The organism is Filobacillus milosensis, assembly GCF_004402015.1.
GTDB lineage: Bacteria > Bacillota > Bacilli > Bacillales > Alkalibacillaceae > Filobacillus > Filobacillus milosensis.
Window position 1 is genome coordinate 57672 of record NZ_SOPW01000004.1, and the last position, 57671, is coordinate 115342.

Below are 57671 nucleotides of genomic sequence, written 5' to 3' on the forward strand. Positions count from 1 at the left end.
CAAACTCTTTTTCATCTATCGGTTCATTCTTGATGGAAAGTAACATCTCTTTAACGGTTTCCCCGAATTGTTCAGGTTTTGTTGTACTTCCTCCAATAGCAGTAAACCCAAATGACTCTTCTAAGTACAACTCTAAGCGTAATTTATCAATTACTAAACCATTTTGATAAAGCTCTTCATAATACGAGCCACTCTTTGAAAAGTAAAGGTCCAAAATCATATCTCTTACCAAATCATTCTTAAGTAGTTTATCCTTATTTAATTGATCTGCTTTCTCTTTTACAGCCACCATGCATTTTGGTGTTGTAACTGGCATATAAATTTTTTCAAGTGATTTATACACTTCGTCTTTTTCGTCTCCATAAAATCGATCGATACCATTCGGCTTGTCGAATGATTTATTGTTTTGATTCTGACGAATTAGTTCAGACATACTCTCCACTTCAAAGTTACCAATAACGAATAAAGACATATTTGATGGGTGGTAGAATGTCTCATAACATGTATAGAGGTCTTCATGTGTAATATCATATATTGAGTCTACTGTCCCTGCGATATCTATACGAACTGGATGTTTTTCATATAATGATCCAATTGTACCAAAGAATAATCTCCAATCTGCTTGATCATCATACATCTTAATTTCTTGTTCAATAATTCCTTTTTCTTTCTCCACGGTCTGTTCAGTAAAGTATGGATCTTGAACAAAATCTAATAAAGTTTCGACGTTTTTTTCTTCATCAGTTGTACTTGAAAACAAATAAGCCGTTTGTGTGAAAGAAGTAAATGCATTTGCTGAAGCTCCTCTTTCTGAGAATTGCTGAAACACATCTCCATCTTCTTTTTCAAACATCTTATGCTCTAAAAAATGAGCAATTCCATCTGGAACAGTTACTTTATCATTTTCTCCAATTGGCGTAAATGTTTGGTCGATTGATCCATACTTCGTAGAAAAAATTGCAAATGTTTTCTCAACTTCAGGCTTTGGATATAAAAACACATCCAGACCATTATCTAACTTTTCGTGATACATCGTTTCATTTATACGAGGAATATTTAATTTATTCATTCGTGTCACCTCCATCTTCCGCTGTAAGGAAATAGACCGTATCTAATTCAATTTGATTGGCCACTCGAACTACATCATCTTTAGTTGCTTCGTCAATTTGCTTAAAAGTTTCTTCTATGTCTGTGAATTGTCCAGCAATGACTTGTTGATAAAAGAATTCGACCATACCGCCTGCTCGATCAATTGTTTCTTTTAATTGGTGAGTAACAGCTTTTTTCGTTTGATCCAATTCTTCTTCACTAACATTGCCCTTTTTTATATCTTCATGTTGTTCAATGATAATATCTCTTGCCTGATCATATTTATCGGGAGCAATGCCACTAAAGACTAGCATTAATCCTTTATTACTTTCAATTCGAGAAGCGGCATAATAAGCTAATGAATGTTTTTCACGTACATTCAAAAATAATTTTGAATGCGGAAATCCACCAAAAATCCCGTTAAACAGTTGCAAGTTTCTGTAATCTGGGTCTCTAAAAGTAATTCCTGTACGATAACCTAAATGTAGTTTAGCTTGTTGAATTTTCTGCTTTTCAGTAATATTTTTAACCTCATTCGGTTTCTTTGGTTCAGATTGCACGACTTTCGTTGTTGACTGTCTATCAAATTTTAATACATCTTCAATAACTGGTTTCACTTCGTTCGGATTAATATCACCTACAAAAAAGATATCTAATGCGTCTTCTTCAATCATGTCTTTATAGGTTTTATAAAGTGTTTCAGCACTGATTTGATCCATATCTTCTAAGTATCCATGAGCATGAATGCTATATTTCTCATCCTTACACATTTCATCAATCAGACGCATGTTAGCAAATTGCATTTTCTCATCAACAATTGATTTAATTTTATTAGACAACGTTTCTTTCTCTTTATTAACAATATTTGAATCAAATGCATTATTTTCTACTTTAGGGTTTACAGCAACTTCATATAAAAATTCTAATGCTTGTTTCATTAATTGATTGGCATCGGGTATAAAGTTTTCATTTGGAAAATCAAGCACAATTGTAATGACATGATTTTCCCCTTTTTTACCTGAATTAATTGAAAACTTAGCCCCATAAAGATCATCCAGCTTTAACCTTAATTCTTTTTCAGAAGGATAATTATGGGTACCCTTTTGTAAGACGAAAGGTAAAAGAGCACGTGATGTGATGTTCTCTCGTTCTAAAGGGCGTGCGAATTTCAAAGCGACCGTATTTGTTTTGAACTTTTTAGTTTCAATTAAATGAAGATTATATCCGTTTTGTTCATGTTGGGTATGTTTTAATTTTGGCATATTATACCTCCCTAATAAATTCTAATATATATTCTACCCTAAATAGCGATTCAATACGAAAAATCCCCTTTAAGTGTCTTCAAAACCTAAAGGGGATTAACTAAAATTATCTTGAGCCTTTTACAAATGGTGTACCTAACGATTTTGGAGCTTCAGCTCGACCAACTAATCCAACCAAGGCAAAAATCGTTAATACATATGGTGCAATTTGTAAATAAACAGATGGTATATCTTCTAAGAGCGGTATACCTCCACCAATAACACTTAAACTTTGGGCTAACCCAAAGAATAAGGCAGCACCAAGCGCACCAATTGGATGCCATTTCCCAAATACAACTGCTGCTAACGCAATAAACCCTTGCCCGCTAATTGTACCTTGAGAGAAGTTACCAGCGAATGTTAAAGCGAAAATTGCACCGCCGGCTCCACCGAAGAAACCTGAAAGCATAACAGCAATATATCTCATACGATTAACATTAATCCCAACTGAATCCGCAGCAAATGGGTGTTCACCCACTGAACGTAAACGTAATCCAAATGGTGTTTTAAAAATAACATACCACACAACAAATGCTAGAATTACAGCTAACCAATTGGTATAATAAGTACCTTCAAAGAAGATAGGACCAATGACCGGAATGTGTTCAAGTATTGGAATATCGGTTGATCTCAAACCGCCATCAATCATATCTGTTTGACCTTTACCATAAATTTGTTTAATTAAGAATAGGCCAATACCTAAAGCAAGGAAGTTTATGGCGACACCACTCACTACTTGGTCAGCCCTAAATGTAACTGTAGCTACTGCATGCAAACTGGCAAATAAACCACCAATCACTGCGGCAACTAATATAGAAACCCAAGGTGTTAAAGTTGAACCTAAAATTGGGTATAATTCCAGGTTAATTACGACAGCTACAAACGCCCCCATAATCATTAAACCTTCTAATCCAATATTAATGATTCCTGAGCGTTCACTAAAGACTCCACCTAAAGCTGTAAAAATTAGAGGGGTAGCTAACATTAATGCAGATGGTATGATGGAGTTTAAAATGTCTACGAATCCACTCATTTATTTGCCCCTCCTTTTTTAGACTTATTTTTAAAGTCCGTATAAAGTTTAATCAGTTTATGTCTTAATAAAATAATCATGTAACTTGCTGCAACAAAGAAAATAATTAATGCAGTAATAATATCCACTAACTCATGTGGAACACCTGCACTTAATGGCATATTTAAGGCACCATTCTTCAGTACCCCAAAGAGTCCAGCTGCTAACACAACACCAACCGCGGTATTACCACCAAGTAGTGCTATTGCGATTCCGTCAAACCCAATGTTAGTAAATCCATTGTTAAGTGTCATATAACCAAAGTTACCAATACCTTCCATGGCACCTGCTAATCCAGCAAAACCACCTGAAATTGCCATAGATAACATGATATTTCTTTTTACGCTCATACCCGCATATTGTGAAGCATGCGGATTATAACCCACTGCTTTTAGCTCAAAACCATATTTGGTTTTCTCTATGAAATACCAATAGAATAATGCTGCTACTAGTGCAAGTATAATACCAGCGTGTACATTTGAATTAGGCATTAAATCACTTAACCAGCTCACTTTTAATGAAGCTGTCTCAGCGACATTCTCTGTACGATCATCACGATCAGTTAATACATTTCGAATGATTGCGTTAACAGAATATAATGCAATATAATTCATCATAATTGTAATGATAACTTCGTGAACTTGATATTTTGCTTTTAAATATCCTGGAATGAATCCCCAAATACCACCTGCTAGTATTGCTACTATAACGGCTAATGGTAAATGGATCGCCATAGGTAAGCTAAACTCTGTGCCGACCCATACAGATGCTAGCCAGCCAACTAATACTTGTCCTTCAACACCAATGTTAAGTAATCCAGTACGGAAAGCAAAAGCTACCGCTAGACCAGATAATATATACGGTGTAATCAAGCGAATCGTTTCACCAGTAAAATATGGTGTTTCAAAAGCTCCATTCCATAAAGCAATATACCCTGCTAGAGGGTTATAGCCAAATAGAAGCATAATGATTGCACCAGCTAATAAACCGAAGATAATTGAAACAACAGGGATCCATGCTCCGGTTAACTTTTGTAATTTCATTTATGCTTCACCTTCTTTCTTATTGCTTCCTGCCATCAATAAACCTAATTCATCATTATTTGTTTCATGAGGTTTAACATCAGCAACAATTTCACCTTCATATATAACTGCAATACGGTCACTCAAGTTCATAATTTCATCTAATTCAAAAGAAACTAATAAGACTGCACGACCTTTATCTCTTTCCTCTATTAATTTTTTATGAATAAATTCAATAGCCCCAACATCTAACCCACGTGTTGGCTGAACAGCAATTAATAAATCTGGTGAGCGATCTACTTCTCTACCTATAATTGCTTTTTGTTGGTTACCACCTGATAGTGATCGCGCTAATGTCGATTCACTAGGCGTTCTCACATCGTATTCTTGAATTAATCGTTTCGCATGGTTATATATTTCTTTAAAGTTTAATGACCATTTTGAAGAAAATGGTTTTTGATAATAAGTTTGTAACACCATATTTTCTGCAACCGGATAATCCAAAACTAAGCCGTACTTATGACGGTCTTGTGGAATATGAGACAAACCATGGTTATAAATCTCACGTGGCTTCAAATTCATAATAGATTGATTGTTTAATAGAATTTTTCCACTTTCAGCTTTTCTAAGGCCAGTGATAGCTTCAATTAATTCAGATTGACCATTTCCATCAACACCAGCAATACCGACTATTTCACCTTTTCTAACTTGTAGATTCAAGCCACGGACCATGTCCACATTTCGAATATCTTTAACCACCAAATCATTTACTTCTAAGACAGGCTCTTTAGGAGTGGCTTCAGTTTTCTCGGTTTTGAAGCTAACATCTCTTCCAACCATCATTGAGGCTAATTCACTTGTTGATGATTGACTTACATCAACCGTTTCAATACCTTCACCTCGTCGAATAACTGTACAGCGATCTGCAACTGACATAATTTCGTTTAATTTGTGGGTAATCAATATAATCGATTTACCTTCTTTAACTAACGATTTCATGATTTGAATCAATTCATCAATTTCTTGAGGTGTTAATACTGCAGTAGGTTCATCAAGAATTAGTATATCAGCTTTACGATATAACATCTTTAATATTTCAACACGCTGCTGCATCCCTACTGAGATGTCTCTTACTAATGCTTTAGGGTCCACTTTTAATCCATATTGGTCTGAAATTCGTTTTACTTCTTTCTCAGCGTCTTCAATATTTACTTTTAAACCTTTTTTCGGTTCTGAACCTAAAACAATATTTTCTGTTACTGTAAACGTATCTACAAGCATAAAGTGTTGGTGAACCATTCCAATCCCTAAATCATTAGCAATGTTAGGGCTCGTAATATTAACATCTTTACCTTGCACACGAATTTGTCCTTTTTCGGGCTGATAGATCCCAAATAACACATTCATTAAAGTGGATTTACCTGCACCATTCTCGCCTAGTAAAGCGTGAATTTCACCCTTCTTTACTTGTAAATTAATATTGTTATTTGCCACAACACCCGGAAATTCTTTTCTAATATCAAGCATTTCTATAACATAGTCCATCTTCTCACCCCTCGATCATATATGTATAACTAAAAGGCTCAGGTTAAAAGCTAAATTAAAAAAAGCCCTTCTCAAAAAAATAAAATGAAACGAGTTATTAGCTCATCATTTCATTTGAGAGTTAAAAGTTATGTAATTATTAGGAAAGGCTAGATCTAGCCTTTCCTACATGTTTAAGTAATTACTCTAGGTTACTAACAAAACCTTCTAATTCTTCACGAGTTTGAGGTACTTCTACATCACCGTTTTGAATTTTTTCTTTCCATTCTTTAACTTTTGACGCAATTTCATCAGTGTAAGCTTCTTCATTCGTGTCAGCTACTGAAATACCACCATCAGCTAAACCATATTCTAAAACTTCACCGCCAGGGAAGTTACCTTCAATTGTACGTTTAATAACGTCTTGAACGGCAACATCTACACGTTTAACCATTGAAGTTAAAGTAACGTTTGAATCATCAACACTACCTTCTTCATATTGGTCACGGTCAACACCGATTACCCATACGTTAGCTTCAGAGTCACCAGCTTTGATATCTTTTGCTTCAGTGAATACACCGTTACCAGCACCACCAGCAGCGTGATAAATAACATCTACATTACTATCATACATACTTTTCGCAATCTGACGACCTTTACCTGCATCAGAGAAACTTTCAGCATAACGTACATCTACTTCAATACTTGGATCTACTGATTTAACACCTGCTACATAACCAGCTTCGAATTTGTTGATTAACGGGCTATCGATACCACCAACGAATCCTACTTTACCAGTTTCAGACTTAAGTGCAGCTGCTACACCTACTAAGAAAGAACCTTGATGTTCTTTAAAAGTAACACTTGCAACGTTGTCGCCTTCAGCAACATCATCCACTAATGCGTACTTAGTATCAGGGTTTTGACTAGCTACAGTTTGAACTGCATCTTTAAGTTTGAAACCGATACCAAAAATAAGTTCATAATCTTGTTGAGTTAAACGTGTTAAGTTAGATTCATATTCAGAATCTTGATTAGATTGTGCATAGCCATACATCTCATCTTTATCTAAGCAATACTCTTCACCGTATGCTTTAAGGCCTTCCCATGCAGATTGGTTGAATGACTTATCGTCAACTCCACCTTCATCAGTTACAATACCAGCTTTGATTGCACTGCTATCTGGTTCACAATCTTTTTGACCTTCACTGCTGTCTCCATTTGTTCCACAAGCAGATAGGATCACTGTAAGCGTTAACAACATAGTTAATAGTAAGTTAAGCTTTTTCATTAATATTTCCCCCTTAAACATAAAAAAGTTGAGAGAGTAATAGAATTGCAAAAAAACACAAAATTCTATCACCTTCTCAACTACTATACCACGATAGTCCTACAAAATAAAAGATTAAATTAATTTAAAAAATTAAGAATTGGAAGTCTGTTCCTCTTGCTGGTAATTGCTTACAAGAACCTTCCTTGGTTTACTTCCTTCATATGGTCCAACGATACCTCTTTCCTCCATCGCATCAATTAATCTAGCTGCTCTAGTGTAACCTACTCTAAATTTTCTTTGAAGCATGGAAACACTAGCACTTTGCATTTCAATCACTAATTTAACAGCATCTTCATAATGTTCATCATCAACATCATTAACAACTTCACTTGGTTCTTCAGGAATCATTTCTTCTTGATACTGAGCTTTCTGTTGTTCTATACAGAAGTCAACTATTCTTTCAACTTCTTCATCAGATAAGAAAGCACCTTGTATACGTGTTGGTTTAGAAGCACCAACTGGAATAAATAACATATCCCCCTTACCTAAAAGCTTTTCAGCTCCACCTCCGTCAAGAATTGTTCTTGAATCTGTTTGAGACGATACACTGAATGCAATTCTAGAAGGGATATTAGCTTTAATGACACCGGTAATGACGTCGACTGAAGGGCGTTGAGTAGCAATGATTAAATGTATGCCGGCTGCACGAGCCATTTGAGCTAATCGTGTAATGGAATCTTCAACCTCGTTCGAGGCTACCATCATAAGGTCAGCTAACTCATCAATTAATACTACAACATACGGTAAATGAGGGTGGTTCTCTCCTTCTTGCTCATTTACTTTATTAACGTATTCGTTATACCCTTCAATATTTCTGGTACCCGTATCGGAAAATAGATCATATCTACGTTCCATTTCAGAAACTATTTTTTTCAATGCTTGTGAGGCTTTTTTTGGATCTGTTACAACTGGTGCTAATAGGTGAGGAATGCCATTGTAAACATTCAACTCAACCTTCTTAGGATCAATCATCATCATTTTAACTTCATGGGGCTTTGCTCTTAATAAAATACTCGTAATAATACCATTTACACACACACTTTTACCACTACCTGTAGCACCGGCAATAAGTAAGTGTGGCATTTTATTAAGTTCTGCAGTAACCGCTTCACCAGCAATATCTCGTCCTAAACCAAATAATAGCTTGGAAGGGTTATTTTGAACATTTTGAACAACTTCTCTTAACGAAACTTGCGCAACTTCACCATTTGGTACCTCGATTCCAATAGCAGATTTACCTGGTATTGGAGCTTCAATTCGTATATCTTTAGCTGCCAAAGCTAATGCAAGGTCATCGTGTAAATTAACAATTTTACTTACTTTAACTCCTACATCTGGGTAGACTTCGTATTTAGTAACTGCTGGTCCGACATGAACTTTTGTTACCTTAGCTTTAACTCCAAAACTATGAAATGTTCTTTCTAGCTTTTGAACAGTTGATTGAATTTGAGATTTTTCATGTTGTTGTGAATGAGCTACAGGATTACTAAGTAACTGTAGAGATGGTAGTTTATAAGATTCATTTTCTACTTCAGTTAGCGGTAAATCACCCAAGTCTTCACTGTTTGAATCATTATTCGTATCATCTTCTTGTTTTAAAGTGTCTGTCCACTCTTTAGTTTCTAATTCAGGTTCAGACGGTTGAGGTTCAACATACTGATGAAAATCCTGAATCACTGGTTCTGATTCAGTTTGCTTAACGTCACCACCATCAATGTTATAAGTTGTTTCTGCTTGCTCATCTTCTTTCTCTTTTGCTTCCTGTCGCGCATGTTTTCTCTCTTTTTGCTTACTTATAATTTTTTGTAAAACGTTATTAATCCGGGAATATACGTTTTTAAGGAAATCTGAAATTGATCTCTCAGTTAATAACATACCTCCAATTAATACACCAAACACAGCAAGCACCTTGGCACCAGCAGCAGATAATAAATAATAACTGGCTGCAAATAAAGTGGCTCCAATCATACCAGCACCAATGTACTCATAGGTTAGTATTCCATCTTGATATGCTTCGTAATTATCCCACGTTACACCAAATATATTTTGATTAATAGTTTGATTCATTATAGAATCAAATGTTTGCACATGGGTAAATAACAGGACGGAACCAAATAAGATGTAAAAACCTACTAACTTAGATGCTTTAAAGTTAGGCCATTGACGCTTAATCATTAAATAGATTCCTAGAATAAATAAAAATATGCTAACAACTATGTACCAAAAACCAAATAACCACTGAAAAAGGGTTACAAATACATGTGGAATAAACCCTTCTCCAATCGTGCTTATACCACTCGAAAAAATTGCACTAAGAATAAGGAGTAATCCAATTAATTCAAACTGCAAAACATGGCGCTTTTTTCTTCTTGATTGTTTTTTCTTTTTTCGTTTTGCCATACAATCACCTCTATAAAATAAGGAAGCAGCCGTAGGTTGGCTGCTTTGATGTGAGTTTTATTATACCATAGTTATCCAATAATTTGGATAAGTCTTTATAAGTAATATGTGACTCCTGGTTGTAATTCTTGATTTAAATAATCATTTGGATCAGTCGAGAACATATGAACAATTTGATATCCATTTTGTTCAGGGTCTCTTTTCAACTTTAAAGTTGCATGGTTATGAGTGACGAATTGGTATTCATTTGTATCTTCATCTTCAAAAATTTCTTGTTCATTTAAAGGCGTGTATAATATCATTGTACAACCTGCTCCCCTTGATTCGAATCAATCAATTCGTTTAATTTTACAATTGCCTCTTTAACCCCACCAACATCATCAATAAGACCACAATCAACTGCATCTTTTCCAACTACGTTTGTTCCAATATCACGCGTTAAATTCCCTTTCGCGAACATTAATTCTTTAAAATCATCTTCCGTGATATTAGAGTTTTTAGTTACAAAATTAATCACTCGATCTTGCATTTTATCTAAGTATTCAAAAGTTTGAGGAACACCTATAACTAACCCAGTTAACCTTATTGGATGAATAGTCATAGTGGCTGTTTCAGTTATAAACGAATAATTAGCTGACACGGCAATAGGGACCCCAATCGAATGCCCACCACCCAAAACAATGGAAACAGTTGGCTTAGAAATAGTAGAAATCATTTCAGAAATAGCAAGGCCCGCTTCTACATCGCCACCTACAGTATTTAAAAGTAAAATTACACCCTCAATTTTTGGGTTTTGTTCAATTGCCACAATCTGTGGAATAAGATGTTCATATTTGGTGGTTTTATTTTTTTGTGGTAGTTGCAAGTGACCCTCAATTTGTCCAATAATAGGTAAGACATGAATATTGGATTCTGGAGCTTGAGGTACATTCGTTTGTCCGAGTTGTTTTATTTTGTCCATTAATGATCCAGAAGCATCTTCTTTGTTTTGATCATTCTGCTGATCGTTTTGTTGGTCATTTTGTTTATCGTTTGACATTTATAAACACCTACCTTTGCATATAGTGTTTACAAATGATGTTTCTTCATACAAAAAGCGCCCTATTCTTTTAAGAATAGAACGCTTTTTCCTTTATAATTTAATATCCTTAAACAACTGTATTTCTTCTTCAGGTGTTAAGGGCACTAATGGTAAACGTACAGAACCTACGGAAATGCCCATTTTATTAAGAGCTGTTTTAATTGGAACAGGTGATGGAGATTTAAAGAAGCCTTTCATTTTAGGTAATAATTGTTGGTGAGCTTTGGCTGCTTTCTTCACGTCACCATCCAGGTAAGAGTGAACCATTTCCTGCATTTCATTACCAAAAATATGTGAAGATACAGATACAATTCCATTACCGCCAACAGCTAACGCTGGCAACGTAAAACCATCATCACCGCTATATAACATAAAGTCATCATCTGTTTGTTCAACAATCTCCGTCATCATAAATACATCTTGACTGGATTCCTTTACAGCAACGATATTGGGTATTTTTGATAAAGCTACTGTTGTTTCAACATCCATATTTATAGACGTTCGACCTGGTATATTATAAACCATTATTGGCAACTCAGTGTTGGTTGCTACAGCTTTAAAATGCTGATAGATACCTTCTTGGTTTGGTTTATTGTAATATGGAACAACCAACATTACTCCATCTACACCTAATTCTTCAACTTTTAAAGTGAAGTCGATTGTTTCTTTTGTATTATTACTTCCCGTTCCAGCAATCACTGGAACTCTGCCGTTTACTACTTTTACAACATATTCAAATAGTTGAAGTTTTTCTTCTTTAGTTAATGTGGGAGATTCACCTGTTGTACCACCTACAACCAGGCTTTCAGTACCATTGTTTATTAAATGTTCCACTAATATTCCAGTACGATCAAGGTCTAATTCATTCTTATCATTAAAAGGTGTGACCATTGCCGTTAAAATATTTCCAAAATTCATGATCCTACTCCTTTCTTACTCACAAACGTATCATGAAGAGCATTGACCGCTGCTTCCAAATCTTTCTCTTTGACCAATACCCATATCGTTGTATGGCTATCTGCTGATTGTAATATTTGAATATTCTTCGTTGCTAAAGCTGTTACAATTTTTGAGGCCACACCTGGCACACCTTGTATACCAGCACCTACAGTTGAGACCTTAGCACAATCTTCCTCTATATTATAACTCAGTTTAAGTGTGTTAATTATAGATTGTGTTAATTGCCATTTATTCTTTGGAATTGTAAACGAAATTCCATTTGTAGATATATTAAAAAAGTCGACTGAAATATTAGCGTCAGCTAACTCTCGGAAAACTTGATCATGTAGCTGAATCAGATTTTCCGTTGCGTGTATGTTGACTTGAATTAATCCAGATACTTGAGCAATACCTGTAACTAATCGATCTTTTATAATTTGATCAATTGTATTATTAACTTTAGAAGTAACCAATGTCCCTTCATCATTTGAATAAGTTGACCTTACTCTAATCGGGATTTTTTCCTGCATAGCAATTTCAACTGCACGAGGATGTATAACTTTAGAGCCTTGATACGCTAAGTGTACGATCTCTGTATAAGTCATTGCCTCTAACGTTTGTGCATTCTTTACCAATACAGGATCAGCCGTTTTAATTCCATTGACATCAGTAAAAATATCTACATAGTTAGCTTTAAGAGCAGCTCCTAACGCCACCGCTGAGGTATCAGAACCTCCCCTTCCTAATGTCGTAATATTTCCAAATTTGTCTTGCCCTTGAAAACCAGCCACCACAATGACCTGGTTTGTTTTTAATAATGTCTTAATAAGATCTTTGTTAATTTTATCAATACGTGCATTTGTAAAATCACTTGTCGTTAAAATTCCAGCTTGAGCACCGTTAATTGATGCAGCTGAAATACCTTCTTTTATTAGTTCATTTGTAAAAACAACGGATGAAATAATTTCGCCGCATGACATTAGTAAATCAAGTTCTCGGTCAGTCACTTGATGGTCTGGATACTTCACAAGTCCTAGTAGTGAGTCAGTTGCGTAAGGTTCACCTTTTCTACCCATCGCTGAAACCACAGCAACAACTTGGTGCCCCTCATCAACAGCAGTCTTAATATGCTGAATTGCGTGTTTCCTGACATCTACATCACGGACTGATGTTCCTCCAAATTTTTGAACTAATAATGTCATTTCACACCTCTAAGATGTTATTAGTCTTGTTGAATTAAAGCCTGTGCAATTTGCACTGAATTCCATGCCGCTCCTTTTAATAAATTATCTGAAACCACCCAGAAGTGGAAGCCGTTTGGAACATCTAGATCTTTTCTTACACGACCAACAAATACATCAGTTTTACCTTCAGCTGATAATGGCGTTGGGTAAATTTGATTAGAAATATCATCTTCCAACACTAATCCAGGATGATTTCTTAAGGCATTTTGTAAATCTTCAATTGAAATATCATCACGATCTAACTCGATGTAAACACTCTCAGCATGTGAGTAAAAGAACGGCAATCTTACACACGTTGCTGCAACCTTAATGGTTGAATCGTGCATTATTTTCTTAGTCTCATTAATCATTTTCATTTCTTCAAAAGTGTAGTGATTATCTTCAAACACATCAATTTGCGGTAATGCATTAAATGCAATTGGGTAATGATTTGGCTCTGATTTTACTGGTAAGATATTTGCTTCCGCTTTTTCTCCATCTAACATTGCTCTTGATTGACCCTTAAGTTCTTCCACAGCATCATTACCTGAACCAGAAACTGATTGGTAAGTCGATACAATTACACGATTAAGACCATATTTTTTACGAATTGGGTCTAATGCTACAACCATTTGAATGGTAGAACAGTTTGGATTTGCGATAATACCTTTATGAGTCTTAATATCTTCCTTATTAACCTCAGGTACTACTAAAGGTACTTCTTCATCCATTCTAAACGCACTAGTATTATCTATAACCACCGCACCACGTTTAACTGCTTCAGGTGCTAACTCTTTAGAGATTGAACCGCCTGCTGAGAATAAAGCAATCTCTACCCCTTCAAAAGCATCTGGAGTAGCTTCAATTATTTTAATTTCTTCCCCTTTAAATGTTATTGTTTTGCCTGCAGAACGTTTTGAAGCTAGAGGGTATAGTTTTTCAACTGGAAAATCAATTTCCTCTAGCATTTTTAACATTTTTTGTCCTACAGCCCCTGTAACTCCAACTATTGCTACATGATAATTTTTATTATTTGCCATGATTAATTCCCCTCCTAGAAGACTTTAACGTCATTTTAACACAAATTTTAATTCTTTAAAGTGTTTTACTAGTATTGCTTAAGGACAGGTTGCAGCTGTTTGCCTTCTATTGCATGGTCAATTGTCTCTGCTAATAAATCCATATGAGCAACTAATGAAGTAGGCTTTTGTATCGGATCATCTTGACCGAATGGAACGAAATACACGTTTTTAGCAACAAGTAATTTAGCCAAATTGGCACCATTTAAGGCTAGTGCATCATTTGTTGATATAGCTAATACTACTGGCTTTCTATTTCTCAATGTGGCCTTAGCTGCCATTAAAACTGGTGAATCTGTTAAGGCGTTAGCGAATTTACTTAATGAGTTGCCAGTTAAAGGTGCAATAACCATACAATCAAGTGGTTCTTTAGGACCTAATGGTTCAGCTTCTGGGATTGTAGAAATTAGAGATTTTTGTGTAATCTCACTAATTTTGTTTATATGGTCAGCAGCATCACCAAATTTTGTATCAGTTGTTTGAACAGTATATGATACGATAGGTACCACTTCTGCACCTAAATCCATTAAACGTTGCATTTGAGGAAATGTATCATCATAAGTACAATGAGATCCCGTTAAACCAAACCCTATTCTCTTACCTTTTAAATTCAAATAAATCAAGCTCCTTCCTTACGAGTTTTCCAAAATAATGTTATGAATGACGCGAGCTAAAATCATTCCAGCAGTTTTTGAAGCAACTAACCCTGGTAATCCAGGTGCTAGTATTGCTTTAATCCCTCTTTTTTTTGCAAATCGAAAATCTACACCTCCAGGTTTTGATGCTAAATCAATGATTAAACTATCTCTGGGAAGAGCACTAATTAATGAAGGTGTCACCACTAGCGTTGGTATTGTATTGATTAATATATTGCATGTTTTCATTGACTCTTCTAAGTCTTCAAATGAGATTGGAGTTGCTTGGTATTCAAAAATTCTAGCCAATTCATCATCATTCCTGGAGTAAACAGAAACATTTGCCCCCAGACCCTTAAACGTGTGAATTAAAGTTTTACCAACACGACCTAACCCTAGAATAGTTACATTTGAATTATGAATCGTGAAGTCTGTTTGTTGAATAGCAAACATCACTGTACCTTCTGCAGTAGGGATCGAATTGTATATAGCAACATCATCTCGATTAAATAATTTGATTAATCGATTTTTAAAAGATGTTATTTCGTTTAAATAAGGAGTTGATATTCCAGTAAATAACAAACAGTGCTCAGGAAATTCATTCAACCACTCTTCGCTCAGTTGAGGAGAAGAGTCTGCAAAATGCGATTCAGCATACCCTTCTTGATCTAAACCTGTAACTGGAAGGATTATAGCATCGATTTCTTCTTTTGGGAGATTATCCATTTGAATTAAATACAAACCTTCCAAATTCTCCTCCAGTTCTTCATAACCAATTGCATAAACAGTGGCATCTTTTTCAATTAATTGTTTCATCATCTCTATGTGGCGCGCATCGCCACCAATAACTACAATAGACTTACCCGTTAACATTTACTCACCTCACTAGTGCGTCATTCAGCCCAATATATCTTATGTATCACCGTTAAAAAAGTGAAAAAAAGACTGACTCTCTTTTTATAGAGAATCAGTCTTTTAAATGATCGGGTTTAACTATTATCATGTCTTCACCAATGACTTCGATGTCTTTCCATCTAATTTTTGCGTGAGAATCGGACTTTTTTATGCCCAGCATAGAGAAGTCTTGAATAACAATAGATTCAATCCTTCCGTTTTCAGGATTAATTTCTAAGTCTGTGTGACCCAGTATCCCTAAACGCTCCCCTTTATGCGCATCAATAAGCTCTTTTCCTGTCAATTCTTTATACCGCATTATATCACCTTCAAAACATGACTTTATACATTATACGTCAATAGGAAAAATACATGCCTTAGAAGGTTCATTTTTAAATGAATACCTAGCAATTTCTTGTATATCTTGTTTAGATACACTTTCAAATTTTTCTATCAGATCATCAAGTGACAAATGAGGCTGATTAAGTAATTCATTACGTCCATTACGATGCATTCGACTATTAGGATTTTCCAACCCTAATACCAATTGCCCTTTTAATTGCTGAACAGTATTACTAAATTCCTTATCAGTAATTCCATTTAATTTAATGTCATTAATAGCTTGGTAAACTTCATGTTCCATTTGTTCAAATTGCTCTAATGTGGTTGCACCATATAAAGTTAATAAACCATTATCTCTAAAAGCATTATGATATGAGAAAATAGTATATGTTAGACCTAGTTCTTCTCTGATTTTTTGAAACAACCTTGAACTCATACTACCGCCTAGGACATTATTTAATATAGAGATGCTATAAACTGATTCATCACTTATAGGGACCCCTTGATATCCTAAACAAAGGTGTGCTTGAGTGGTGTCTTTCTCTTTCTTCATTGATTCAACATTATAGGTTGCTTCTAACTGATCATTAAAACTGTTATTAGGATGAAGTTTAGAAAACAGTTCTTCTATGTTTTTGTGAAACCCATCAGGAACATTACCTGCAACGGAAACCACAATACGATCTGCAGAATAAAACTTTTCTTTATATGAAATAATCTCTTCACGTGTAATCTCCTTTAAAGTGTCAGGTTCTCCAAGTATAGGTTGTGATAAAGGATGGCCTTTAAAACTAACATCATGTAAGTAATCGTGAATAATATCATCCGGTGTATCTTCTGTCATAGCAATTTCTTCATATATAACATTCTTTTCTCTTTCCAATTCTTCTACCTCAAAAGTAGAATTAAACAACATATCAAACATTAACTCTAATGTATATGAAGCATGCTGGTCCATAACTTTTGCATATAAGCATGTGTATTCTTTAGATGTAAACGCATTCGCATGACCACCTATTGAATCAAATGACTCTGCTATATCTCTGGCCGTTCGATTTGGTGTACCTTTAAACAACATATGTTCAATTAAATGCGAGATACCATTAAGATTAATTGCTTCATTCCTTGAACCAGATAAAATCCAAATTCCAATTGATAATGAACGTAGAGAAGGCATGTGTTCTTCTACGACTCTAACTCCGTTAGGAAGCTTGTATCTATTAAACATATTTCTTCCCCTCCCCTTTTGTCTGACATCATGAAAAACTCGCCATCAAGGCGAGATTGATTGAGTATTCATTCAATTTTTCATACAGAAAAACTAAATCTAAAGCACTAAGATTTAGCTTCTCGTGATTTTATTGCAAATATTTAAATAAATTACAAAGGAAAAAAGAACTGGTTATACCAGCTCTAATTTTACTTACTTTCTTGTGCTTCTTGTTCTTGTAGTGCTGCTTTTCTTGATAAGTTAACTCGACCTTGACGATCAATTTCTTTAACTTTAACCAGCATTTCATCGCCGATATTAGCAACATCAGTCACGTTTTTCACATGCTTCTCATCTAGTTCACTAATATGGACTAGACCATCTTTACCACTAAATAATTCAACGAATGCACCGAATTTTTCAATTCGTTTAACTTTACCTAAATAGATCTGTCCTACTTCGACTTCTCTAACTAGATCTTCGATGATAGTTTTAGCTTTTTCGATCTTAGTACGGTCTGGAGAAGAAATAAATATTGTTCCATCTTGTTCAATATCGATTTTTACATCTGTTTCTTCAATAATCTTATTAATCTGTTTACCGCTTGGACCGATGACATCGCGAATCTTATCTGGATTAATATTGATTGATTCAATTTTTGGTGCATAGTCAGAAAGCTCTTCGCGAGGTTGTGAGATAGTTTGCATCATATGATCAAGGATTTCCATGCGGCCTTTCTTCGCTTGTGTTAAAGCTTCTTCCAGAATATCTCTTGATAAACCATCAACTTTAATATCCATTTGAAGCGCTGTAACACCTTTAGAGGTACCTGCAACTTTAAAGTCCATGTCCCCAAGTGCATCTTCCATACCTTGAATGTCAGTTAAAACTGTGTAATGTTCGTCCTTTTTCACTAGACCCATGGCAATTCCTGCAACTGGTGCTTTAATTGGCACACCAGCATCCATCATTGCCATTGTCCCGGCACAAATGCTTGCCTGTGAAGTCGAACCATTAGATTCAAGAATTTCTGATACGACTCTAATTGTATATGGAAAATCTTTATCACTCGGAATGATTGGGTCTAAAGCACGTTCACCTAGAGCTCCATGTCCAATTTCACGTCTACCCGGTCCACGAATAGGGCCAGTTGAGCCAACACTATATTGTGGGAAATTATAATGAAGCATAAAACGCTTCTCTTCTTCTAAGCCTAAGCCATCAAGAACTTGAACATCACCTAATGCGCCTAATGTACAAACACTAAGTGCTTGTGTTTGACCACGTGTAAACATAGCAGAACCGTGTGTCCTAGGTAATACATTTGTTCTAGAAGAAAGAGGACGAATTTCATCAACTTTTCTTCCATCAGGGCGAACCTTTTCTTCAGTAATCAGTCTTCTGACTTCTGCTTTAACCATTTGATCTAATACAGCTTTAACTTGTGATATTTTTTCTTCATCAGCTTCTTCTGATTCATAGTGTTCTACAATTTCAGTTTTAACTGCTTCTATAGACTCTTCACGTTCTTGTTTATCAAATGTTTGAATTGCTTTAACCAGCTTGTCTTTAGCTAATTTATTAACCTCAGCTTCAACTGATTCATCTGGTATGAATAGTTGAACTTCCGTTTTTTCTTTACCAACTTCTTTAACCACTTCTTCTTGGAAGGCCACTAAGCGTTTAATTTCTTCATGACCAAACATGATTGCTTCTAACATAATATCTTCTGGAACTTCTTCAGCACCAGCCTCAACCATGTTAATAGCATCTTTGGTTCCGGCTACTGTTAGTTCAATATCGCTTTCTTCAGCTTGTTCAATTGTAGGGTTAATAATAAATTCACCATTTACTCGTCCTACATGAACACCAGCAATCGGTCCTTCGAATGGAATATCTGAAATACATAATGCTAAAGATGAACCTACCATAGCAGTAATGTCTGACGAACAATCCTGATCAACACTCATTACAGTGCTAATCACTTGCACTTCATTACGGAAACCATCGGCAAATAATGGTCGAATAGGTCGGTCGATTAATCGAGAAGTTAAAACTGCACGATCACTCGGTCTACCTTCACGTTTAATAAAACCGCCTGGAATTTTACCGACTGCATATAATTTTTCTTCATAGTTAATGGTTAGTGGAAAGAAAGGAAGGTCTTTTGGTTCGTTTGAAGCGGTAGCGGCAACTAATACAGAAGTATCACCATAACGGACCATTGCAGCACCGTTGGCTTGTTTCGCAACTTCACCTATTTCAAAGGTTAATGTTCTTCCTGCCACATCAATTGAAAAAGTTTTCATTTCATTGGACATATAGTTAAATACCCCTCTCAAAACTGTAAAACTATGTAAAAGTAAAGAAAAAGCGGGTATCCCCCCGCTTTTCCGTTATTATCTACGTAGTCCTAATTTGTTAACTAAGTCACGATAGCGTTGGACGTCTTTATTACGTAAATAATTTAATAAGTGACGACGTCTACCTACCATTTTCATCAAACCACGACGAGAGTGATGGTCTTTCTTGTGGTCACGCAAGTGTTCATTTAGCGTGTTAATTTGTTCAGTTAGGATAGCTACTTGAACTTCTGGTGAACCAGTATCGTTTTCGTGTGTTTTGAACTCGTTGATAAGTTCTAGTTTACGTTCTTGTGAAATTGCCATCCTTTTCACCTCCTATTTTGTGTACCCCTTTTCCCTAGCATTCGTCGGTGACTCGTAATGCCAAGAAGAAGGTTGTTTTAATTACATTACTACGATACATTTTTTTGACTGAAAATGCAAGTAATTTTATGTTTGAATTTGAAAGAATTTTTTTGTTTCCTTTTCATCTTCCTTCATTCGCTCGATTAAACTCTCAACATCATTAAACTTTTCTTCATTTCTTATATATTTATAGAACTCAACTTCGATAATTTCACCATATATATCTTTATTAAACTCAAAAAGATAAACTTCAACAATTGGGCGTTGAATGTCGTTGGTAAACGTAGGATTATAACCTATATTAGCCATACCAAAATATCGTTGTCCATTAACTGAAGCACGTACAGCATAAATACCAACTTTAGGAAGCTTATGTTCAACAGAAATATCTAAATTAGCTGTTGGATAACCTATCGTTCTTCCTCTCTGATGACCTTTTATCACTTCGGCTGATATTGAAAACGGTCGACCTAGTAATTTTTCTGTTAAATCCATTTCTCCGTGATCTAAAGTCTCTCTAATTCTTGTTGAACTTATTTTTTCATCTTCGAATGTGACTTTGTTAACTACAGAGTAGGTTAATCTGTCTCCAGCATATTCATCCATTTGCTGAATTTTCCCAGAACCTTTATGACCAAATGAAAAGTCAAATCCTCCAACCACATGCTTTACATTAAGATCAACAAAAAACTTATCGACGAATTCATTTGGAGAAAGCTTTGCTAGGTCTTTGTTGAATTCAACAATATATAAATAATCTATATCCATTTGATTAAAAAGTTCAATCTTCTCATCTAAACTAGTAATAAGAAAATCAGTCAGTTGAGTACCTTTTAACACAGATAGTGGATGTGGATGAAAGGTCATAACTCCACGCTTATGGTTTTGCTGTTCAGCCACCTCAATCGCCTTATTAATCACTTCTTGGTGTCCTTTATGTACACCGTCAAAATACCCAACAGCCATACTAGTCGGTTCTGTTTTAATTTTATAATCATTTGGATAATTTAAATGAAAAATTTGCAATTCTTTCACCCGCTTAAGCTTATAATACTTTAAAAGGTTTCATTTTCCCCTCTTTTGAAGGATGTTGCTGATAAATAGCAATAAGGTTTTCTGATTGATTTATCACCTTAAACATTTGATGTTTAATATGTGCTTCTGGCAAATCTAATACTTGTCCATGTTGAAATTTATGCTCGTCGTCTTCAGATACATACAATGCAGGTAAAGTTAAAGCCTCGGACAAAGGCTTCAGTTTAATTTCCTGCCCTTCATTAGTTTGTTTTTCTAAATCTTCTAAAGAAATTGTTTCACTTAACTCGAAAGACCCTGCTTTGGTACGAATTAAGTTACTCATATGAGCAGGATAATCTAACACCTTACCAATATCAACACATAGAGTACGAATATATGTACCACTTGAACATCTTACCTTGAAGGAAAAACGTACATCATTCTGATTATACCAATTTAACTCATTTGATAACACTATTAGTTCATAAATGTTTACCTGACGACTTGGGCGTTCCACTTCTATGCCTTCTCGAGCGTATTCATAAAGTTTTTTTCCATTAACTTTAACAGCAGAATATATAGGTGTAATCTGTGTGATTTCTCCTGTGAATTGAGTTGTTGCATCTTTACATTCTTCTAATGTTAAACTCGATAATACTGATTTTGTTTCAAGAACTTCCCCTACTTGATCTTCAGTTGTTGTACTTTTCCCTAAAGATATTTCTGCTTCGTAAACCTTGTCCTGGTTAGTTAATAAGGAAGCTAATTTAGTGGCTTTGCCAATACATATAGGTAATACACCTTCTGCTTCAGGGTCCAGTGTTCCTGTGTGTCCTACTTTTTTGGTTTTTAACAATCTTCTAATTTTTGCTACACAGTCATGGGAAGTCAGTCCCTTTGGTTTCCATAAAGGAATAATGCCGTTCATACATTTCCTCCTAAAGAATACACAATTAAAAAATATGTAAAAGAAAAAGAAATGCCCCTAACTTTTTTGGGGTCGGCTATAAACATCAAATGTCCTGCCGACACTTTATATTAATATGTCGGAAGTTAGCCACGAGAGGTTTGTTAGATCAGATCTAAGCAAACTCCCAAACACCCCACAAAAGGGAAGGCATTTCTATTTTCATTAAAAGTAATTTAATTAGTTTACTGATTTTCATTCAAATCTTGGATAATACGTTCAATTTTATTTCCGTATTCAATAGCTTCATCAATTTCAAAAGTTAATTCTGGTACTTTGCGTAGTCTTATACGGTTACCAATTTCTGAACGAATGAAACCTTTAGATTTCGCTAACCCAACTAAAGTATCTTCTTTTTGTTTGTCATCACCAAAAATAGAAATAAAAACCTTAGCTTGTTGTAAGTCACCTGATACTTGCACATCAGTGACGGTTACAAAACCAACTCTTGGGTCTTTAATTTTTCGAGATAAAATATCTCCTAATTCTTTCTTCATTTGCTCTGCGACTCGATTTGATCGAATATTACTCAAGTTGATCACCTCAAAAACCAGAGGATTAGAGCCACTCGTAATCAACAACAGTGACTTCTAAATCCGTTCGCTGATCGATTGTGCGAACGACCTCTTGTAGTGTTTTTTCTGCCATGACTTTATCTACTGAAACAACAGCTATACCAAAAGCACAACGTTGCCATAAATCATGATAATCAATTTCGGAAATACTTATATTAAACTTGTTCCTAGATTGATGAATGACTTGTTTAATGATCGAACGTTTCTGTTTTAATGAATGAACATCATATAACATACACTCCACATGTACATAACCTATCATTTACGCTCAATTTCTTCCATGACATAAGCTTCAATGATGTCTCCCTCTTTAAGGTCGTTATAGTTTACCACAGTTATACCACATTCATAACCTTGTTGAACTTCTTTTACATCATCTTTATAACGTTTTAATGAGTCAATTTCGCCTTCAAACTGTACAACACCATCACGTATTATTCTTATACCTGAATTACGTGTGATTTTACCGTCAGTTACGTAAGACCCTGCAATTGTACCAACTTTAGAAACTTTAAATGTTTCACGTACTTCAACCTGACCGATTACTTTTTCTTCAAATTCAGGATCTAACATACCTTTCATTGCTGCTTCAATTTCTTCAATAACTTTGTAAATCACGCGGTGTAAACGAATATCGATTTTTTCTTGCTCAGCTGTACGTTTAGCATTAGCATCTGGTCTAACGTTAAAACCAACTACTACAGCGTTGGAAGCTGCTGCTAAAATAATATCTGATTCAGTTATAGCACCTACACCAGTATGAATGATCTTAATGTTTACGCCATCTACTTCAATTTTTTGAAGTGATGATGCCAGTGCTTCAACAGAACCTTGAACGTCTGCTTTTACAATGACATTAATTTCTTTAACGTCACCTTCTTGGATTTGCTTAAATAAGTCATCCAAGCTAACTTTACTTGTTTCTTCACGTTGACTTTCAATCTCTTTTTGTTTTCTTAAATCAGCAACGCGTTTTGCTTCTTTTTCATCTCCAAATACTACAAAACGATCACCTGCTTGTGGTACGTCTTGTAAACCGATGACTTCAACAGGTGTAGAAGGCCCAGCTTCTTTAACACGCTTGCCTAAATCGTTAGTCATTGCACGGACTTTACCATAAGTGTGGCCCACAACTAATGGGTCTCCAACTTTTAACGTACCGTTTTGAACCAAGAAAGTTGCAACTGGCCCGCGACCTTTATCAAGCTCAGCTTCAATAACCGTTCCATCAGCTAAGCGGTCTGCATTAGCTTTTAATTCTTCAACTTCAGAAACTAAGTTGATCATTTCGACAAGGTCATCAATGCCTTCCCTTTTAATTGCCGATAAAGGAACAAAAATCGTTTCTCCACCCCAGTCTTCTGCTACAAGCTCATACTCCATGAGTTCTTGCATAACACGGTTAGGATCTGCTCCTTCTTTATCCATTTTATTAACTGCTACAATTATTGGTACTTCTGCTGCTTTAGCATGGTTAATCGCTTCAACTGTTTGAGGCATCACACCGTCATCAGCAGCTACAACTAATATAGCGATATCAGTAACCTGTGCTCCACGTGAACGCATACTTGTGAATGCTGCGTGACCTGGAGTATCTAAGAAGGTTATTTTCTTGCCGTCTTCTTCTATTTGATAAGCACCTATATGCTGTGTGATTCCACCCGCTTCACCTTCAGTAACTTTAGTATGACGAATAGAATCTAATAATGTTGTTTTACCATGGTCAACGTGACCCATTATAGTTACAACTGCTGGTCTTACTTCTAATTCACTTGGATCATCTTCTTTAATGTAATTATCTAAAGCTGTTTCCTCAACAACAATTTCTTCTTCAACTTCTACTCCGTAATCGTCACAAATTAATTCAATAGATTCCGCTTCGAGTGTTTGATTAATTGTAGCCATAACTCCTAACATCATTAACTTTTTAATGATTTCAGAGCTATCTTTATTTAATTTCTCAGCTAGTTCACCAACTGTTAAAGAACCTGAATAAGTAATTTTTTCTGGAGTTTGTTTTGGTTGTTGTGATTGTTGAGCTTGAGGTTGTTGTTGATTTTGCTTTCTATTTTGCTTACCTTTGTTTTGTTTCTTATTTGGTTTATTATTATGTTTTTTCGAATGACTCTGATTATGGTTCTGGTTTTGGTTAGAATTTTGGTTCTTTTTATGGTTTGGTTTGTTATTTGATTTATTGTTATTTGGATTAGAATTTTGTTTATTATTTTGTTGAGACTGATTGTTATTCTTTTTTGTTTCCGTTTTAGGTTCACTCTTCTCTTGTTTATTATTAAGTTTATTATCAAGCTGTCGTTTAGCATTTTCATTTATTGTAGACATATGATTTGACACTTCAATATCTAAATCTTTTAAATGATTGATGACTTCTTTACTTGATAAGTTGTTTTCTTTTGCGTATTCATATACTCGCATTTTTTTCATACATTCACCCCCGTGATTAATCGCTAATTAATTGCAAAAATTTCTTAGTAAATCCTTCATCTAATACAGCTGCTGCAACTCGGTCTTCTTTACCAATTGCATGTGAAATTTCTGCTCTTGTTCCAACAATTCGATACGGAACGTTGTAACTATTGCATTTATCACTAAATTTCTTTCTAGTATTTGATGAAGCATCATTTGCAATTAAAACTAACGTGGCCTTCCCTGAACGAATATCATTTAGTATGGCATCTTCACCTAAAGATACTTTATTAGCTCTAAATGCCAACCCTAATAAATTCAAATAACTACTCATTTATTATTCGCCTACTTTTTCCATTAGATCATCGTATAAACTAGAGTCTATTGAAGTGTTTAAGTGCCTTTGTAGTATATTAGACTTCTTAGCTTTTTCGACGACTTCTTTGCTTCTACTTAAGTATGCGCCTCTCCCATTCATTTTTCCTGAATCATCGATAAACGTTTCACCGTCTTTATTACGTACAATTCGAATGAGATCTTTTTTCGGGAACATTTCCTGCGTGACGACGCATTTTCTAAGTGGTTCCTTTTTAGCCACAGTCACTCCCCCTTATTATTCAAGATCGAAAGTGTCTTCTTCTGTGTCTAAGATACCTGATTCTCTTGCTTCAGATTCACTTTTAATATCTATCTTCCATCCTGTCAATTTAGCAGCTAATCTTGCATTTTGACCTCGCTTACCAATAGCTAAGGATAATTGATGGTCTGGAACGATAACAGTTGTCGCATTATCCTCTTCATCAACTAAGACATCTATAACCTGAGAAGGACTTAATGCATTAGAGATGTATACTACAGGATCTTCTGACCATTGAACAATATCAATTTTCTCTCCACGCAATTCATCAACAATTGTTTGAACACGCTGACCGCGTTGTCCTACACATGCCCCAACCGGATCAATTTCAGGGTCTTCAGCAAAAACGCTTATCTTCGAACGATCTCCAGCTTCACGAGCAACTGATCTAATTTCAACAATTCCTTCATAAATTTCAGGAACTTCCATTTCAAATAAACGTTTTAATAACCCTGGATGAGTTCGAGAAACATATACCTGAGGACCTTTACTCGTATTTTCAACCCTTGTTACATATACCTTAATACGGTCATGAATATCATAGGATTCATTAGGCATAATTTCATTAAAAGGTAACTTACCTTCAAGCTTACCTAAATGTACATACATGAAACGTTGATCTTTTCGTTGTATCTTACCAGTCATGATATCTTCAACGCGATCGGCGAAGTCATTATATATGACGCCTCTTTCTGCTTCTCTTACACGTTGAGTAACAACTTGCTTGGCTGCTTGAGCTGCGATACGTCCAAAGTTTCGAGGTGTGACTTCCTTTTCTACTACATCTTCAACCTCGTAGGATGGATCAATTTCTTTAGCTTCCTCTAGTGAAATCTCAAGTTGATCATCCATGACTTCATCAACAACTTCTAACCTTGCAAAAACCTTCATACCTTCATCTTGGTTTAATTCAACGCGTACGTTTGTTCTCGAATTAAAATTCTTCTTGTAAGCCGACACTAATGCAGCGTCTAATGCTTCATACAGAATCTCTCTGTCAATCCCTTTTTCATCAGCTAAATATTCAATAGCATCATATAATTCCGAACTCAACAGACTTACCTCCTCATATTAAAAAGTTACCGCTATATTGGCTTTAGCGATTTTTTCAAATGGTATTAAAACTTCTTTTGTTCTTGTTTTTACTTTGATGTTTAAGATGATTTGATCGTTTTCAAATTGAATTAAATCACCATAGAATTCTTTTTCACCATCAATTGGCTCATAAGTTTTCACATAAATATGTGAACCAATAAAACGTTCAAAGTCAGAACGTTTTTTCAAGCGGCGTTCAACTCCAGGAGATGATACTTCTAAAAAATATGCTTGCTCGATAGGATCAATTTCATCTAATTTCTCACTTAGACGTTCACTGACTTTGCCACATTCTTCAATATCAATGCCGCCTTCTTTATCAACGTATACACGTAAGAAGTGATTATTACCTTCTTTAACAAATTCAACTTCTACTAGTTCAAGGTTCATTTCGTCTGCGATTGGTTGTACCAACTCTTCAGTTAAAGATACAATCTTCTTACTCAACTCAATGCCTCCTTTACACACATAAATCTAAGAAAAGCTAAAATATTATAGTTTTTTTCCTTTATTCAATAAATTTCCCTGCTGAAACCAGCAGGGAAAGATAAAACGAAAGAGTGGGAATTCCCACTCTTTGTGCTTTTCCGTATCTTTTGCTTAACCAATTGAAAATATACCATAATAACCAATTAAATGCAAATGATTTAGAACAAGGAAAGCTGGTTTTGATCTGGTAATCCTTCAAGGCATCCGTGTTGATCCAGATACTCAAGAACTGTCTTTGAAATACGACTTCGTTCTCTTAGATCTTCTTTAGATAGAAACTCTCCATCTTCTCTCACCTTAACAATATTTATAGCTGCATTAGTTCCTAACCCATCAACAGCATTAAATGGTGGAATAAGAGTATTTCCCTCAACAATAAACTCGCTTGCTTTCGAACGATATAGATCAACTTTTTGGAATGAGTAACCACGTTCACACATTTCAAGTGCAAGTTCAAGAACTGTTAATAAACTTTTCTCTTTAGGTGCGGCATCATTTCCTTTTTCTAAAATCTCTTCAATTCTCGCCCTGATAGCTTCTGATCCACGAACCATTGTGTCGAGTTCAAAATCGCTTGCTCGAACTGTGAAATATGCTGCGTAGAATTCAATTGGATAATGTACTTTGAAATAAGCGATTCTAACTGCCATTAATACATAAGCAGCTGCGTGCGCTTTCGGGAACATGTATTTAATCTTTAAACACGACTGTATATACCAATCAGGTACACCATGTTTTTTCATTTCTTCAATCCACTCATCAGACAGGCCTTTACCTTTACGAACGTGTTCCATAATCGTAAAGGCTAAAGAAGCCTCAAGGCCTTGGTGCATTAAATAAACCATGATGTCATCACGACATCCTATTACTTCACCGATTTCACAAATACCATCATTAATTAATTCTTGTGCATTGCCCAGCCATACATCAGTTCCATGTGACAGGCCTGATATAATGACCAACTCAGCAAATGTTGATGGTTTGGTATCTTCAAGCATTTGTCTGACAAAACGTGTTCCAAATTCAGGTACACCTAATGTTCCGGTCTTACATAAAATTTGATCAGGTGTGACCCCAAGCGGTTCAGGTCCTTCGAAAATTTTCATCACTTCAGAATCATTTGTTGGAACATCTTTTGGATCAATACCTGTTAAGTCTTGAAGCATTCGAATGACGGTAGGATCATCGTGTCCAAGTATATCCAGCTTTAAGAGATTATCGTGTATGGAATGGAAGTCAAAATGAGTCGTTTTCCATTCGGAATTACGATCATCAGCAGGAAACTGTATTGGTGTAAAATCATAAATTTCCTGATCATCTGGAACTACGATGATTCCCCCAGGATGCTGCCCGGTTGTACGTTTAACACCTGTACACCCTTTAACTAATCGTGAAATTTCAGCTTGTCTATACATCAACTGGTTATCTTGCGCATAACCCTTCACATAACCGAACGCTGTCTTCTCTGCCACAGTACCGATTGTACCCGCACGATAAACATTATCTTCACCAAATAATACTTTTGTATAATGGTGTGCTTTAGGCTGATATTCACCTGAGAAGTTTAAGTCAATATCAGGTACCTTATCCCCTTTGAATCCTAGGAATGTCTCAAAAGGAATATCTTGCCCGTCACGAACAAGGTTCTCTCCACATTCTGGACAAGCTTTCTCAGGTAAATCATAGCCAGAACCAACTGAACCGTCATCATAGAAATGATAATAACTACAAGCATCACAAACGTAATGCGGTGGCAATGGATTTACTTCTGTGATATCAAGCATTGTAGCGACGAAAGATGACCCTACTGAGCCACGAGAACCTACTAAGTATCCATCTTCTAGTGATTTTTTAACGAGTTTTTCAGAGATTAAATAAATAACTGAAAATCCGTTACTAATAATACTTTTTAATTCTTTTTCAAGTCGATTAACTACAATATCAGGTAGGTTATCACCATAGATTGATTTTGCTCGATTAAAGCATGTTTCACGAATTTCTTCATCTGCACCTTCAATGTTAGGTGTATAAAGGTCATCTTTTACTGGCTTAACTTCCCCAACTTGATCTGCTACCCAGTTGCTATTACTAATGACCAGCTCTTTTGCTTTTTCTTCACCTAAGAAAGAGAAGTCATCCAACATCTCAATTGTGGTTTTGAAATAAACATCTGGTATAGTTTGTCTATTTAATGGGTTACCACTTTGTGACCCAATTAATATTTTTCGATAGACTTTTTCATGTGGGTCAAGGTAATGAGTATTTCCAGTTGCTACAACTTTCTTATTTTGTTTTTCACCAATCTTTACTAATTTTTTAATTAGCTGCTTAATGTGTTCAACCGACTGCACTTGCTCTTTTTCAATTAAATGATAATAGTTCATCGGAGGTTGAACTTCTATATAATCATAAAATTCAGCTACTTTTTCTGCTTCATCTTCAGATTTTAAAGCAATTGTATCGAAGAGTTCACCTTGATTACAGCCTGAGCCTATGATTAAGCCTTCTCTATGCTCAACTAATTTAGAGCGAGGAATTCTAGGGACACGATAAAAATAATTGACATGTGCCATAGAAACGAGTTTAAATAAATTCTTCAAACCTTCTTGCGATTTTGCGATAATCGTAGCATGATTTGGCCTAGATCGTTTATATGAATCTCCTTCTCCAACATGGCGATTTAATTCGTGATGACTGTACATTTCTTTTTCCATCGCAGATTTAATTAAGTTCCACAGTAAATAACCTGTAGCTTCTGCATCATAAATTGCTCGGTGGTGTTGGGTAAGGTCTATATTTAAATGCTTACAAAGTGTATTCAGTCTGTGATTCTTTAGCTCCGGATATAATAGCCTCGCTAATTCTAACGTATCAATGACTGGGTTAGTAACTTTTTCGATATCCATCCGTTGAAAAGCAGCATTAATAAACCCAATATCAAAGCTGGCATTGTGAGCTACCAGTATATCTTCGCCCATCCATTCATAGAAATCCTGCATGACTTCTTCAATTTCAGGTGCACCTACCACCATGTCATCTGTAATTCCCGTTAAATCAATCGTTGTTTGACTTAATTTTTGATGTGGATTAGCAAATCTTTCAAATCGATCTACAATTTCACCTTGATAAACTTTTACAGCTGCTAATTCTATAATTTTGTCATAAGAAGCTGAAAGTCCTGTTGTTTCCACGTCAAATACTATATAATTTGCTTCGTTCAAATCTAATTCAACTGGATTATAAGCAATTGGAATCCCATCATCTACCAAGTTTGCTTCTAAACCATAAAGCACTTTCACTCCGTGTTTCTCACCGGCACTGTGTGCTTCTGGAAATGCTTGCACCACAGCGTGATCAGTTATCGCAATTGCCGAATGCCCCCATCTAGCTGCTCTTTCTATTAAATTTGAAGCAGATACAGTGGCGTCCATAGAACTCATCGTGGTATGTGCATGTAATTCTACTCTTTTATCCTTAGAATCATCTTTTCTTTCTTTGGGAGCTACTTCATGTAAATCGTTACCCATCATCATTAACTCATTGGTAAAAGTATCGGTTTGGATACTTCCTCGTCCTTTAACCCAAATACCTTCTTTTACTTTTTTGAATAACTCTTTTTGTTCATCACCTTTTGAGAACATTTTTATTTGAATTGAATCTGTATAGTCAGTAATACTAACGATTAATAAATCACGGCCAGAACGTAAATTACGAATATCAACATCAAAAACATAACCTTGAATCGTCATCCGTTTTTCTTCTTCTAAAATATTACGTAATTGTTCTGGTTCATCTTGTATATCATTTCCGATTTTTAGTGGAACATTATCATACGAATATTCTTTGTCAGTTTTGGCACGTTCTTCTTTTTCTTTAATCGCACGTTCAATATAATTCTGTTCTTCAACTTGTTTTTGCTTTTGAAATTGTTCTATTTCTTCATCATTACGGGAGATTTCAAATTGAAGTTGATAACTTTTTAGACCTCTTTTTTCACAAAAATCACTAAACAGAGGACTAATTTTCTTTTTCATGGAACTAGCTTCTGTACCATTACGCGCATAAACTGTAAGTAGACCGCCGTTAATTTGAGGAATTTGTTTACATATAAAATCTTTATACGCAGGAAATAAGTCGTTAACTGAATGAATAAAAAATTTCCAATAGGCACCTATAGCTTCTTCACTTAATTCTTGTTCATCTGTCGAAATAATAACCTCGACATTTGCTATATGTCTAAAAGCTTCATTCATTCTAGCTATAAAAACTTCCAAAGCTTCACAAGAAAACGGTTTTGTCTTATGTATAAAGAATTGCCATCTTTTTTCATTTTTTAAAACCATTAACTTATCTAAAATAGCATCATGAAATTCCTGGTCAACCAAATCCTGTGGGAGGCCAATTTGTTTTAATAACAAATTAAGTTTTTCATGCTTAGTTAAGTCCATAATTGCTTCCCCCGTCTAAAATAAAAATGATTAATAAACCCTTGTCAATTATAACTTAATCGACAAGGGTTTGTCTTGATGAACTTAAATTTAGGCTCTATTAAATCCTTGTAGTTTTGTTGAAGCTACAGGCGGACGCTTTCCGCGGGCACGGCTCGAGCCAGGCTACTACATTGAGGTGGCATTTTTGCTGCCTCGCCGAGTAATCGCAGGCGCATCCCTGCGTGGTCTCAAGCTCGTGCTGTTCCCGCAGGAGTCGCCGCCTTTCGCAAACCTTTCAACACATCTATTCTTAATTAACGCATCATATTTAGCAGCGTCAAAATCTTAATAAAGCTCTTTTAACTTAGATACAATTTCATCAATATGAATATCTTCTTGATCGCCGGTTTCTCTATGTTTAAATTCAATATAACCTTCGTTAGCTCGTTTACCGACTACAATTCTATATGGCACACCAATTAAATCACTATCGTTAAATTTAACTCCAGCTCTTTCGTTCCGATCATCATACAACACATCAATGCCTGCATCTAACAATTTATTATACAATTGATCGGCTAACTCAACCTGATCGTCTTTTTTAACATTTAAGTTGATTAGATGTGCTTCAAATGGTGCAAGCTTTTTCGGCCAAACAATACCTGACTCATCGTGGTATTGTTCAACAATAGCAGCTAACGTCCTTGAAACGCCAATACCATAGCACCCCATAATATATTTTTCTGCTCGCCCTTCTTTATTTAAGAAGCTAGCATTCAAGGCATCAGCATACTTTGTACCCAACTTGAATACATGTCCTACTTCAATACCTTGAGCAAACTTAATGGTTCCATTTCCATCTGGAGATGGATCACCTTCTAAAATAAATCTAACGTCAGCATATTGCTTAACTTGAAAATCTCTATTAGGGTTTACATTTTTAAAGTGATGACCATCTTCATTTGCACCACATGTAGCATTAACAAGATATTCTACAGCTTGATCTGCAATAACATCAACAGAATCAGGAACATTAATTGGACCTAATGAACCAAAGCCGGCACCCACAACTTGTTTAGTTTCTTCTTCTGTTGCCAGTTCAACAATGTCTGCGTCATATAAGTTTTTAAGTTTAACATCATTCACTTCATGATCTCCACGTGTTACCACCATGACAAACTCTTCATCCACTTTAAACATGATAGCTTTCATACCTTCTTGAAGAGAATGGCCTAAATAATCCGCAACTTCCTGCATCGTTTTTACGTTTGGTGTCTCAACTTTTTCTAAAGGTAATTCTGCAGTATCGCTTTTAGAATAATTGGCTACTACAGGAGCCATTTCTACATTTGCTGCGTACTCGGACTCATCTGAATAAGCAATGGTATCTTCACCAACTTCAGATAACACCATAAATTCATGAGTATCCTTACCACCCATAGCTCCAGAATCCGCAATTACTGCGCGAAAATTTAATCCACAACGTTCAAAAATTCTTTTATAAGCATTAAAAAGCACTTCATATGTTTCATCTAGTGAGTCAAAATCTTCATGAAAAGAATAAGCATCTTTCATTAAAAACTCACGACCACGTAGCAAACCAAATCGCGGTCGCTTCTCATCCCTATATTTAGCTTGAATTTGATAGAGAGTAAATGGAAGTTTTTTATACGAGTTAACTTCATCACGAACTAAAGCAGTAACAACTTCTTCATGAGTAGCACCCAAAGCGAAATCACGTTCATGACGGTCTTTTAACCTCATAAGTTCATTACCCATTGTTTCCCAGCGTCCAGTTGCCTGCCAAAGTTCAGCTGGTTGAAGAGCAGGCATTTGAATTTCTTGTGCTCCAGCACGATCCATCTCTTCACGGACAATATTTTCAACTTTTCTAAGTACTCGTTTTCCTAAAGGTAAAAAGTTGTAGACACCTGATGCTAATTGTCGAATAAATCCGGCTTTTAGTAATAACTGATGACTCTTTAAGTCAGCTTCTGCAGGGACTTCTCGTAAAGTTGGAATAAGTAAATTACTCTGTCTCATAGATTATCCACCTCTTTATCCGTTTATTTAACCTTACATAAATAATCGCTCAATATCATTCCAAGTTACAACAATCATTAATAGCATTAATAATGCAAAACCAATAAAATGTACAAAACCTTCTTTTTCGGGGTCTATTGGTTTACCTCTTAAAGCTTCAACGCCAATGAACAATAGGCGTCCACCATCTAATGCGGGTAAAGGTAATAAATTAATAATCCCTAAGTTAATACTTAACATAGCGGTCCATGTTAAGAAATTTAAGAAACCAGTTTGAACGACTTTATCTGTCGCATCATATATTCCAACAGGTCCCGCTAAAGCATCTAGGGATAGCTGTCCAGTCACTAATTGTCCTACTGCCTTTAATATGAGAAGGCCTACATCGTAAGTTTGAGTAAAACCAAATTTTAATGCAGCTACCGGTGAATCAATAAAGTTTCTGGCGACTCCAATTTGTCCGATTGTTTTATCGTTAGCTTCAACCGATTTAGTCGTTAAAGATTTTTCAAGAATCTCACCATCGCGTTCAATCGTTAGTTGAACTTCCTCGTTTGGCCTTTCTTGAATATAATAAACAAAATCGATCCAACCTTCCATGTTATTACCATTAACATCGATAATTTCATCGCCCTGAACTAGACCTGCTTCTGCAGCTGGAGAATCTTCTTGAACCTCACCTACTACAGCATTATCATCTGGCACACCTTGTATTAATCCTAATCCAATAAAAATAGCAATAGCTAGTAAAAAGTTCATCATTGGCCCTGCAAAAACTTGCATCCCTTTTTTACCAACCGACTTAGATGAAAATTGTCGATCATAAGGCGCAATCAACGTTTCTTTTTCATCCATTACAAATAATGCTTTGCGATCAACTTGATATTGATAACGTTCTTCTGAATTAATATCATAACAATCAATTAAAAGGTCATGATCTAAATCAATGTGCTCGACTTCAACTAGTTTAGCATTTGGATGCTTAGATTTATTGTTTACAATAATCTTTTTGACTTTCATATCATCATTAAACTCTAACCCTATGTGATACCCGGGCTTAAGGTCAATGATTTCCGGATCTTCCCCTGCTACACGTACATAACCACCAATCGGTAATAAACGTATCGTATATAAGGTTTCATCACGTCTATATGAAAATATTTTAGGTCCGAAACCTATTGCAAATTCTCTTGCTAACATACCTGCCCGTTTTGCAAAAATTAAATGACCTAATTCATGAATGAATACCAATAATCCAAACATGAAAATAAAAGCTATAATAGTATCAAAATTCAACTAAAGCACCTACCTTTTCAGTCCTGTACGCTTTACACTGTCTCGAATTTCCGCATCTATTGATAGAATGGTCTCTAGATCTGGGTTCTTGATTACCGAATGCTTTTCTAACTCATTTTCTATTAATTTCTCTATGTCTAAAAACTTAATGTGATCTTGTAAAAACAAAGAAACAGCTTCTTCGTTTGCTGCATTTAACACAGTTGGGAGAGAACCACCAGCTTTTCCAGCTTCATAGGCCATCCTTAAACACGGAAAACGTTCGAAACTCATTTCTCTGAAATTCAATTGTCCAATTTGGACTAAGTCTAAGGCATCGCTTAAATGATAATTGAATCGATCTGGATAAGTCAGGGCATATTGGATTGGAATACGCATATCCGGGGTTCCTAATTGTGCCATAACGCTTCGATCGACAAATTCTACCATAGAATGAATGACGCTTTCATTGTGCATGATGACTTGTATGCCATCATAAGGAACTCCAAATAACCAATATGCTTCTATGACTTCTAACCCTTTGTTCATCATCGTTGCAGAGTCAATAGTGATCTTAGAGCCCATACTCCAATTTGGATGTTTTAATGCGTCATATTTAGTCACACCTACTAGTTCTTCTCTTGTTCGATCGCGAAAACTACCACCAGAAGCAGTCAGAATAATACGATTAACTTCTTTTAGATTTTCTCCTTTTAAGCACTGATGGATTGCAGCATGTTCACTATCAACTGGTAATAAATTAACTTGATTTGCTTTAGCTTCTTTCATCACAAGATGACCAGCTGTGACTAGTGTCTCTTTGTTAGCGAAAGCAATTTGCTTATTAGCTCGAATCGCTTCAAGAGTTGGTTCAAGTCCAACACTACCAAGAACTGCATTGACAACTATATCTACTTTAGATAGTGAGACAATTTCGTTTAATGCTTCAATACCATAATTTATTTTTCCATTATAACTAATTCTATTGCCTAGCTTTTCCTTTATTGCACGATTTTTAACAACAATATATGAAGGTTTTAATTGTTCTATTATAGGAAGTGCTTTATCTACATTCTCTCCAAATGCAAATGCAAGTAAATTAAATTCCTCGGGATGTTCTTTAATAACTTCTACAGTTTGTAATCCAATTGAGCCTGTTCCGCCTAATAACGCTATTTGTTTCATAAAAATCCCTCATTAACTTTTATATAAATTGAATAAAATGTAAAAATGGAACCATAAAAATTAAACTATCGAAACGATCTAAAATACCACCATGACCTGGTAAAATATAACCCGAGTCTTTAATATCATAAATTCTTTTAAATGCAGACTGAATTAGATCTCCAATTTGGGCTAGTATAGAAGCTACAATAGATACAAGAATAACAACCATCATACTCGCATCAAAATCAAAGATATTTTGTAAGATAACAGCTACAATTATTGCACCTATTACTCCACCGATAAAACCCTCAATTGTTTTTTTCGGACTTATAATTGGCCACAATTTATGTTTTCCAAGTGCCCTACCAGCGAAGTAGGCACCTGAATCAGTAAACCAAATAATTAATAATGCAAACAATATATATTCTAAGCCAGCTTGTCTAGTTTCAATTAAATAACCGAACCCGACTCCAACGTAAAAAGCTGACAATAAAACATATGCTACATCATCAAATGAAAACCTGTTTTTAACTAATACAGTAAATGCTAATAATATTAACACTAACGTATACATAATCTCTAGACTGCTTAAAGGTATGTAATCACCGATTGCCAAAATATCATCATTTAACAAAAACAACCATAGAAGTCCTATTCCAGTAAGAGTAGGGAATGATACATAAGGGATTCTTTTCATTTTCATCATTTCAAAAAGACCAATTGTAGCTATTAAATATATAAATGCTGTAAATGGCCAGCTACCATATAATACAAAAGGTAAAAATAATAATAATCCTATAATTGCTGTTATTATCCGCTGTTTCATATTGCTTCACACCTTACAGCCCGCCAAATCGCCTTTTGCGGTTCTGATATTCTATAATTGCTTCATCCAATGCAAGTCCATCAAATTCCGGCCATAATTTTTGAGTAAAATAAAACTCTGAATATGCAACCTGCCAGAGTAAATAATTACTTAATCTCTGCTCACCGCTTGTTCTAATTACCAAGTCTGGATCTTCTAGTTGATAAGTGTATAAATGTTTGGAAACCAAGTTCTCGTCAATTTGATCAACACTTAAATGATCATTTTTAACATCATGACATATTTGCTTAATTGCATCAACAATTTCCGAACGACTACCATAATTAAGAGCGAAGTTTAATACTAAACCTGTATTATTTTTAGTCTCATCTATAGAATATAGCACAGCATCCTTAGTCGCTTCTGGAAGTCTTTCATAGTCCCCAATAGTAGTAACTTTAACATTGTTTTTCTTTAAATCGGGTAAATATGTATCTAAAAATTGAGAAGGTAATTTCATTATAAATTCCACTTCTTTTGGTGGTCTTTTCCAATTTTCTGTGGAGAAAGCATATAATGTTACTGCATTAATGTTTAATTCAACTGCCCGTTCAACAATTTTTTTTATTGTTTTCATACCTTCTCTATGTCCGGCTACCCTTGGTAGTCCCCTCTTTTTAGCCCAACGACCATTTCCATCCATAATAATAGCGATGTGGCCAGGTACATTATCTAAATCTATATCAGTTTTTGGTGTCTCTTTTTTATTTCGAAACAACATTTGTATCCCTCACCAAACAATTAAGAAAAATTTAGCTTTCGCATGATGCGAAAGCTACTATTAGTATATCATGAAATATTGAGAAGTATTTCTATTTTTATACTTCTGTAATTTCTTTCTCTTTAGAATCTAATAAATTGTCGACTTCTTCAATATGCTTATCTGTCTCTTTTTGTACATCGTCTTGATATGAACGTAACTCATCTTCAGTAATTTCGCCATCTTTTTCTAATTTCTTCAATTGATCATTAGAATCCCGGCGAATATTACGCACCTGTACACGTGCATCTTCAGCATATTTCTTAGTTACTTTAACTAATTCTTTACGACGCTCTTCAGTTAAAGCTGGAATATTAATACGAATGACATTACCGTCATTATTAGGTGTCAAACCTAAATCAGCTTTTTGAATACCTTTTTCCATATCTCCAATTGCTGATTTATCAAAAGGTGTAATAACTAATAAACGCGGTTCAGGAGCTGATACCGTTGCTAATTGATTTAGTGGTGTGTTTGCCCCGTAGTAATCAACATATACGCTATCTAAAATTGCTGGGTTTGCACGACCTGCACGTACTGTTGAAAGTTGTTTAGAAAAAGCCTGTACAGCTTTGTTCATTTTTTCACGGCAATCTTGAATTACTGAATCACTCATTGTTTTCCTTCCTCCTAATTGTTGTTCCAATATTTTCACCAGTAACAACGCGTTTGATGTTACCTTGATCTAGTATGGAAAATACAATTAAAGCAATATCATTATCCATACATAGAGATGAAGCTGTTGAATCCATAACACCTAAGCCTTCATTTAATAAATCTAAGTATGATAGCTCATCATATTTAAATGCATCTGAATGAATTTGAGGATCAGCGTTGTATACACCATCCACATTATTTTTAGCCATTAAGATGACGTCTGCTTCCATTTCCGCAGCACGTAATGCAGCTGTAGTGTCTGTAGAAAAGTATGGGTTGCCAGTACCGCCGGCAAAAATAACAACGCGTTTTTTCTCAAGATGACGCATTGCTTTTCTACGAATATAAGGTTCAGCTACCTGTCTCATCTCTATTGATGTTTGAACTCTTGTAGGAATATCAAGGTTTTCAAGGCCATCTTGAAGCGCTAAAGAATTCATGCAAGTAGCAAGCATTCCCATATAATCTGCGTTAGCGCGATCCATACCAACTTCACTACCTATTTTACCACGCCATAGGTTACCTCCGCCAACAACAATCGCAATTTCTATACCTAATTCATGAATTTCTTTTACTTGTTGAGAAATGGATTTAATAAACTTTGGATCAATACCATATCCTTTATCACCACTTAGCGCTTCTCCGCTCAATTTAAGAACTATTCGCTTATATTTCGCCGTCGACATAATTACCTCCGTTATGATTGCAAAATTTATCTTTTGACTTGAAAAATAGGGAACACAATGTGTCCCCTACAAAACCTTATTTATTAACTTGATTCATAACTTCTTCTGCGAAGTTTTCTTCACGCTTTTCCATTCCTTCGCCTACTTCATAACGAACAAATGTCTTAACTGTTGCGCCTTTAGACTCAACAAATTGTTTTACTTTCTGGTCAGGGTCTTTTACAAATTCTTGCTCTAGTAAGCAGATTTCTTCATAGAACTTTCTTAGACGACCTTCAACCATTTTTTCAACAATATTTTCTGGTTTGCCTTCATTTAGAGCTTGCTGTTTTAATACTTCACGCTCTTTGTTTACTTCCTCTTCTGGTACTTCATCACGAGAAACATAACGAGGGTTTACTGCAGCTGTATGCATAGCAACATCTTTTGCAACTTGCTCTTCAGTAGTACCTTCTAATAAAGTTAGTACACCAATACGTCCACCCATGTGTAGGTATTCACCGAATGCTGCATTGTCATCTTTTTCTAAGATTTCGAAACGACGTAGAGAGATTTTCTCGCCGATTTTAGCAATAGCTGACTTAATATATGTTTCTAAGTCTTCACCTTCTCCGTGAAGTTTTTGACCCATTGCTTCTTCAAGAGTTGCTGGCTTGAATTTAAGTAAATGCGTTGCTAAATCATTAAGTAAAGTCTTAAATTGATCGTTTTTAGTAACGAAGTCAGTCTCACAGTTTACTTCGATAATAACAGCTGTATTTCCTTCACTAACAATATGTGCAGAACCTTCTGCTGCTACACGATCAGCTTTCTTAGCTGCCTTAGCCATACCTTTTTCACGTAGGAATTCAACAGCTTTATCTAAATCACCATCAGTTTCAGTAAGTGCCTTTTTACAATCCATCATTCCAGCACCTGTTTTCTCACGTAGTTCTTTTACCATTTGCGCTGTAATAGCCATATAAATCCTCCTCAACTTAGATTTACTTTAATTATTTATGAGAATAAATAGCTTTAAAAAAGGTGATAAAAGGCTCGACCTCTTATCACCTTCACCTTTTACTCTTGAACAGTTTCAGTTTCTACTTGTTCTTCGTTTGTTGCAGATTCTTCTTCAGAAGCATCTTGAGTAGTTTCACCTTGTTTTACTTCTAAAATTGCATCTGCCATTTTTGCAGCAATTAGCTTAACTGCACGAATTGCATCATCGTTGGCTGGAATAACGTAGTCTACTTCATCAGGGTCACAATTAGTATCAACCATTGCAACGATTGGAATGTTCAATTTATGAGCCTCTGCAACTGCAATGCGCTCTTTGCGTGGGTCAACGATAAATAAAGCATCTGGAAGTTTATCCATATCTTTAACCCCGCCTAAGAATTTTTCTAAGCGGTCTTTTTCTTTAAGAATCATCACAACTTCTTTTTTAGGAAGTACATCGAATGTACCGTCTTCTTCCATACGTTCAATGTCTTTTAGACGATTAACACGTTTTTGGATTGTTTTGAAGTTTGTTAATGTACCACCTAACCAACGTTGGTTTACATAGTACATGCCAGAACGAAGCGCTTCTTCTTTAACAGTATCTTGTGCTTGCTTCTTCGTACCTACGAAAAGCATTGTGCCTCCGTCTTCTGCAAGTTCTTTAACGAACTTATAAGCTTCATCTACCTTCTTAACAGTTTTTTGAAGGTCGATGATGTAAATGCCGTTACGCTCTGTGAAAATGAATTTTTTCATTTTCGGGTTCCAACGGCGAGTTTGGTGTCCGAAATGTACACCAGCTTCAAGTAGTTGTTTCATTGAAATAACAGACATAAGTCTAATTCCTCCTATTGGTTTTTTTCCTCCGCTTATTTCATAAATAAACCAAAACTTAATTTTTATAAGCACCATTGATTTATTTCCATAAGCGTGTGTATTAACACCAAAAGTTAATATATCATATCAACTGTTTACAAGCAAGAATTAATTGTACATTTTTTGATTAAATTTTACAATTAGCTCAATTTCTGTATTACCTTTATTTAATCTTTTCGCAATTTCCTCAATTGTATACCCATTTTGGTAAAGATGCATAATTTGTGTTTGTATGGAAGGCTGTTCCGATCGATCATTTACTTCTATAGTTTCTGGTTGAAAAGTTTTGCTTGTTTCTTCGGATGTCTCATAATTAGGAAATGGGATTGGTTCTTCCACCTTTGTTTCAATTGTCGCTTTTGAACGCTCGGTTTTATGCCTAGAAGCTGAAGGTTGATGGTTTATCTTAGAGATTGTATCAATAAATTTTTTATTTTCATCTTTAATTTCTAATAAATAAGAACTAAATAAATCCTCAGTTTCTTGCACTCTTTTATTAAAATGACTTTCTCCTTCATTCACCTTCTGCAACTTTTGATAAAGCCCAAAAATAACAAAGAACGTGACACCATGCAATATTAAGCTTATAAATATTAATAATTGAGTCATATTTTCATTCCTTAAGTTAACCAGAGTAGTCGATAATTTTACCTAAATACGGATGTTGTTCTTTGTATTCTAATGGTGATTGTGATTGATGTTTCGATGAATATATTTGTTCATTTTTAGATTCATCTTCTTCATTGGTAATTTTCTCTTCTTCATTGGTTTCAAGAACTTTTTTACGTTTTAGATCTGCTTCTTTAAGTTGAGATTGGGCAAAATGGTCTTGAGAAAATTGACCACGTTGGTTTAATTGATCCTGCAACTGCCCAGCATCCTGTGTACGAGGTAAAGCAACCTGTAACTCGACACCTTTCCAACTCATACTTCATTACATCCCTTCAATTTTATAAAGAAGAAATAGTAAAGTCGTTCTCTTTGAAGACTACAGATATATATTTTTCTTCTCTTGTAAATCTTTTCGAATATTTACCAACAATCATTTCAGTATTCGGGTAAATTATACCATTTGCAGACAATTTTATAAAATCAGAACTGTATTCCTCTGGTGCAAATGCTTGATGCTCCATTTCTAAATCTTTTAAATTTAATAAGGCATCATCTAATGAACTCTTCTGTTTAACTAAAGTTGATTTTTCTTTTTCTGATAATCCTTTACTTTTATAAATTAATAATAATTGATTCCCTAATTTCTTTAATTTTTCAATCGTTTCTTTTAGTTGTTCCATTTCTTGTTCAATTTGCAGTCGTTTGTTCCGAACATTTTTGTTTTCACCTAAGTAAATGAATGTTTTAGTATTCATTCGATTACCGACATCTTTACAAGTAACCTTCTTACCAGCAGAAACTGATCCACCAATTATATGTCCTCTTTGACAATGGATCGTTTCTCTGGCAATTACATCACTGTGAAAGATGGATTGGTCAACAACAATTGAACGACCAGCACTCAAGTTTCCTTGATTCACATTTTTTATATGTATATCTAAACCTGCATTAATACGTCCTTGACCAAGTCCTGAAATGCCTTCTTTAATAAATACTGATCCACCCGCTTCCAGTGTAGCCGCTTCAACTAAACCGAATATGGATATATCACCTTTAGCTTTTAATGAGAAGCCTTCAGGAACATCACCACGAACCACAATTGAACCGTTAAAATCAATATTACCAGTGTTTAAATCTATCGTGTCTGGAACTTCATACACCGGAAGAACTTTAATGTGCTTTTCAGTAACAGAGACTTGACCATGATCTGTAGCATAATAAGTACATTCATTTTCTACATACTTTGTGTTTTCACCAGCTCTAAATGCCGGTACTTTACCAGGTTTATGTTTTATAGATTGATTTAAAACATTTATACCATCTTCACCATCAGTTGGTGGTATGTATACAGCCAGGGTATCTCCTGTTTCCACTTTAGGGATTTTCATTACCTCTTTGAAGTTAATAGTCTCGTTTTCATCAATCTTCATTTTCACAATTGTATCAACTTTAAATTCAATATATCCGTCAACACCATTTACAGGCTCTTTTCCCTTAGCTATTTCAACTGGAAAACTGATTTCTTCAATATTAGATAATATTTTATTAATTACATCATCGTTGAGCCCATATGAAATTTTGTGTTCATCTAAAAACTTATTAAATGATGTTTGATCTACTTGGTCCATTAATGATTGATCAATGAATACTCCATCTTTTAATTCGATAGTAACGCTCAATTGATCTTCACTTATGTTTAGATTAAAAATGTCTGCAATATTCACGGTACCCTCTCCTGCATTTAAAATCTGATAAGTCGAGTTCACATAATTAATTTATTGACAACTTATTTCTCAGCTTTACTATTGCTTTGCTATGTATTTGAGATATTCGAGATGTAGATCGTTCTAGGACTTGTCCAATTTCTGTAAAGGTTAGCTCTTCTTTATAAAATAAACTGATGACAAGTTGTTCATTTTCATTTAATTCGGTTATTGTCTTACTTAATTCTTCAATATTTTCTTTTTTAATTAACTGATCCTGTGGTGAGTGACCATCTCTGTCAGGAATTGTGTTTCTTAAATTTTCTCTTTGGTCATCGTCTGATTCAGATGTTTTATCCTCTATTGATAATAAGTTTGCAAAAAGCGTATCTTTAACTATATCGGCCACTTCATTTTCTTCCATGCTCACACTTTTAGCAACTTCTTCAAGTGTAGGTGTTCGTTGGTGCGTTTGCTCTAATTTTTCAAATGTTTGTTCAATAATTTTGGATTTATCTCTAACGGAGCGCGGAAGCCAATCTTCTTTTCTTAAACCATCGATAATAGCTCCTCGAATTCGAAAAGAAGCATATGTATCAAATTTTAAATCTCTTGCTGTATCAAACTTTTCTAATGCATCAACTAAACCCATAAAAGCCAAACTTTTAACATCTTGTTTATCCACATTCTTGGGAAGGTGAGCAAAAACACGATTAACTTGATAATCTACTATTGGCATATAATGTTCTACTAACAAATTTCCCGCTTCTTGGTCTTTATGATTTTGCCACTTTTCCCATATTAAAGTTAATGAGGTAGTTGTTTGAGCCATGAACTAGCACCTCCGCGACTGATGATTATGTAAAATTATAGAGAAAGACTTAAATGTAAGTCGTACCTTCATAAACGGTTCTAATCTTAAGTTGGCATGATTCTGAATCAAATTCTATTGAACGTCCTTTGTTGCCACCAACATCTTTAGCTATTAGAGGAATTCCCTCAGTTTCCAGAATTTTTTCAACTGCGATTGCATTTTTATGACCTATTTTCATTTTCTCATTGTTAGACGATATATTAAACATCTGGGCTCCACCGGCCATCTTTGCTGTTAAACGCCGCTTTAAGCTGCCATTATCCTCTAATAATTTTATAAGTGCTTCTATCCCTGTATCAGCAAACTTACCAAGTTTAAATTCATCTGTGCGAGACAATGATGAATCTGGTAACATGATATGAACTAAGCCCGCTAGCTTACGTCCTTCGTCAAATAATATTAATCCAATACAAGACCCTAATCCAGATGTTGAGATTACCTGAGACCCATGAACTATATTAAAATCAGCTATTCCTACTTTTACTTTTTCTATTACATTTTCCATGTTCAATTAACTCCTAATAACTTAAAGATACGTTTAAATGCATCAGGGTCTGGTAATAAAAAGAAATGGCCTCTAATTTCTTCATCAAGTTGTTCTGAACTTAAAACTGTTTCAATAAAAATAACTTGATCAGCTACTGTGGATGTTTCTATTAAACCTTGGGACATAATTGCTCCAGTCATATCTATCGTTGCGCTCGGCACCAGTTGATAGAGATTAACATTAATAAAATCAGCTAATGCTCTTAAGTATGAACCAGTTAAAATGTTACCAAGTTCTAAAAAGGCTGAAGTAGCAATTTGGTTGTCCGCTTGAAGCAATGATTGATTTTGATCTCGTGTTAACATTTTAACAAATTGATCGGCATGATCAGGAGAGATTAAAAAGAATACATTGCCCGAAAAATCACCTTCGAATTCTACTAAAACCGCTGCTTTAACATCTTCAGGACCACCTGTGATTTCCATCATTTGATCAAAAGAAACGACTTTGACGACAGGAACGTCCATATCAATAGGTTTATTTAATAGGTTTGATAAAGACGTTGTAGCATTACCTGCTCCAATGTTACCAATTTCTTTTAAAATATCTAAATGGATTTGTTCAAACTTAAATATTTCGCTCATTTTTGTCCCTCTCAACAAGTCTAATTAACTGAAGCTAATTTATCCATTTCTTCAGTAGACAAGACTCTCTCTAAATTAAGTAATATTAATAGTCTATTATCATTTTTTGATACACCTTTAATATAGTCTACACTGACTTGTCCAATAACTTCTGGAGGAGGTTCAATAGCATCTTGGTTAAGGTCGACTACATCGTTTGCGCCATCAACAATTAAACCAACATCAATTCCATCCAAATGAACAATAATGATTCTGGTTTGCTCAGAATATTCTTCAGGTTCCATGTTAAACCGTTCTCTAAGATCAATGATTGGTGTTACAACACCTCTTAAATTAATAACCCCTTTAATAAAAGATGGAGTATTAGGTACACGAGTGATTCGTTGAATTCTTTCAATCGAGCCTACTACGTTTACAGGTACTCCGTAATATTCATCTTTCAATTGAAAAACTATATACTTCTGATTTTCATTCACCTCAGTCATATGTCATCCCCCTTATTTAATCAAAGCATTCGTGTCAACGATTAATGCTACTTCACCATCTCCAAGAATCGTAGCACCAGATACAGCAAATACATCTCTTAGATAATTACCCAAATTCTTTAATACAATTTCTTGTTGTCCAATAAAGGAATCAACAACAAGACCAGCCATCTGGTCCCCTTTACGAACTAAGATAACAGAGTAGTAATCATCATTTTCATACATATCGTTAAAATTAAATACTTGTCGTAAATGAACTAAAGGTACAATATTACCTCTGAAATCAATCACTTCACGACCATGTGCTTTATATATATCATTTTTATTTATTACTGCTGTTTCTATAATAGATGAAAGCGGAATTGCATAAGTATCATCATCTAAAACGACCAACATAACAGAAATGATGGATAGCGTTAATGGTAGTTTAATAGAGAATGTTGTACCTACTCCTAATTCTGAATCAATTTCTATCGATCCACCTAGTGATTCAATGGTATTCTTTACAACATCTAACCCCACTCCACGACCTGAAATATCTGAAATTTGATCAGCTGTAGAGAATCCACTAGCCATAATGAGTTCAAAAATTTGGCGGTCATTAAGGTTAGAAGCCTGTTCCTGAGTAATAATCCCATTACTTAGAGCCTTTTGTAAGACTCTATCCTTATTAATACCTCCGCCATCGTCTGTGATTTCAACAAAGACATTATTTCCACTATGGTACGCTTTCAATAAAAGTTTCCCAGTGTCAGATTTCCCTTGACCAATTCTTTCATCAGGCATTTCAACCCCATGGTCTACGGCGTTTCTGATTAAATGAACTAACGGGTCACCAATTTCATCAATAACGGTACGGTCTAATTCTGTCTCTGCACCTTCAATTTCAAAGTCAATCTTCTTCCCTAAATCTCTAGCTAAATTTCTAACCATTCGTGGAAAACGATTGAAAACTTGATCAATTGGAACCATTCTCATGGTTAAAATGACATTTTGAAGCTCACTTGAAGTTCTTGTCATTCGTTCAACTGTCTCACGAAAATCTTGATGTTCCAGGCTTTGAGATATTTGTTCTAAGCGACCTCGGTCAATTATTAATTCCTCAAATAAATTCATCAAAGCATCAAGTCGCTCAATATTCACACGAATTGTTTTATTTCCTACGGCTTTTTTCTGCTCTTTATTCGTGTCTTTAACCGAATCTTCTACCGTTGCAGATACCTCTTCTTCTGCCACGTTTTTAACTTCTTTCAGGTTAGATGCAGAGTTGACAGGATTGAATGTATTTACTTGTACATCATTAACTTCTGAGACTTTAAATATTTTTGCCTGTATCGTATCGGCATCTTCATCTGAAACAAATAGCATTTGAAATGACTCTTCAAATTGTTCATCTTCTAATTGATCTACAGAAGGAATCGACTTGATGACTTCCCCTGCTTTTTCTAAAACTTCGAAAACCATGTAAACGCGTGCTGCTTTTAATAAACAATCTTCTGCAAGAGACACATTAATATCAAATATATTTTGACCTTGTGACTTTGCTTCATCTAGAACAGTTGTTTCAAATTCATCTAATTCAATAGTTGATTCACCTTTGGAAGACACAGGTTTATTTAATGAACCATTTGAAACAAGATCTTCTCCTGCTTCTATTGCTTGAAGTTTGGTAACAATAGATGAAACATCTTTTTTACCATCTCCACCGTTTGAAACATCACCAACAATATCTTCAAGGGCTTCGACTGAATCAAACAACACGTCTAAAATAGATGGTTGAACCTTTATTTTTTCATTCCGAATAGCATCTAGAACATTTTCAAGCTTATGTGTTAAATCAGCTAAATCTTCATATCCCATAGTCGCAGACATACCTTTTAATGTATGAGCAGCTCTAAAAATATCATTTACAATGGTAAGATCATCAGAATTATTTTCTAAATCTAATAATCGATCGTTCACAACTTGCAGGTTTTCATTACTTTCATCTATGAATACTTCTAAGTATTGGTTTGTATCCATTACCGGATTCCCCCTTTTGTTACTAATTCATTTAGTGTCTGACCTATTTGATGTATTGGTAGAACAGAATTGGCACCGACTTTCTCAACTATCGATTTTGGCATACCGTAAATAACTGCTGTTTCTTCAGATTCTGCAATTAAATAATTTGATTGAACCTTTGATTTAAGAAATTTCGCACCTTCTGTTCCGTCACTTCCCATCCCTGTTAGTACGACGCTAATATGATTAAAGTTTTTTAGCTGGGCTAAAGATTTAAATAACTGATTAACTGAAGGGCGATGTCCGTGATCTACCTCATTTTGATTCATCTTAGCCACAATTGAAGTTCCTAACTTCTCGACTTCCATGTGATAATTACCAGGTGCAACATAAGCCTTTCCTTTTCTTAAAATTTCTCCATGATAAGCTTCACTTACGTCAATATCTGCAATTTGATTTAAGCGGTTAGCCAGTGATTCTGTAAATCTAGGTGGCATGTGTTGAACAATTAATATTGGCGCTGGAAAATCACTTGGTATATCTTTTATCAGCATTTGTAATGCTTTAGGGCCACCGGTAGAAACGCCAATTGATACAATAGATTGGTCAAAAGGAAATGTCATTCGTTCTTGTGTTTGAGGTTTATGTATTATTTTTCCCTTTTGAAGATTTGCTGTTGAAGCAGCCTTAATTTTTTGAATAAGCTCTTTTTCAACTTTTTCAATATCTAATGAAATAGATCCCGAAGGCTTAGTTAAAAAATCTACAGCACCATACTCAATCGATTGAATTGTACTTTTAGTGCCATCTGCCGTTAAGCTTGATAACATAATTACAGGTACTGGATTCTCATCCATAATCATCTTTAATGCTTGTAATCCATCTAATTCAGGCATTTCAATATCTAGAGTGACGACATCTGGTTTAAGTTGTTTTATTTTTTCTAATGCTACTTTCCCATTTCGTGCTGTATCGATTACCTCTAACCCATCTGATTGATTAATCATATCGGATATCATTTTTCTCATGAATGCTGAATCATCGACGACTAGTACCCGTATTTTATTCAAATTAATCTACCTTTCTATTAAATAATGACTTTAGTTTGCTTATAAATTTGAGTTCGTTGTGTGATTCGAATTGTGGTGTTTCATTCATCGTTTTCAAATAGTCTAACACAAGTTTAGCCATCATTTTACTTACTCTAGAACGGTTGTCCATCACATAATATGGTGTTTGTTCTTTAACAGCTTTAATGACACTTGAATCATCCGGCAAGCTTCCTAGTAATTTCAATTCATAGGATAAAAAGTTCCGGACCGCAGCTTGTAACCTATTATACACTAAGATTGATTCATTTGACCCAGTTACTCGATTAACCATTAATGATATATTAACGTTCGGTCGTTCTATTACGAGGTGTTTAATAGCTGCATAGGCATCTGTAATAGAAGTAGGTTCAGTAGTTGTAACAACAAAGCATTCATCTGCAGCAGAAATAAACGCCATATGTTCTTCAGACATTCCAGCCCCTAAATCAAAAATAATGTAATCATAGGTGTTTGCGACTAATTCTAATTGCTCAAGAAAATAATCGAATCGTTCTACATTAAGATGAAAGAAATCAGATAGTCCAGTTCCAGCTGCAATATAAGATAAATTGGAGGGCCCTTGTTCAATGATATCCTCTATTTCTAATCTCTCATCTAACATTGAAGACAATGTATATTTTGGATACATTCCTAACAATATATCAATGTTCCCCATACCAATATCTAAATCAAAAATTAAAACTTTTTTGCCTTGTTTACTCAAACAAATAGAAAAATTTAAAGCGAAACTAGATTTACCCACACCACCTTTTCCGCTGAATACAGCGATTGTATGAGCTTGATTCTCTTCGGCTGATGGTTCTTCTTGTGTAATTTGTTTTCTTAACTCATAAGCTTGATCCTTTACCATTGCTTTTCACCTACTAACAAATCTACGATTAGCTCAGGTGATGCTTCTTGGATGTCATCTGGTACACTTTGTCCATAAGTTACATAAGATATCTTAAATTTGTGTTTATTCCACAAATTAAAAATAGCACCATATTGGGATGTTTCATCAGCTTTTGTAAATATAACCCGATTGACATTTAGCTGATTAAACCTTGTAAAAATATCTTCTAAATCCTTAGATTTGGATGTTAAGGAAAGTACACAATAAATTTCTTCGTTTTCACTAAATTCTACAAAATCTTTAACTTGGTTAATATATTCGTCCTTACGAAAATTTCGTCCAGCTGAATCAATAAAAATGACATCATAATCTTTAAATCTATCTTTAGCTTTTTTAAAATCATCTTTATTGTACGCGACTTCTATTGGAACGTTGAGTATCTTTGCATAAGTTTTTAATTGATCGATTGCTGCAATTCTGTAAGTATCTAATGTAATAAAAGCAATTTTTTTATCATCTGTAATCGAAGATAAAGCTGCTAACTTAGCGATTGTGGTTGTTTTACCTACCCCGGTCGGACCAAACAAATAGATAAATTTAGCATGGTGTTTATGGTGAGCAAATGCAGAATCCATCTTTTCTAAAAGATACTGTTTAACGTACCTCTTAAGTTGTTTATCGTCATTTTTGTCATTAGAATAATACTTTTCTAATAAAAAAGGCAACATTTCATCTATTTCGTCTTTATTTATTTCCTGCTCCTCTAAGTGCTTATATATGACTTGTATTGGGTCAGGCAATACATTTTTGTTTGTTTTTTGTTGATTAACTTGAGTTTTTAACTGATTAATTTCTTTTAAGATTTCATCATTTAAACTGCGATCCTCTTCTTGCTTTGGCTTTTGATAGATTCTGTCTACTTTGTTACTAGCCTTTTTATGACTCATTATAGGGTTAGGATCTACAGCAGCAAATACCTCAATATATTTTTTTCGAAAGAATCCAAGAAATCCTTTTGTTTTTTGTTCCCTTGAATTTAATATGACGGCTGACTGCCCTAATTCATTTCTGACAACCTTCATAGCTTCAGGCATTGTCGGAGCTGTATATTTTTTTACCTTCATGTAATGTTCACCACCCCGGCACTTTCTACGTCTGCATCAGGTTCTAATTCGTTATATGATAACACAACTACATCTGGCAAATACCTTGATATAAGGTGTTTAACATACATTCTAACAGCTGGTGAGCAAAGGATAATGGAAGTAGAATCTTTTACGAATGCTTTATTCACTTCTTCATTAACAGCTTCTATAATTCTCTGTTGATTATCCGGATCAAGATTTAAGAAATTTCCATGTTCAGTTTGTTGGACATGATCTACAATTAACTTTTCAATGTTTGGAGATATGGTAACAACTTTAATGAAATTTTCTTCATTTAAATATTGTCTTGTTATTTGAACAGATAGAGATTGACGACTGTATTCAGCCAATAAATCTGTGTCGTTCGTCATTTTTCCATAATCGGCTAGCGTTTCAAAAATGACTGGTAAGTTTCTAATCGGTATTTGTTCATCTAATAGTTTACCTAAGATTTTTTGGATATCTCCTGTTGGTAATGGCTCTGGTGTTACTTCTTCGACTAAAATTGGATGAGTTTCTTTTAAGTGATCAATGAGCTGTTTAGTTTCTTCTCTACCCAATAATTGACTAGCGTGTTTTTTAATAACCTCAGTAATATGGGTAGATACGACCGAAGGAGGATCAACAACAGTGTAACCAGATAATTCCGCTTCATCTTTCATGTCTTCATTAATCCACTTGGCCGGTAGTCCAAATGCTGGCTCTACCGTATCTATACCGTCTATCGAATCATCTTCAATGTCTGGACTCATAGCTAAGTAATGATTTAAATAAAGTTCCCCTTTGGCGACTTCGTTCCCTTTAATTTTTAATTGATATTCATTAGGATTTAATTGAATATTGTCACGAATTCGAACTACGGGTATCACAACACCTAATTCTAATGCCAGTTGTCGCCTAATCATGACAATTCGATCTAATAAATCTCCACCCTGATTAGAATCTGCAATAGGGATTAGTGCATATCCAAATTCAAACTCGATTGGGTCTGTATTTAGAAGTTGAACGACACTTTCAGGAGAAGACATTTCTTCTGATACTTCCTCTTCTTCATCGACAAATTCTTCAACTTCATTCTGTCGTTGTTTAGCAGTATCTAGATAAAATCCTCCTACTCCTAGAACAGCAGCTATTGAAGTGGTTAAGCCAAAATTAATCGGTGTGAAACCAAGCAAAAAGATCGTACCAGCTGCGACATAAAGAAGTTTTGGATAACGGAATAGCTGAGCTGTCACATCATAAGAAAGGTTTCCTTCAGCAGCTACACGAGTAACAATAATACCCGTGGCCGTAGCAATTAATAACGCAGGAATTTGTGAAACTAAACCGTCACCTACTGTTAAACGCATAAAGACGTTGACCGTTTCAGAGAATGAATATCCAAACTGTGTCATTCCGATAATAAAACCAAAAATAATATTAATTATGACTATTACGATACCAGCTATAGCATCACCTTTAACGAATTTGCTTGCACCATCCATAGCTCCGTAAAAATCTGCTTCATTCTCTATTTTTTCACGTCGGTCTTTAGCTTGTTGTTCTGTAATAAGACCTGCGTTTAAATCAGCATCAATACTCATCTGCTTACCAGGCATCGCATCTAATGTAAAACGAGCGGCCACTTCGGATACACGTTCCGCTCCTTTTGTAATAACAATAAATTGTATAACAACTAAAATGATAAAAATAACAAAACCAACAAGTGGATCTCCACCAGTCACAAAATTACCGAATGTGTCAACAACTCCACCAGCATCAGCTTCTGATAAAATTGAACGTGTAGTTGATACGTTTAACCCTAATCGAAATAAAGTTAATAGTAATAATAAAGAAGGAAAAATAGCAAAATCTAAAGGTTCTTGTGTATTCATAGCAACTAATATAACTATTAAAGCAAGTGATATGTTAGTTAAAATAAGCAAGCTTAATAGACCTCCCGGAAGAGGAATAACTAACATAACGACAATCATTATGACACCTATTAATACAGACAAGTCTCTTGCTGACATAAAAATACCTCATTTCGTTCACTAAGCTTTACGTTGGAGACTGTAAACATAAGCTAACACTTCAGCTACTGCTTGGTAAAAATCTTCTGGTATTTCATCATCTATTTCTACCGATTGATAAAGACTTCTAGCTAACCAACGATTTTCCACAGTCATTACTTCGTTGGCTTTAGCAATTTCTTTAATCTTCAAAGCGATATAATCCACACCCTTTGCGACCACATAAGGTGCCTCTGATTTCTCATCATCGTATTTAATAGCGATTGCGTAATGAGTAGGGTTTGTAATGACAACATCTGCTTCAGGAACTTCACTCATCATGCGTTGCTGCGCCATTTGTCTTTGACGTTCTTTCATTCTCGACTTAATTAATGGGTCACCTTCAATGTTTTTATGTTCATCTTTTACATCTTGTTTTGACATTCTAATATTTTTTTCATAATCATATCGCTGATAAATGTAATCTGGTATAGCTAAAAACATCAAGACTAAAGATGAAGAAACACCCATCCAAATTGTTAATTCACCGAAAAATTTAATAGATTCATTTAAGCTTTTCATAGAAAGAAGCATCATTTCATCTTTATTAATCCAAATAACCATGAAACAAATCGTACCTATGGAAACAATCTTAAATAATGATTTTAGCAACTCAACAATGGCCCTAGCCGAGAAAATTCTCTTAATCCCTTTAATGGGATCCATCTTTTTAAGATCAAATTTAATAGCTTCACCAGAGAATAGAAAGCCAATTTGAATATAATTAGATAAAAAAGCTGCAACCATTGCAACACCCATAATTGGTAAGACTACTTTTACTGCTTCAATAGTCATTTGGAATAATAATGATTCAATATTAGCAGCTGTTAATTCCCAATGAATAAACTCTGTAAAACTATATGTATACATACCAGTTAATGTTTCACCCATAAAAGATCCAAACACAATTAAGAACACAAATATAAAAAACAACATAACAGCCGTATTTATATCCTGACTCTTAGCGACCTGACCTTTCTTTCTCGAGTCCTGTCGTTTCTTAGGGGTTGCTTTTTCTGTTTTTTCTTGATTGAAAAATTGTAGATCTAAGCGTAATAGTTCCACATTACGCCCCTCCCATAACTCTCATTAAATCTCTCATCGCCACTATCATAAACTCAAATAAATTTGTAATTAATGCAAAAAAGAAGCTGAAAAAGATTAATAATACAGCAAAACTAACAAAAATCTTTAGTGGTAAACCTACAACAAAAACATTAACCTGTGGTACTGCTCTTGCAATCATACCGAGTGCAACATCAACTAAAAATAACATGCCTACAATAGGAATCGACATTTGGAATGCAATAACAAACATAGTTCCAAAGGTGTTAATTGCAAAATCTACAAATGATTGGTCCGAAATATTAATCAGCTCATTCATCCCAATAAATTCATAACTATAATAAATACCATCTAATAATAAGTGATGGGCATCTGTACTAACTAATAGGAGAAGTGTAAAAGTATAAAAATACTGACCGATAATTGGACTTTGAATCCCTGTTTGTGGATCTACAATATTCGCAATAGCAAAGCCCATTTGAAAGTCAATAAACCCCCCGGCAATCTGCACTGCAGAGATAATGATGTATGCGATTAGACCTAGTAATAAACCTATCGTAACCTCTTTAAGTATTAAAATAATGAAATATCCATCAAACACGAAAACAGGAATATCTACTGCAAAATACATCACCCAAGTTAGAAGTACTACAAAAAGTACCCGATGCGTCATAGGAATTGATCGATACGAAAAGAAAGGTACCATCATGAAAAATCCAGACAATCTAGCAAAAATCAGTAGAATTCCTGGTAGTCGCGCTAAATCTATAGTTTCTAGCATATTTAACCCACTATTCGACTTATATTATTAAATATATTTATAGTAAATTCGATCATCCTTTGAAGCATCCAAGGTCCCAAAAAAACTATACCAACAAAGACAGCAACAATCTTAGGAATAAAAGCCAGCGTCTGCTCTTGAATTTGTGTTGTGGCCTGAAAAATACTGACGATTAGACCAACCGCGAGTGCGAGAAGTAATATGGGCCCAACAACTATCAAAATGGTATAGATGCCTTGTTCGGCTAAAGCTATGACTGTATCTGCACTCATGGTTATACCAACTTTCTATAAAAAACTTTCCAGCACAGAATGGGTAATTAGATACCATCCATCTACGATGACAAATAATAATATTTTAAATGGTAAAGAAATCATAACCGGCGGTAACATCATCATACCCATGGACATTAATACACTTGCCACGGCCATATCAATCACTAAAAAAGGAATAAATATCATAAAGCCCATTTGAAAGGCCGTTTTCAATTCACTTATCGCAAACGCAGGTATTAATGATGTTAAAGGAATATCTTGAATTGATTGCGGCTGCTCAGCCCCTGAATAGTCAAGAAACAATTGAAGATCTTTGGCCCTTGTATGTTTAGACATAAATTCCTTAAAAGGTAAGCTCGCCCGATCATATGCTTCATCCAAAGTAATCTCTTCATTAAACATTGGATCTAATGCCTCATCATAAACTTCTTGGAATGTAGGTGCCATAATAAAAAATGTTAAAAACAAAGCTAATGCAACTAATATCTGGTTAGGTGGCATTTGTTGTGTTGCTAAAGATGTACGCACGAACCCTAATACGATGACAATCCTAGTAAAACTGGTCATTAAGATTAAAATACTCGGAGCTAATGTTAATATCGTGATTAAGATTAATAACTGTAAAGCTGTTGAAATATTAGCAGGATCATTTTCTGAAAATATATTAACAAAATCAGTCATGAGAATCCTCGTTTCTTTCCTGATAACGTTTCATCAATCTCTCACGAGTATTTTTCATTGATTGCAGCTCCGTTTGAAACTGGCGCTTAGTTTCCTTTTCTTGATAAGGATTATGATCACGCCTTTTAAACTGATTCATAACTTTTTGAAAAGACAAGCTTTCTTGACCAGAATTATTATATGAATTTATATCTTCAATCGTGTTTGTGTCTTCAATTTCAGTTAACAATTGAATATCTTCTCCTACCCCTAAAAGGTAATACTGGTTCCCAACCCGAATTATCTGAACAGATTTATTAGAGCCAAGGGAAAGACCACCAATATTTTCAAGGGACCTGCTTTGTTGATAGATCTTACTCCTTTTTTGGATAAATCTCAGCAAGAAATATATTAAAGCCAATACGAAAACCAAAGCGATTAACATCTTTATAAAGTCGATGAAAAGGGAACTATTACTTTGTCCAATTTCACTAGATTGTAGTTCACCTTCATTACCAGCATTGTTATTTAAGTTTGGTTGAGGTTGTTCATTTTCACTTGAGTCTTTGTCACCCCATTTTTCTTCAACACTTTGGTTATCATGATTATCAGCTGAAACAATCGTCACACTAGCTAAAAGATATACAGTTGTTAAAATGGCCATACCTATTAATCTTATAGATGTCTTCATGCGAACCTACCTAACTACCCTATTATTCTAGTACTTTTTTAATCGCTTCAATAACACGATCTGCTTGAAACGGCTTAACAATAAAATCTTTAGCACCAGCTTGAATCGCGTCAATTACCATTGCTTGTTGTCCCATTGCTGAACACATAACCACTTTTGCACTTGGGTCTTGTCCAACTATTTCTTTTAAAGCCGTAATACCATCTTTTTCTGGCATCGTAATATCTAATGTTACTAGATCAGGGTTTAATTCTTGATATTTTTCTACAGCTTGTTGGCCATCTTCAGCTTCCCCAACAACCTCAAAACCGTTTTTTTCCAGAATATCCTTGATCATCATACGCATAAATGCTGCATCATCTACTACTAAAATTTTCTCTCCCATTATGAATCCCCCTTAATTTATCTTAATTTCTTTAATCGGTCTGACTTGTTTAAAATATCTGTCACTCTAACACCAAAGTTTTCATCAATAACAACTACTTCACCTTTAGCAATTAGCTGGTTATTAATAAGTATATCTACAGGCTCACCAGCAAGCTTATCTAACTCAAGAATCGATCCAGTATTTAACTCTAAAATTTCTTTAATAGACTTCTTAGTTCTACCAAGCTCAACAGAAATATTTAAAGGAATATCCATTAAAAGATCCAGGTTTCTTTGTTCAGATGATGTTACTTGAGGTGCATCATCAAAACTTGAAAATTGAGCCGATTCAACCGAATCAATCATCGTTTTGTTTGTGTTTGTACCTAAAGACTGATTAGGTTGTTGATGTTGTTGCTGAACATTATGTTGAGATGGTGATTCATTTGTAACTTCATGTTTGCCTTGTGGTTGTTGATCTACAGCTGGTTGTTGTTCTGGTTGTTTTTCTTGTTCCTCAACTTCATTTAACTTTAATAATTGATCAACATATTCTTTAGAAAACTCTAAAGGCATCAATTGCATAATATTAGAATCAATCAATTCCCCTACCTTAAGTTGAAATGATACCTTTACAAATTCATCTTCATTAGGAACATAATCCATTCCTTCTCCCGTTTTCACGTCAATGACTAAAGTCTGAGGCGGTGAAATATCTACTTTCTTATCGAATACTGATGACATACTTGTTGCAGCAGAACCCATCATTTGGTTCATTGCTTCTTGAACAGCACTTAATTGGATTTCACCTAACTCATCATTTGGGTTAGTTCCATCTCCACCTAACATTAAATCAGCAATGATGGCTGCATCATAACTTTTAATAATGAATAGATTCTTCCCTTTAAAACCTGCAGTATAATCAACAATCACAGCAACATGCGGTGAGGGAAATTCATCGATTAACTCTTGATTACCAACCACTCCTACTGTAGGAGTCGTAATTTCTACTTTTTGATTTAACAGAGTTGATAATGTTGTAGCTGAACTGCCAAAAGAAATATTCCCTAATTCTCCAATAG

General features: G+C 34.9%; 56 protein-coding genes (2 of these 56 cut by a window edge). All 56 read right to left on the reverse strand.

Annotation, left to right across the window (positions count from 1 at the left end):
* Positions 1-1069, reverse strand: the 5' portion of a protein-coding gene (gene yfmH / locus E3U55_RS04850; protein ID WP_134339222.1) for an EF-P 5-aminopentanol modification-associated protein YfmH. Its footprint begins 224 nt before the window's first position; only the first 1069 of its 1293 coding nucleotides appear in the window; its start codon is at positions 1067-1069; its stop codon lies beyond the left edge, outside the window.
* Positions 1062-2351: an EF-P 5-aminopentanol modification-associated protein YfmF gene (gene yfmF, locus E3U55_RS04855; RefSeq protein ID WP_134339223.1), complete on the reverse strand. Its 1290-nt coding sequence runs from the start codon at positions 2349-2351 to the stop codon at positions 1062-1064. Before yfmF ends, yfmH begins: the two co-directional genes overlap by 8 nt.
* A 106-nt stretch (positions 2352-2457) precedes the next feature.
* Positions 2458-3423, reverse strand: a complete 966-nt coding sequence (locus tag E3U55_RS04860; protein WP_134339224.1) for an ABC transporter permease — start codon at positions 3421-3423, stop codon at positions 2458-2460.
* Positions 3420-4505: an ABC transporter permease gene (locus E3U55_RS04865; protein WP_134339225.1), complete on the reverse strand. Its 1086-nt coding sequence runs from the start codon at positions 4503-4505 to the stop codon at positions 3420-3422. The genes E3U55_RS04860 and E3U55_RS04865 overlap by 4 nt, the downstream gene beginning before the upstream one ends.
* Positions 4506-6029 (reverse strand): ABC transporter ATP-binding protein, encoded by a 1524-nt coding sequence (locus E3U55_RS04870; RefSeq protein ID WP_134339226.1) that lies wholly within the window; start codon positions 6027-6029, stop codon positions 4506-4508.
* Positions 6030-6210: 181 nt separating this feature from the next.
* A complete protein-coding gene (locus E3U55_RS04875; protein WP_134339227.1) occupies positions 6211-7299 on the reverse strand; it encodes a BMP family lipoprotein in 1089 nt (362 codons plus the stop codon).
* A gap of 132 nt (positions 7300-7431) precedes the next feature.
* Positions 7432-9741, reverse strand: a complete 2310-nt coding sequence (locus E3U55_RS04880) for a DNA translocase FtsK (protein ID WP_134339228.1) — start codon at positions 9739-9741, stop codon at positions 7432-7434.
* Between the two features lie 95 nt (positions 9742-9836).
* A complete protein-coding gene (locus E3U55_RS04885) occupies positions 9837-10043 on the reverse strand; it encodes a YlzJ-like family protein (RefSeq protein ID WP_134339229.1) in 207 nt (68 codons plus the stop codon).
* The gene (locus E3U55_RS04890) at positions 10040-10780 is read right to left on the reverse strand and encodes a ClpP family protease (RefSeq protein WP_134339230.1); all 741 of its coding nucleotides are present in this window, start codon (positions 10778-10780) and stop codon (positions 10040-10042) included. Before E3U55_RS04890 ends, E3U55_RS04885 begins: the two co-directional genes overlap by 4 nt.
* Positions 10781-10873: 93 nt before the next feature.
* Positions 10874-11743 (reverse strand): 4-hydroxy-tetrahydrodipicolinate synthase, encoded by an 870-nt coding sequence (dapA, locus tag E3U55_RS04895; RefSeq protein ID WP_134339231.1) that lies wholly within the window; start codon positions 11741-11743, stop codon positions 10874-10876.
* Positions 11737-12963, reverse strand: a complete 1227-nt coding sequence (dapG, locus tag E3U55_RS04900; protein ID WP_134339232.1) for an aspartate kinase — start codon at positions 12961-12963, stop codon at positions 11737-11739. The genes dapA and dapG overlap by 7 nt, the downstream gene beginning before the upstream one ends.
* Before the next feature lie 20 nt (positions 12964-12983).
* Positions 12984-14024, reverse strand: a complete 1041-nt coding sequence (locus E3U55_RS04905; RefSeq protein WP_134339233.1) for an aspartate-semialdehyde dehydrogenase — start codon at positions 14022-14024, stop codon at positions 12984-12986.
* A gap of 68 nt (positions 14025-14092) precedes the next feature.
* The gene (locus E3U55_RS04910) at positions 14093-14677 is read right to left on the reverse strand and encodes a dipicolinate synthase subunit B (protein ID WP_134339234.1); all 585 of its coding nucleotides are present in this window, start codon (positions 14675-14677) and stop codon (positions 14093-14095) included.
* 18 nt (positions 14678-14695) lie between these two features.
* Positions 14696-15571: a dipicolinic acid synthetase subunit A gene (gene dpaA / locus E3U55_RS04915; protein ID WP_134339235.1), complete on the reverse strand. Its 876-nt coding sequence runs from the start codon at positions 15569-15571 to the stop codon at positions 14696-14698.
* A 94-nt stretch (positions 15572-15665) separates the two neighbouring features.
* Entirely contained in the window at positions 15666-15911 is a 246-nt protein-coding gene (locus tag E3U55_RS04920; protein WP_134339236.1) for a YlmC/YmxH family sporulation protein, read from the reverse strand.
* A gap of 30 nt (positions 15912-15941) precedes the next feature.
* Positions 15942-17162 carry a M16 family metallopeptidase gene (locus tag E3U55_RS04925; protein ID WP_134339237.1) on the reverse strand — a complete coding sequence of 407 codons (1221 nt, stop codon included), beginning with the start codon at positions 17160-17162 and terminating at the stop codon, positions 15942-15944.
* A 191-nt stretch (positions 17163-17353) separates the two neighbouring features.
* A complete protein-coding gene (gene pnp, locus E3U55_RS04930; RefSeq protein WP_134339238.1) occupies positions 17354-19465 on the reverse strand; it encodes a polyribonucleotide nucleotidyltransferase in 2112 nt (703 codons plus the stop codon).
* Between the two features lie 78 nt (positions 19466-19543).
* The gene (gene rpsO, locus E3U55_RS04935; RefSeq protein WP_134339239.1) at positions 19544-19813 is read right to left on the reverse strand and encodes a 30S ribosomal protein S15; all 270 of its coding nucleotides are present in this window, start codon (positions 19811-19813) and stop codon (positions 19544-19546) included.
* 126 nt (positions 19814-19939) lie between these two features.
* Positions 19940-20881 (reverse strand): bifunctional riboflavin kinase/FAD synthetase, encoded by a 942-nt coding sequence (locus E3U55_RS04940; protein ID WP_134339240.1) that lies wholly within the window; start codon positions 20879-20881, stop codon positions 19940-19942.
* A 19-nt stretch (positions 20882-20900) separates the two neighbouring features.
* Positions 20901-21800 (reverse strand): tRNA pseudouridine(55) synthase TruB, encoded by a 900-nt coding sequence (gene truB / locus E3U55_RS04945; protein ID WP_134339241.1) that lies wholly within the window; start codon positions 21798-21800, stop codon positions 20901-20903.
* Positions 21801-22024: 224 nt separating this feature from the next.
* A complete protein-coding gene (gene rbfA / locus E3U55_RS04950; RefSeq protein ID WP_134339242.1) occupies positions 22025-22372 on the reverse strand; it encodes a 30S ribosome-binding factor RbfA in 348 nt (115 codons plus the stop codon).
* A 25-nt stretch (positions 22373-22397) separates the two neighbouring features.
* A complete protein-coding gene (locus E3U55_RS04955) occupies positions 22398-22676 on the reverse strand; it encodes a DUF503 domain-containing protein (protein WP_134339243.1) in 279 nt (92 codons plus the stop codon).
* Complete coding sequence (infB, locus tag E3U55_RS04960; RefSeq protein WP_134339244.1) at positions 22673-24856, reverse strand: translation initiation factor IF-2; 2184 nt, start codon at positions 24854-24856, stop codon at positions 22673-22675. The genes E3U55_RS04955 and infB overlap by 4 nt, the downstream gene beginning before the upstream one ends.
* Positions 24857-24872: 16 nt before the next feature.
* Positions 24873-25172 (reverse strand): YlxQ family RNA-binding protein, encoded by a 300-nt coding sequence (locus E3U55_RS04965; protein WP_134339245.1) that lies wholly within the window; start codon positions 25170-25172, stop codon positions 24873-24875.
* A 3-nt stretch (positions 25173-25175) separates the two neighbouring features.
* Positions 25176-25436: an RNase P modulator RnpM gene (gene rnpM, locus E3U55_RS04970; protein ID WP_407644096.1), complete on the reverse strand. Its 261-nt coding sequence runs from the start codon at positions 25434-25436 to the stop codon at positions 25176-25178.
* A 15-nt stretch (positions 25437-25451) separates the two neighbouring features.
* Positions 25452-26528: a transcription termination factor NusA gene (nusA, locus tag E3U55_RS04975; protein WP_134339247.1), complete on the reverse strand. Its 1077-nt coding sequence runs from the start codon at positions 26526-26528 to the stop codon at positions 25452-25454.
* Between the two features lie 18 nt (positions 26529-26546).
* Positions 26547-27017, reverse strand: a complete 471-nt coding sequence (rimP, locus tag E3U55_RS04980) for a ribosome maturation factor RimP (RefSeq protein ID WP_134339248.1) — start codon at positions 27015-27017, stop codon at positions 26547-26549.
* Between the two features lie 200 nt (positions 27018-27217).
* Positions 27218-31507, reverse strand: coding sequence for a PolC-type DNA polymerase III (locus E3U55_RS04985; protein ID WP_134339249.1), 4290 nt, complete (start codon positions 31505-31507; stop codon positions 27218-27220).
* Between the two features lie 327 nt (positions 31508-31834).
* Complete coding sequence (locus tag E3U55_RS04990) at positions 31835-33532, reverse strand: proline--tRNA ligase (protein WP_134339250.1); 1698 nt, start codon at positions 33530-33532, stop codon at positions 31835-31837.
* A 33-nt stretch (positions 33533-33565) separates the two neighbouring features.
* Positions 33566-34795, reverse strand: coding sequence for an RIP metalloprotease RseP (gene rseP, locus E3U55_RS04995; protein ID WP_134339435.1), 1230 nt, complete (start codon positions 34793-34795; stop codon positions 33566-33568).
* A gap of 42 nt (positions 34796-34837) precedes the next feature.
* Complete coding sequence (gene dxr / locus E3U55_RS05000; protein ID WP_134339251.1) at positions 34838-35992, reverse strand: 1-deoxy-D-xylulose-5-phosphate reductoisomerase; 1155 nt, start codon at positions 35990-35992, stop codon at positions 34838-34840.
* A 19-nt stretch (positions 35993-36011) separates the two neighbouring features.
* Complete coding sequence (locus E3U55_RS05005; protein ID WP_134339252.1) at positions 36012-36800, reverse strand: phosphatidate cytidylyltransferase; 789 nt, start codon at positions 36798-36800, stop codon at positions 36012-36014.
* A gap of 13 nt (positions 36801-36813) precedes the next feature.
* Positions 36814-37560, reverse strand: a complete 747-nt coding sequence (locus E3U55_RS05010) for an isoprenyl transferase (RefSeq protein WP_134339253.1) — start codon at positions 37558-37560, stop codon at positions 36814-36816.
* 97 nt (positions 37561-37657) lie between these two features.
* A complete protein-coding gene (frr, locus tag E3U55_RS05015; protein WP_134339254.1) occupies positions 37658-38215 on the reverse strand; it encodes a ribosome recycling factor in 558 nt (185 codons plus the stop codon).
* A complete protein-coding gene (gene pyrH, locus E3U55_RS05020; RefSeq protein WP_134339255.1) occupies positions 38208-38942 on the reverse strand; it encodes a UMP kinase in 735 nt (244 codons plus the stop codon). Before pyrH ends, frr begins: the two co-directional genes overlap by 8 nt.
* Before the next feature lie 76 nt (positions 38943-39018).
* A complete protein-coding gene (tsf, locus tag E3U55_RS05025) occupies positions 39019-39903 on the reverse strand; it encodes a translation elongation factor Ts (RefSeq protein WP_134339256.1) in 885 nt (294 codons plus the stop codon).
* 98 nt (positions 39904-40001) lie between these two features.
* The gene (gene rpsB, locus E3U55_RS05030) at positions 40002-40760 is read right to left on the reverse strand and encodes a 30S ribosomal protein S2 (RefSeq protein WP_134339257.1); all 759 of its coding nucleotides are present in this window, start codon (positions 40758-40760) and stop codon (positions 40002-40004) included.
* Positions 40761-40910: 150 nt separating this feature from the next.
* On the reverse strand, positions 40911-41411 hold the full coding sequence (locus tag E3U55_RS05035; RefSeq protein ID WP_134339258.1) for a DUF6115 domain-containing protein: 501 nt from the start codon (positions 41409-41411) through the stop codon (positions 40911-40913).
* Positions 41412-41427: 16 nt separating this feature from the next.
* Positions 41428-41730, reverse strand: coding sequence for a hypothetical protein (locus tag E3U55_RS05040; protein ID WP_134339259.1), 303 nt, complete (start codon positions 41728-41730; stop codon positions 41428-41430).
* Between the two features lie 22 nt (positions 41731-41752).
* Positions 41753-43138 (reverse strand): DUF342 domain-containing protein, encoded by a 1386-nt coding sequence (locus E3U55_RS05045; RefSeq protein ID WP_194840822.1) that lies wholly within the window; start codon positions 43136-43138, stop codon positions 41753-41755.
* Between the two features lie 46 nt (positions 43139-43184).
* A complete protein-coding gene (locus E3U55_RS05050) occupies positions 43185-43949 on the reverse strand; it encodes a FliA/WhiG family RNA polymerase sigma factor (RefSeq protein WP_134339261.1) in 765 nt (254 codons plus the stop codon).
* A gap of 49 nt (positions 43950-43998) precedes the next feature.
* A complete protein-coding gene (locus E3U55_RS05055; RefSeq protein WP_134339262.1) occupies positions 43999-44496 on the reverse strand; it encodes a chemotaxis protein CheD in 498 nt (165 codons plus the stop codon).
* A 2-nt stretch (positions 44497-44498) separates the two neighbouring features.
* A complete protein-coding gene (locus E3U55_RS05060) occupies positions 44499-45122 on the reverse strand; it encodes a chemotaxis protein CheC (RefSeq protein WP_134339263.1) in 624 nt (207 codons plus the stop codon).
* A gap of 20 nt (positions 45123-45142) precedes the next feature.
* Entirely contained in the window at positions 45143-45607 is a 465-nt protein-coding gene (locus E3U55_RS05065) for a chemotaxis protein CheW (protein WP_134339264.1), read from the reverse strand.
* Positions 45608-45619: 12 nt separating this feature from the next.
* Positions 45620-47629 carry a chemotaxis protein CheA gene (locus E3U55_RS05070; protein ID WP_134339265.1) on the reverse strand — a complete coding sequence of 670 codons (2010 nt, stop codon included), beginning with the start codon at positions 47627-47629 and terminating at the stop codon, positions 45620-45622.
* Positions 47629-48681: a protein-glutamate methylesterase/protein-glutamine glutaminase gene (locus tag E3U55_RS05075; RefSeq protein WP_134339266.1), complete on the reverse strand. Its 1053-nt coding sequence runs from the start codon at positions 48679-48681 to the stop codon at positions 47629-47631. The genes E3U55_RS05070 and E3U55_RS05075 overlap by 1 nt, the downstream gene beginning before the upstream one ends.
* Before the next feature lies 1 nt (position 48682).
* The gene (locus E3U55_RS05080; RefSeq protein ID WP_134339267.1) at positions 48683-49573 is read right to left on the reverse strand and encodes a MinD/ParA family protein; all 891 of its coding nucleotides are present in this window, start codon (positions 49571-49573) and stop codon (positions 48683-48685) included.
* Complete coding sequence (flhF, locus tag E3U55_RS05085; protein ID WP_134339268.1) at positions 49567-50679, reverse strand: flagellar biosynthesis protein FlhF; 1113 nt, start codon at positions 50677-50679, stop codon at positions 49567-49569. The genes E3U55_RS05080 and flhF overlap by 7 nt, the downstream gene beginning before the upstream one ends.
* On the reverse strand, positions 50676-52712 hold the full coding sequence (gene flhA / locus E3U55_RS05090) for a flagellar biosynthesis protein FlhA (protein WP_134339269.1): 2037 nt from the start codon (positions 52710-52712) through the stop codon (positions 50676-50678). Before flhA ends, flhF begins: the two co-directional genes overlap by 4 nt.
* 21 nt (positions 52713-52733) lie before the next feature.
* Positions 52734-53816: a flagellar biosynthesis protein FlhB gene (flhB, locus tag E3U55_RS05095; RefSeq protein WP_134339270.1), complete on the reverse strand. Its 1083-nt coding sequence runs from the start codon at positions 53814-53816 to the stop codon at positions 52734-52736.
* A 1-nt stretch (position 53817) separates the two neighbouring features.
* Positions 53818-54597 carry a flagellar biosynthetic protein FliR gene (fliR, locus tag E3U55_RS05100; RefSeq protein WP_134339271.1) on the reverse strand — a complete coding sequence of 260 codons (780 nt, stop codon included), beginning with the start codon at positions 54595-54597 and terminating at the stop codon, positions 53818-53820.
* A 2-nt stretch (positions 54598-54599) separates the two neighbouring features.
* Positions 54600-54869 (reverse strand): flagellar biosynthesis protein FliQ, encoded by a 270-nt coding sequence (gene fliQ / locus E3U55_RS05105; RefSeq protein ID WP_134339272.1) that lies wholly within the window; start codon positions 54867-54869, stop codon positions 54600-54602.
* Positions 54870-54884: 15 nt separating this feature from the next.
* Positions 54885-55553: a flagellar type III secretion system pore protein FliP gene (gene fliP / locus E3U55_RS05110; RefSeq protein WP_134339273.1), complete on the reverse strand. Its 669-nt coding sequence runs from the start codon at positions 55551-55553 to the stop codon at positions 54885-54887.
* Positions 55546-56223 (reverse strand): flagellar biosynthetic protein FliO, encoded by a 678-nt coding sequence (gene fliO, locus E3U55_RS05115; RefSeq protein WP_134339274.1) that lies wholly within the window; start codon positions 56221-56223, stop codon positions 55546-55548. The genes fliP and fliO overlap by 8 nt, the downstream gene beginning before the upstream one ends.
* 22 nt (positions 56224-56245) lie before the next feature.
* Positions 56246-56608 carry a response regulator gene (locus E3U55_RS05120; protein ID WP_134339275.1) on the reverse strand — a complete coding sequence of 121 codons (363 nt, stop codon included), beginning with the start codon at positions 56606-56608 and terminating at the stop codon, positions 56246-56248.
* A 17-nt stretch (positions 56609-56625) separates the two neighbouring features.
* Positions 56626-57671: the 3' portion of a flagellar motor switch phosphatase FliY gene (fliY, locus tag E3U55_RS05125; protein ID WP_134339276.1), read on the reverse strand. Its footprint extends 163 nt past the window's final position; only the last 1046 of its 1209 coding nucleotides appear in the window; its start codon lies beyond the right edge, outside the window — the gene reads right to left on this strand; it ends in the stop codon at positions 56626-56628.

Excerpts from the sequence above, each read along its gene's own strand:
- E3U55_RS05065 (WP_134339264.1), bottom strand. The coding sequence starts at position 45,607 with ATGACTGAGGTGAATGAAAATCAGAAGTATATAGTTTTTCAATTGAAA.
- E3U55_RS05055 (WP_134339262.1), bottom strand. The coding sequence starts at position 44,496 with ATGGAAAATGTAATAGAAAAAGTAAAAGTAGGAATAGCTGATTTTAAT.
- flhA (WP_134339269.1), bottom strand. The coding sequence starts at position 52,712 with ATGTCAGCAAGAGACTTGTCTGTATTAATAGGTGTCATAATGATTGTC.
- yfmF (WP_134339223.1), bottom strand. The coding sequence starts at position 2,351 with ATGCCAAAATTAAAACATACCCAACATGAACAAAACGGATATAATCTT.
- E3U55_RS04920 (WP_134339236.1), bottom strand. The coding sequence starts at position 15,911 with ATGCGGTATAAAGAATTGACAGGAAAAGAGCTTATTGATGCGCATAAA.
- tsf (WP_134339256.1), bottom strand. The coding sequence starts at position 39,903 with ATGGCTATTACAGCGCAAATGGTAAAAGAACTACGTGAGAAAACAGGT.
- E3U55_RS04860 (WP_134339224.1), bottom strand. The coding sequence starts at position 3,423 with ATGAGTGGATTCGTAGACATTTTAAACTCCATCATACCATCTGCATTA.
- E3U55_RS04875 (WP_134339227.1), bottom strand. The coding sequence starts at position 7,299 with ATGAAAAAGCTTAACTTACTATTAACTATGTTGTTAACGCTTACAGTG.
- E3U55_RS05070 (WP_134339265.1), bottom strand. The coding sequence starts at position 47,629 with ATGGATACAAACCAATACTTAGAAGTATTCATAGATGAAAGTAATGAA.
- E3U55_RS04955 (WP_134339243.1), bottom strand. The coding sequence starts at position 22,676 with ATGATAGGTTATGTACATGTGGAGTGTATGTTATATGATGTTCATTCA.
- E3U55_RS04905 (WP_134339233.1), bottom strand. The coding sequence starts at position 14,024 with ATGGCAAATAATAAAAATTATCATGTAGCAATAGTTGGAGTTACAGGG.
- E3U55_RS04890 (WP_134339230.1), bottom strand. The coding sequence starts at position 10,780 with ATGTCAAACGATAAACAAAATGACCAACAAAACGATCAGCAGAATGAT.
- E3U55_RS05060 (WP_134339263.1), bottom strand. The coding sequence starts at position 45,122 with ATGAGCGAAATATTTAAGTTTGAACAAATCCATTTAGATATTTTAAAA.
- pyrH (WP_134339255.1), bottom strand. The coding sequence starts at position 38,942 with ATGTCGACGGCGAAATATAAGCGAATAGTTCTTAAATTGAGCGGAGAA.
- E3U55_RS05080 (WP_134339267.1), bottom strand. The coding sequence starts at position 49,573 with ATGGTAAAGGATCAAGCTTATGAGTTAAGAAAACAAATTACACAAGAA.
- E3U55_RS05010 (WP_134339253.1), bottom strand. The coding sequence starts at position 37,560 with ATGTTGTTTCGAAATAAAAAAGAGACACCAAAAACTGATATAGATTTA.
- dapG (WP_134339232.1), bottom strand. The coding sequence starts at position 12,963 with ATGACATTATTAGTTCAAAAATTTGGAGGAACATCAGTCCGTGATGTA.
- E3U55_RS04990 (WP_134339250.1), bottom strand. The coding sequence starts at position 33,532 with ATGAGACAGAGTAATTTACTTATTCCAACTTTACGAGAAGTCCCTGCA.
- rpsB (WP_134339257.1), bottom strand. The coding sequence starts at position 40,760 with ATGTCTGTTATTTCAATGAAACAACTACTTGAAGCTGGTGTACATTTC.
- E3U55_RS04985 (WP_134339249.1), bottom strand. The coding sequence starts at position 31,507 with ATGGACTTAACTAAGCATGAAAAACTTAATTTGTTATTAAAACAAATT.
- E3U55_RS05005 (WP_134339252.1), bottom strand. The coding sequence starts at position 36,800 with ATGAAACAGCGGATAATAACAGCAATTATAGGATTATTATTATTTTTA.
- fliQ (WP_134339272.1), bottom strand. The coding sequence starts at position 54,869 with ATGAGTGCAGATACAGTCATAGCTTTAGCCGAACAAGGCATCTATACC.
- E3U55_RS04865 (WP_134339225.1), bottom strand. The coding sequence starts at position 4,505 with ATGAAATTACAAAAGTTAACCGGAGCATGGATCCCTGTTGTTTCAATT.
- rpsO (WP_134339239.1), bottom strand. The coding sequence starts at position 19,813 with ATGGCAATTTCACAAGAACGTAAACTAGAACTTATCAACGAGTTCAAA.
- truB (WP_134339241.1), bottom strand. The coding sequence starts at position 21,800 with ATGAACGGCATTATTCCTTTATGGAAACCAAAGGGACTGACTTCCCAT.
- E3U55_RS04880 (WP_134339228.1), bottom strand. The coding sequence starts at position 9,741 with ATGGCAAAACGAAAAAAGAAAAAACAATCAAGAAGAAAAAAGCGCCAT.
- dpaA (WP_134339235.1), bottom strand. The coding sequence starts at position 15,571 with ATGTTAACGGGTAAGTCTATTGTAGTTATTGGTGGCGATGCGCGCCAC.
- E3U55_RS04885 (WP_134339229.1), bottom strand. The coding sequence starts at position 10,043 with ATGATATTATACACGCCTTTAAATGAACAAGAAATTTTTGAAGATGAA.
- E3U55_RS04965 (WP_134339245.1), bottom strand. The coding sequence starts at position 25,172 with ATGAGTAGTTATTTGAATTTATTAGGGTTGGCATTTAGAGCTAATAAA.
- fliO (WP_134339274.1), bottom strand. The coding sequence starts at position 56,223 with ATGAAGACATCTATAAGATTAATAGGTATGGCCATTTTAACAACTGTA.
- fliP (WP_134339273.1), bottom strand. The coding sequence starts at position 55,553 with ATGACTGATTTTGTTAATATATTTTCAGAAAATGATCCTGCTAATATT.
- E3U55_RS04925 (WP_134339237.1), bottom strand. The coding sequence starts at position 17,162 with ATGTTTAATAGATACAAGCTTCCTAACGGAGTTAGAGTCGTAGAAGAA.
- E3U55_RS05040 (WP_134339259.1), bottom strand. The coding sequence starts at position 41,730 with ATGAGTTGGAAAGGTGTCGAGTTACAGGTTGCTTTACCTCGTACACAG.
- E3U55_RS05120 (WP_134339275.1), bottom strand. The coding sequence starts at position 56,608 with ATGGGAGAGAAAATTTTAGTAGTAGATGATGCAGCATTTATGCGTATG.
- E3U55_RS04870 (WP_134339226.1), bottom strand. The coding sequence starts at position 6,029 with ATGGACTATGTTATAGAAATGCTTGATATTAGAAAAGAATTTCCGGGT.
- E3U55_RS05035 (WP_134339258.1), bottom strand. The coding sequence starts at position 41,411 with ATGACTCAATTATTAATATTTATAAGCTTAATATTGCATGGTGTCACG.
- E3U55_RS05050 (WP_134339261.1), bottom strand. The coding sequence starts at position 43,949 with ATGGCTCAAACAACTACCTCATTAACTTTAATATGGGAAAAGTGGCAA.
- rseP (WP_134339435.1), bottom strand. The coding sequence starts at position 34,795 with ATGTTTGGATTATTGGTATTCATTCATGAATTAGGTCATTTAATTTTT.
- pnp (WP_134339238.1), bottom strand. The coding sequence starts at position 19,465 with ATGTCCAATGAAATGAAAACTTTTTCAATTGATGTGGCAGGAAGAACA.
- fliR (WP_134339271.1), bottom strand. The coding sequence starts at position 54,597 with ATGCTAGAAACTATAGATTTAGCGCGACTACCAGGAATTCTACTGATT.
- frr (WP_134339254.1), bottom strand. The coding sequence starts at position 38,215 with ATGAGTGATTCAGTAATTCAAGATTGCCGTGAAAAAATGAACAAAGCT.
- infB (WP_134339244.1), bottom strand. The coding sequence starts at position 24,856 with ATGAAAAAAATGCGAGTATATGAATACGCAAAAGAAAACAACTTATCA.
- flhF (WP_134339268.1), bottom strand. The coding sequence starts at position 50,679 with ATGAAGGTAAAAAAATATACAGCTCCGACAATGCCTGAAGCTATGAAG.
- dxr (WP_134339251.1), bottom strand. The coding sequence starts at position 35,992 with ATGAAACAAATAGCGTTATTAGGCGGAACAGGCTCAATTGGATTACAA.